Source organism: Spirochaeta isovalerica (assembly GCF_014207565.1).
GTDB classification, from domain to species: Bacteria; Spirochaetota; Spirochaetia; order DSM-2461; family DSM-2461; genus Spirochaeta_F; species Spirochaeta_F isovalerica.
In genome coordinates this window covers 173,014-230,684 of sequence record NZ_JACHGJ010000007.1, presented here as the reverse complement: position 1 = coordinate 230,684, position 57,671 = coordinate 173,014, and the positions used below count along the sequence as shown (strand labels likewise).

General features: G+C 48.0%; 50 protein-coding genes (2 of these 50 only partly in view). 24 read left to right on the top strand and 26 right to left on the bottom strand.

The features are described 5' to 3' along the window. Positions 1 to 2,244, bottom strand: the 5' portion of a protein-coding gene (locus HNR50_RS16940) for a tetratricopeptide repeat protein (protein WP_184747977.1). 954 nt of this gene lie to the left of the window's left edge; only the first 2,244 of its 3,198 coding nucleotides appear in the window; the start codon lies at positions 2,242 to 2,244; the stop codon falls past the left edge of the window. 8 nt (positions 2,245 to 2,252) lie between these two features. Continuing rightward, on the bottom strand, positions 2,253 to 3,284 hold the full coding sequence (locus HNR50_RS16935) for a sensor histidine kinase (RefSeq protein WP_184747976.1): 1,032 nt from the start codon (positions 3,282 to 3,284) through the stop codon (positions 2,253 to 2,255). A gap of 67 nt (positions 3,285 to 3,351) precedes the next feature. On the opposite strand from HNR50_RS16935, the gene HNR50_RS16930 reads away from it, so the two are divergent. Further along, entirely contained in the window at positions 3,352 to 3,735 is a 384-nt protein-coding gene (locus HNR50_RS16930; RefSeq protein ID WP_184747975.1) for a response regulator, read from the top strand. A 4-nt stretch (positions 3,736 to 3,739) separates the two neighbouring features. Here HNR50_RS16930 and HNR50_RS16925 read toward each other — a convergent pair whose 3' ends face one another. Continuing rightward, positions 3,740 to 4,612 carry an AraC family transcriptional regulator gene (locus tag HNR50_RS16925; protein ID WP_184747974.1) on the bottom strand — a complete coding sequence of 291 codons (873 nt, stop codon included), beginning with the start codon at positions 4,610 to 4,612 and terminating at the stop codon, positions 3,740 to 3,742. A 112-nt stretch (positions 4,613 to 4,724) separates the two neighbouring features. Here HNR50_RS16925 and HNR50_RS16920 point away from each other — a divergent pair, with 112 nt between their 5' ends. The 3 genes from HNR50_RS16920 to HNR50_RS16910 are packed head-to-tail and all read left to right on the top strand — an operon-like array spanning position 4,725 to position 7,667. Beyond that, positions 4,725 to 5,243, top strand: coding sequence for a methylated-DNA--[protein]-cysteine S-methyltransferase (locus HNR50_RS16920; RefSeq protein ID WP_184747973.1), 519 nt, complete (start codon positions 4,725 to 4,727; stop codon positions 5,241 to 5,243). Between the two features lie 41 nt (positions 5,244 to 5,284). After that, positions 5,285 to 6,520, top strand: coding sequence for an MFS transporter (locus HNR50_RS16915; RefSeq protein WP_184747972.1), 1,236 nt, complete (start codon positions 5,285 to 5,287; stop codon positions 6,518 to 6,520). A 37-nt stretch (positions 6,521 to 6,557) separates the two neighbouring features. Beyond that, entirely contained in the window at positions 6,558 to 7,667 is a 1,110-nt protein-coding gene (locus HNR50_RS16910) for a GGDEF domain-containing protein (RefSeq protein WP_184747971.1), read from the top strand. Here the strand turns inward: HNR50_RS16910 and HNR50_RS16905 are convergent. Beyond that, positions 7,654 to 8,235, bottom strand: coding sequence for a TetR/AcrR family transcriptional regulator (locus HNR50_RS16905; protein ID WP_184747970.1), 582 nt, complete (start codon positions 8,233 to 8,235; stop codon positions 7,654 to 7,656). The genes HNR50_RS16910 and HNR50_RS16905 overlap by 14 nt on opposite strands. Then, positions 8,225 to 10,606 carry an endopeptidase La gene (lon, locus tag HNR50_RS16900; RefSeq protein WP_184747969.1) on the bottom strand — a complete coding sequence of 794 codons (2,382 nt, stop codon included), beginning with the start codon at positions 10,604 to 10,606 and terminating at the stop codon, positions 8,225 to 8,227. The genes HNR50_RS16905 and lon overlap by 11 nt, the downstream gene beginning before the upstream one ends. Positions 10,607 to 10,772: 166 nt before the next feature. On the opposite strand from lon, the gene HNR50_RS16895 reads away from it, so the two are divergent. Then, positions 10,773 to 12,452, top strand: coding sequence for a GGDEF domain-containing protein (locus tag HNR50_RS16895; protein ID WP_184747968.1), 1,680 nt, complete (start codon positions 10,773 to 10,775; stop codon positions 12,450 to 12,452). 70 nt (positions 12,453 to 12,522) lie between these two features. After that, positions 12,523 to 13,266 carry an aspartyl/asparaginyl beta-hydroxylase domain-containing protein gene (locus HNR50_RS16890; protein WP_184747967.1) on the top strand — a complete coding sequence of 248 codons (744 nt, stop codon included), beginning with the start codon at positions 12,523 to 12,525 and terminating at the stop codon, positions 13,264 to 13,266. A gap of 43 nt (positions 13,267 to 13,309) precedes the next feature. Here the strand turns inward: HNR50_RS16890 and HNR50_RS16885 are convergent, their stop codons facing one another. Continuing rightward, complete coding sequence (locus tag HNR50_RS16885; protein WP_221439918.1) at positions 13,310 to 15,175, bottom strand: vWA domain-containing protein; 1,866 nt, start codon at positions 15,173 to 15,175, stop codon at positions 13,310 to 13,312. After that, complete coding sequence (locus HNR50_RS16880; protein WP_184747966.1) at positions 15,172 to 15,726, bottom strand: RNA polymerase sigma factor; 555 nt, start codon at positions 15,724 to 15,726, stop codon at positions 15,172 to 15,174. Before HNR50_RS16880 ends, HNR50_RS16885 begins: the two co-directional genes overlap by 4 nt. 94 nt (positions 15,727 to 15,820) lie before the next feature. On the opposite strand from HNR50_RS16880, the gene HNR50_RS16875 reads away from it, so the two are divergent. Next, entirely contained in the window at positions 15,821 to 17,440 is a 1,620-nt protein-coding gene (locus HNR50_RS16875) for a methyl-accepting chemotaxis protein (RefSeq protein WP_184747965.1), read from the top strand. Here the strand turns inward: HNR50_RS16875 and HNR50_RS16870 are convergent. Continuing rightward, positions 17,430 to 19,694, bottom strand: a complete 2,265-nt coding sequence (locus HNR50_RS16870; RefSeq protein ID WP_184747964.1) for a putative bifunctional diguanylate cyclase/phosphodiesterase — start codon at positions 19,692 to 19,694, stop codon at positions 17,430 to 17,432. The genes HNR50_RS16875 and HNR50_RS16870 overlap by 11 nt on opposite strands. 132 nt (positions 19,695 to 19,826) lie before the next feature. On the opposite strand from HNR50_RS16870, the gene rbr reads away from it, so the two are divergent. After that, positions 19,827 to 20,399, top strand: a complete 573-nt coding sequence (gene rbr, locus HNR50_RS16865; RefSeq protein ID WP_184747963.1) for a rubrerythrin — start codon at positions 19,827 to 19,829, stop codon at positions 20,397 to 20,399. Positions 20,400 to 20,489: 90 nt separating this feature from the next. Here the strand turns inward: rbr and HNR50_RS16860 are convergent, their stop codons facing one another. Next, positions 20,490 to 21,848, bottom strand: a complete 1,359-nt coding sequence (locus HNR50_RS16860; protein WP_184747962.1) for a PTS galactitol transporter subunit IIC — start codon at positions 21,846 to 21,848, stop codon at positions 20,490 to 20,492. Further along, on the bottom strand, positions 21,849 to 23,723 hold the full coding sequence (locus HNR50_RS22775) for a methyl-accepting chemotaxis protein (protein ID WP_184747961.1): 1,875 nt from the start codon (positions 23,721 to 23,723) through the stop codon (positions 21,849 to 21,851). It lies immediately after the preceding gene. Between the two features lie 152 nt (positions 23,724 to 23,875). Between HNR50_RS22775 and HNR50_RS16850 the strand changes: the two genes are divergently transcribed. From HNR50_RS16850 to HNR50_RS16840, 3 genes are all read left to right on the top strand, one after another. Further along, entirely contained in the window at positions 23,876 to 26,668 is a 2,793-nt protein-coding gene (locus tag HNR50_RS16850) for a hybrid sensor histidine kinase/response regulator (RefSeq protein WP_184747960.1), read from the top strand. Next, on the top strand, positions 26,661 to 27,686 hold the full coding sequence (locus HNR50_RS16845) for an adenylate/guanylate cyclase domain-containing protein (protein WP_184747959.1): 1,026 nt from the start codon (positions 26,661 to 26,663) through the stop codon (positions 27,684 to 27,686). Before HNR50_RS16850 ends, HNR50_RS16845 begins: the two co-directional genes overlap by 8 nt. Before the next feature lie 202 nt (positions 27,687 to 27,888). Continuing rightward, a complete protein-coding gene (locus HNR50_RS16840; protein ID WP_184747958.1) occupies positions 27,889 to 29,124 on the top strand; it encodes an MFS transporter in 1,236 nt (411 codons plus the stop codon). Here HNR50_RS16840 and HNR50_RS16835 read toward each other — a convergent pair. From HNR50_RS16835 to pstC, 5 genes are all read right to left on the bottom strand, one after another. Beyond that, the gene (locus tag HNR50_RS16835) at positions 29,114 to 30,931 is read right to left on the bottom strand and encodes a methyl-accepting chemotaxis protein (protein ID WP_184747957.1); all 1,818 of its coding nucleotides are present in this window, start codon (positions 30,929 to 30,931) and stop codon (positions 29,114 to 29,116) included. The two genes, HNR50_RS16840 and HNR50_RS16835, sit on opposite strands and share 11 nt — an antisense overlap. 197 nt (positions 30,932 to 31,128) lie before the next feature. Next, a complete protein-coding gene (phoU, locus tag HNR50_RS16830) occupies positions 31,129 to 31,785 on the bottom strand; it encodes a phosphate signaling complex protein PhoU (protein ID WP_184747956.1) in 657 nt (218 codons plus the stop codon). Positions 31,786 to 31,834: 49 nt separating this feature from the next. Further along, positions 31,835 to 32,629, bottom strand: a complete 795-nt coding sequence (gene pstB, locus HNR50_RS16825) for a phosphate ABC transporter ATP-binding protein PstB (RefSeq protein ID WP_343060219.1) — start codon at positions 32,627 to 32,629, stop codon at positions 31,835 to 31,837. 29 nt (positions 32,630 to 32,658) lie between these two features. After that, a complete protein-coding gene (gene pstA, locus HNR50_RS16820) occupies positions 32,659 to 33,888 on the bottom strand; it encodes a phosphate ABC transporter permease PstA (protein WP_221439917.1) in 1,230 nt (409 codons plus the stop codon). After that, complete coding sequence (pstC, locus tag HNR50_RS16815) at positions 33,888 to 34,799, bottom strand: phosphate ABC transporter permease subunit PstC (RefSeq protein WP_246434056.1); 912 nt, start codon at positions 34,797 to 34,799, stop codon at positions 33,888 to 33,890. Before pstC ends, pstA begins: the two co-directional genes overlap by 1 nt. 118 nt (positions 34,800 to 34,917) lie before the next feature. On the opposite strand from pstC, the gene HNR50_RS16810 reads away from it, so the two are divergent. Together HNR50_RS16810 and HNR50_RS16805 are read left to right on the top strand one after the other, a co-directional pair. Further along, positions 34,918 to 35,751, top strand: coding sequence for a helix-turn-helix domain-containing protein (locus HNR50_RS16810; RefSeq protein ID WP_184747955.1), 834 nt, complete (start codon positions 34,918 to 34,920; stop codon positions 35,749 to 35,751). Between the two features lie 53 nt (positions 35,752 to 35,804). Continuing rightward, a complete protein-coding gene (locus tag HNR50_RS16805) occupies positions 35,805 to 36,161 on the top strand; it encodes a hypothetical protein (protein WP_184747954.1) in 357 nt (118 codons plus the stop codon). Between the two features lie 67 nt (positions 36,162 to 36,228). Here HNR50_RS16805 and HNR50_RS16800 read toward each other — a convergent pair whose 3' ends face one another. The 6 genes from HNR50_RS16800 to HNR50_RS16775 all read right to left on the bottom strand — a co-directional run bounded on the left by HNR50_RS16800 (position 36,229) and on the right by HNR50_RS16775 (position 42,963). Next, complete coding sequence (locus HNR50_RS16800) at positions 36,229 to 37,221, bottom strand: PstS family phosphate ABC transporter substrate-binding protein (RefSeq protein WP_184747953.1); 993 nt, start codon at positions 37,219 to 37,221, stop codon at positions 36,229 to 36,231. Positions 37,222 to 37,396: 175 nt separating this feature from the next. Continuing rightward, positions 37,397 to 38,368 carry an ABC transporter ATP-binding protein gene (locus HNR50_RS16795; RefSeq protein ID WP_184747952.1) on the bottom strand — a complete coding sequence of 324 codons (972 nt, stop codon included), beginning with the start codon at positions 38,366 to 38,368 and terminating at the stop codon, positions 37,397 to 37,399. Beyond that, entirely contained in the window at positions 38,365 to 39,375 is a 1,011-nt protein-coding gene (locus HNR50_RS16790) for an ABC transporter ATP-binding protein (RefSeq protein WP_184747951.1), read from the bottom strand. Before HNR50_RS16790 ends, HNR50_RS16795 begins: the two co-directional genes overlap by 4 nt. A 1-nt stretch (position 39,376) precedes the next feature. After that, on the bottom strand, positions 39,377 to 40,252 hold the full coding sequence (locus HNR50_RS16785; RefSeq protein WP_184747950.1) for an ABC transporter permease: 876 nt from the start codon (positions 40,250 to 40,252) through the stop codon (positions 39,377 to 39,379). A 14-nt stretch (positions 40,253 to 40,266) separates the two neighbouring features. Further along, complete coding sequence (locus tag HNR50_RS16780; RefSeq protein WP_184747949.1) at positions 40,267 to 41,283, bottom strand: ABC transporter permease; 1,017 nt, start codon at positions 41,281 to 41,283, stop codon at positions 40,267 to 40,269. Positions 41,284 to 41,355: 72 nt separating this feature from the next. Continuing rightward, positions 41,356 to 42,963 carry an ABC transporter substrate-binding protein gene (locus HNR50_RS16775; protein ID WP_184747948.1) on the bottom strand — a complete coding sequence of 536 codons (1,608 nt, stop codon included), beginning with the start codon at positions 42,961 to 42,963 and terminating at the stop codon, positions 41,356 to 41,358. 491 nt (positions 42,964 to 43,454) lie between these two features. On the opposite strand from HNR50_RS16775, the gene HNR50_RS16770 reads away from it, so the two are divergent. The 6 genes from HNR50_RS16770 (at position 43,455) to HNR50_RS16745 (ending at position 49,531) form a co-directional block, all read left to right on the top strand. Continuing rightward, positions 43,455 to 44,669 (top strand): DUF3798 domain-containing protein, encoded by a 1,215-nt coding sequence (locus HNR50_RS16770; RefSeq protein ID WP_184747947.1) that lies wholly within the window; start codon positions 43,455 to 43,457, stop codon positions 44,667 to 44,669. Positions 44,670 to 44,746: 77 nt separating this feature from the next. After that, positions 44,747 to 46,348 carry a sugar ABC transporter ATP-binding protein gene (locus tag HNR50_RS16765; protein ID WP_184747946.1) on the top strand — a complete coding sequence of 534 codons (1,602 nt, stop codon included), beginning with the start codon at positions 44,747 to 44,749 and terminating at the stop codon, positions 46,346 to 46,348. Next, on the top strand, positions 46,345 to 47,385 hold the full coding sequence (locus HNR50_RS16760) for an ABC transporter permease subunit (RefSeq protein ID WP_184747945.1): 1,041 nt from the start codon (positions 46,345 to 46,347) through the stop codon (positions 47,383 to 47,385). The genes HNR50_RS16765 and HNR50_RS16760 overlap by 4 nt, the downstream gene beginning before the upstream one ends. Next, positions 47,385 to 48,491 carry an ABC transporter permease gene (locus tag HNR50_RS16755; RefSeq protein ID WP_184747944.1) on the top strand — a complete coding sequence of 369 codons (1,107 nt, stop codon included), beginning with the start codon at positions 47,385 to 47,387 and terminating at the stop codon, positions 48,489 to 48,491. Before HNR50_RS16760 ends, HNR50_RS16755 begins: the two co-directional genes overlap by 1 nt. Then, on the top strand, positions 48,492 to 48,875 hold the full coding sequence (locus HNR50_RS16750) for a DUF6672 family protein (protein ID WP_184747943.1): 384 nt from the start codon (positions 48,492 to 48,494) through the stop codon (positions 48,873 to 48,875). Between the two features lie 77 nt (positions 48,876 to 48,952). After that, positions 48,953 to 49,531, top strand: a complete 579-nt coding sequence (locus HNR50_RS16745; RefSeq protein WP_184747942.1) for an HDIG domain-containing metalloprotein — start codon at positions 48,953 to 48,955, stop codon at positions 49,529 to 49,531. On the opposite strand, the gene HNR50_RS16740 is transcribed toward HNR50_RS16745, so the two are convergent. Then, complete coding sequence (locus HNR50_RS16740; RefSeq protein WP_184747941.1) at positions 49,532 to 50,413, bottom strand: AraC family transcriptional regulator; 882 nt, start codon at positions 50,411 to 50,413, stop codon at positions 49,532 to 49,534. Positions 50,414 to 50,459: 46 nt separating this feature from the next. Further along, positions 50,460 to 51,041: an ECF transporter S component gene (locus HNR50_RS16735; RefSeq protein ID WP_184747940.1), complete on the bottom strand. Its 582-nt coding sequence runs from the start codon at positions 51,039 to 51,041 to the stop codon at positions 50,460 to 50,462. A 22-nt stretch (positions 51,042 to 51,063) separates the two neighbouring features. On the opposite strand from HNR50_RS16735, the gene HNR50_RS16730 reads away from it, so the two are divergent. Next, complete coding sequence (locus HNR50_RS16730) at positions 51,064 to 52,209, top strand: sensor histidine kinase (RefSeq protein WP_184747939.1); 1,146 nt, start codon at positions 51,064 to 51,066, stop codon at positions 52,207 to 52,209. Continuing rightward, positions 52,191 to 52,811 carry a response regulator transcription factor gene (locus tag HNR50_RS16725; RefSeq protein ID WP_184747938.1) on the top strand — a complete coding sequence of 207 codons (621 nt, stop codon included), beginning with the start codon at positions 52,191 to 52,193 and terminating at the stop codon, positions 52,809 to 52,811. The genes HNR50_RS16730 and HNR50_RS16725 overlap by 19 nt, the downstream gene beginning before the upstream one ends. On the opposite strand, the gene HNR50_RS16720 is transcribed toward HNR50_RS16725, so the two are convergent. Continuing rightward, entirely contained in the window at positions 52,808 to 54,118 is a 1,311-nt protein-coding gene (locus HNR50_RS16720; protein ID WP_184747937.1) for a KamA family radical SAM protein, read from the bottom strand. The two genes, HNR50_RS16725 and HNR50_RS16720, sit on opposite strands and share 4 nt — an antisense overlap. A gap of 298 nt (positions 54,119 to 54,416) precedes the next feature. On the opposite strand from HNR50_RS16720, the gene tdh reads away from it, so the two are divergent. The 3 genes from tdh (at position 54,417) to HNR50_RS16705 (ending at position 56,511) form a co-directional block, all read left to right on the top strand. Next, positions 54,417 to 55,442, top strand: a complete 1,026-nt coding sequence (tdh, locus tag HNR50_RS16715; protein ID WP_184747936.1) for an L-threonine 3-dehydrogenase — start codon at positions 54,417 to 54,419, stop codon at positions 55,440 to 55,442. Between the two features lie 71 nt (positions 55,443 to 55,513). Then, complete coding sequence (locus tag HNR50_RS16710; protein WP_184747935.1) at positions 55,514 to 55,699, top strand: hypothetical protein; 186 nt, start codon at positions 55,514 to 55,516, stop codon at positions 55,697 to 55,699. Positions 55,700 to 55,731: 32 nt separating this feature from the next. Further along, positions 55,732 to 56,511, top strand: coding sequence for a sulfite exporter TauE/SafE family protein (locus HNR50_RS16705; protein ID WP_184747934.1), 780 nt, complete (start codon positions 55,732 to 55,734; stop codon positions 56,509 to 56,511). Position 56,512: 1 nt separating this feature from the next. Here HNR50_RS16705 and HNR50_RS16700 read toward each other — a convergent pair whose 3' ends face one another. Together HNR50_RS16700 and HNR50_RS16695 are read right to left on the bottom strand one after the other, a co-directional pair. Next, complete coding sequence (locus tag HNR50_RS16700) at positions 56,513 to 57,049, bottom strand: glycine cleavage system transcriptional repressor (protein WP_184747933.1); 537 nt, start codon at positions 57,047 to 57,049, stop codon at positions 56,513 to 56,515. Positions 57,050 to 57,084: 35 nt separating this feature from the next. Next, positions 57,085 to 57,671, bottom strand: the 3' end of a protein-coding gene (locus tag HNR50_RS16695; RefSeq protein WP_184747932.1) for a PAS domain-containing protein. The gene runs 1,606 nt beyond the window's last position; only the last 587 of its 2,193 coding nucleotides appear in the window; the start codon falls outside the window, past its right edge; it ends in the stop codon at positions 57,085 to 57,087.

The window sequence follows — 57,671 nt, the reverse complement described above, 5'->3', positions numbered from 1 at the left end:
TGATTCGGGATCTTCTATATAGGCAATCCCGTAAGTGCCCAGGGCGTCACAGATTCTCGCCGCCTTCACCATTTTCGGCGGAAGGCCCGGGACTTTACCACTGTCCGCCAGGACTCTGTGGGAAAAGGTGGAGACGACCGATTCGTTGGGCATGATAAAAGCTGCCAGTTTCGCCGTATTGTCCCAGGTAAGGGCGGTCCGCCGGTAAAGGGTCGTATTGCCTGTTTTTCCCGTCGCCCTCGCACTCCCTTCCAGGTCGTATTGAAGAGTTACCTGGAATTGAAGAGGAAGGTCTTCCCTCAGATTAAACGCTTTTTCATTCAGGAGAATTTTCAGATCGAGTGTTATTTCTTCTCCCGGTTTCAGCAGCGGTACCGGATCCGATTCTGCGGGAAAGTCGATGTATTCTTTTAAATTCAACAGAGCTCTGATATTGGAGACATCGCGATCCAGGTCATTTTTCACCCTTACGGTGCCGACGGGATTTTCCCGGTAGTAGTGAATCAGCGCCGGGAAAATCCCCTTTACGCTGAGACCGGCGATAGTCAGGGGTTTTTCTTCTCTTCCCGGTATATCCGCCGCTTCCCTGTTGTAAGCTTCCTTGAAGCGGTTCATCCTTTCCGATGCCTCGCCCATTGAACTGTCGAGGCTGATTATTTTCTCGTAGAGCCTCACTGTCCGGCTGTAGAGGTCTCTGGCGGATTCGGGGCCGATCGTTCTCGCCGTCTTCAGCGTTTCTGCCTCCAGTTCCGAAGCCTGTCTCAACAGACCCCGTATTTCGATTTCGTCGAGCATGGAAGAAGCCTCGCTGTCGAAGGGGTTGATATTGATCAGCTCTTCCAGCCAGTATCTGGCCAGTACCCAGTCTTCCCTGTCGCGGTAGTACAGGGCTTTCCGCCGTATCGGCTCCTCTCCATAAGGATCTTCATCTATCCTTCTGTTGAGCTCCAGAAGCCGGCGGGTTTCGCCGACAGAGTCATTTCCTCCCCTGTCCAGAGCGGGATCGTAGAACTTGAGAATTCTGTTGGCGGCATAATCGGCCATATAGATGAACCCTCTTTCCTGATCAACCGCCAAATTCACCGGTGACATGGGGAAGGACTCTTCCTCTCGGAAGTGGTAGCCGGTCTTTTTCCACTGCAGAACACCCTCGCTGTCGAACTTATACAGAGCGCTATTGGAATAGAGAATCAGGGCTCCGTCGTCGAGAACCGCCATGGACATGGGAGTGAGCACATCATCTCCCGTGCCGACAGGCATGATGGAACTTATAAAATTCCCTGTGTCCGTAAATATCTTGAAGCGCTGTTCCACGTTGTCATGGATCCATAAATTGCCTTCGGGACCGGGAGCCATGGCATAGACATAAGTGTAGGGACCGAGTGGGATATCAAGATCGCTTCTTCTGTTCCCTTCGATTCGTACGAATTTCCGGCTCATGGTATGGTAGAGAACCGCCGTGCCGTTGGGGAGAACCGCCATCGGACCGGTCACATCGATTCCCGTCCTGATTTTCATAGTGCGGGGCGCGCCTTCTACAATCTTATAGATGTCCCGTCCGTTCGTCGGTTTCAGAAAAACCGAACCGCCCGGAGTGACTCCCGTACCGAAGAAAAAAAGGGCGCTTGAAGGCGAATAGAGATCGCCCGCCAGTTGTACTAGGGGATTGAAATTGCTGTCCGTTTCGTAACAGAGCGCTCCCATCGCCAGAACCAGATTCCCGTTTTCCCTGACAGCGACAGCTGAAGCCGTGTTGTAACCGGAAAAATCCGGTATGGCCGATTCTACCAGAAAGAGCGAAGGCACTTCCTCCAGGAAAACCGGTTCCGGAGCATGGGACGTTATTCCGGCGGGATTGGTCTGTGCCCACATGCGGAATATCAATTCGGAAATATACGCGGGGCTGTTGTCATCCAGGTCGCCCATGACCGACTGATTGAGAGGCGATCCTCCTTTTTCCGGTGTGAAGAGCATGGCGAGAACGGGAGTTTCCCCTTCCATGACAGCCGTGAATGATATGTCGTAATCGTAGGATCTCTTTCCTTGTTCTTTAATTTCCACATCGAAGTATTCCCCGTACCGTCGGGAGGCGCCCGATGCGGCGCGGATCAGGACCGATTCGAGGCGGGATCTGTTTTCCCCGGTATCGGGGCTTATGACGCTGATCGACAGGCCGATTGTTTCGGCGGAGAGAGAGGAAGACAGGAATGCGGACAACAGTAAAATAGCAGCAGGTAATCTCATGAAATAAATTATACTACAGGAATCGAAATTTTTAATTCACCACCGCCATCTTTTCCACTGCTAACCGATATGTCTCCCTGCAACTCGGCTATAAGAGAACGGATCAGTTTGAATCCCAGACCGGTTCCCTCTCCGGTTTCGGGGTATCCCGGGCCGTTGTCCAGAAAGGTCAGTGAAAGCAGGTTTTCACTATACACCAAAGATATGACCAGTTCCGTTATCCCCTCCTCCTGTCTGGCGTATTTGGAGGCATTGGTCAGAATTTCATTTGTCACGATGCCCAGCGACGTTACCTGATGGCTGTCCAGCATTACGGGAGCGGGGCCGGTCAGGAGCTCTATGCTCATCCGGCTGCGGCCGAATCCCTCGAGAAAGGAATCGGACAGTTCACGCAGATATGTCGTGAAATCGAGATTGTCGATCGAATCCTGAGCGTAAAGCAGCTCCTGGACCATGGCAATGGATATCACTCTGTTTCTCATGGCAAGAAGGATTTCCCTGGTTTCTCCCTCTTCAATCCGGTTGACCTGAAGCTGGATAAAGCTCTTTATGAGGTTGAGATTGTTTTTTACCCGGTGATTGATCTCCTTCAGGAGTATCTCTTTTTCCCTCAGCGATTTCTCCAGAGCCGCTTCGCTCTTTTCCCGGCGTCTCATCTCCTCTTTCATCCGGGTGAAAAAATCGCTCACATATCCGAGGCTTGATCCCAGAACTATGCCGGACATTTCCGCCATGGTCAGGCTTGCGGGGGCGTATTCCGGATGATGTATGATATGAAAAAAGAGGAGGTTGAACGGGAGCCCGAGCACTCCGGCTATAAGCCCGCCTTTGAAACCGAAACTCACGGCGACGACAATAACAGGGAAAATAATAAAATAATTGGCCGAAACCTCGAAATTTTCACCCCAGAGGAGGATAATCATGGCATAAAGAGCTATGGTAATGATAATGAGAGGGTATTTCTGACGGGAATAGAGAAAATCGTGAATGACGACCACTTTATTATCATCCAGCCGGAACCGTTTATGATTTGCCTGCATAACTTTTATATGTTACACTCGGCTACATATTTAATAAAGTATAAAATAAAACATTCAGGAGCCGAATATGGGAAAAGCACGTATTCTGGTCGTAGAGGATGAAGTCCTCGTGGGTATGGAGATTCAGGAAAGCCTCCAGAAAGCCGGTTACGATGTTCCGGAAGTCGTCATGACCAGCGAAAATTTTATGCCTGCTATTGTCAAGCACAAACCGGATCTCGTTATCATGGACATTAATCTGAACAGTTTTGTCGATGGCGTATCAGCTGTCCAGAGAATGAAGATACTCACGTCAACGCCTGTGCTCTATCTCACCGCCTACAGGGATGAGAAAACGAAAGAAAGAGCCATGACAACGGGACCGGTTGATTATCTTATCAAGCCCATCAGCGAGGAAAAACTCCTCGAAGCTGTGGGCGACGCTTTGACGGGTTTGAAAGCCCCGGTCTGAGTCTCTACTTTTTCACGATGGGAATCCACACTTCAAAAGAAGCTTCACCATCGTCGCAGGGTTCCGGAAGGTAGACTTCCAGCTCCGGGCCCTCGGCGTGTTCATATTCCATCGAAGGAAACCATTCTGAAAAAATTCTCTTCCATACGGCCTGAATCGAATCGGGCATTTTCCCTCTGCCCGGAAAGACAGCCCAGGTCAGAGGCGGGATGGTTCGGCTTTCCAGCTTCTCATGGGATTTCCTCCCGACCGGTTCCACGCCGATCATAAAATTGAATCGTTCGGTTTTTTCATCGAAATCCATGCAGACTCCCAGAAGTGAGCCCTTCAGTTTTCCTTCGGGACCGGTCAGCTTGTTCATTTCCTCAATCGATCCGCTTTTATCCATCTCCTCGAAAAAACGGGGGATTTCTCTCAAGTTCGACCCGTCCACTGTTGTAAAAGGACGAACAAAGCCTGTAATTTCAAAGCTTCCGAATTCTCTGATTTCATAATCCATACTGTGTGCTCCTGTAATCGAAATATTGAAGGTCAACGGGGGATAGGCTTTCAGTCTCGCACCCGGCTCCCGGGCTTTTGCCGGAGTGAGACCGTGCATCCGGCTGAAGGCTCTTGTAAAAGAAGCCTGTGACTCATAACCGTATTTCAGAGCCGTTTCCAGAATCTCATGGCCTTTCTGTATATCTCCCGCAGCCAGAGTCAACCTTCTTCTCCGGATGTATTCCGCCACGGTTATTCCGCTGATCAGGGCAAACATCCTCTGGAAATGAAAGTGGCTCGAATTGGCTGCCGCGGCGATCATTCTGATATCCTCATATTCTTCGAGGTGCTCTTCCATATAGGTTACGGCATTGTTCAGCCTGTCTATCCAGTCCAATTTTTCCTCCTTGAAATAACTATACAGGTTTTGACTCGCCGCCTTTTGATATTTTGTGCTCAATGTAATCAAATGTTAAGTGTTTTTCCATCATTTATGATATACTTTTTCTATGAACAGAATAATCGTTAAAACAATTAAAATCCCTCCCGGAGAAGTTATTCTGGGAGAATATGACGGAAAACTCTGCCTGCTCGATTGGAAATACAGAAAGATGAGAGGCCGTATAGACAGCCGGCTGGCTTCCTGTTTCAAAGCCTCCTTTGACGAAGGGGACTGTTCCCTGTTCGAAAAAACGGAGCGGCAGCTGGAGGAATATTTCAACGGCAACAGAGAAGTCTTCGATATACCGCTGATCACTGCGGGAACTGATTTTCAGAAAGAAGTCTGGGAAGCCCTGCAGACCATACCTTACGGCCGAACCGAGAGTTACGGCGAACTGGCTGCGAGAATGGGCAGGGAAAAAGCGGTGCGCGCAGTCGCCGGAGCTAACGGGGCGAATGGCATATCCATACTGATTCCCTGTCACCGCATCATCGCGGCTGATGGTTCGCTCGGAGGATATGCCGGGGGAATTCCCGCAAAGAAAAAACTTCTGGAACTGGAAAGCCAGATGTTTCTGAAATTTTGAGGCTGTTCATATCGTCAGATTAATATATACTCCTTTTCATTATGAAAAAGAGTAAATTACTTCAATCAGCCGATACCGTTTTCTCCGGCGAGGGGGTCCGGGGATTCCTTACTGCCATGCTTATTTTCGGAGTCGCCACCGGAATGGCGAACGGCGTCCTCAATAATTTTCTTCACGATATACTGGGCATTAGCCGGGCCGGCAGGGGAGTCGTCGAGTTTCCCCGGGAACTACCGGGACTGCTTCTATTTCTCATAATGGGGCTTCTCTATCGATTCAACGAATTGCGCGTTATGTATTTTTCTCTTATCGTTTCATTCCTCGGCCTGCTCGGTCTCGGCTTTTTCGGCATGAATGTGGTTCCGGCTATCGTATTAATCGTTCTCTGGAGCACGGGAGAGCATATGATGATGCCCATCCGGAACTCCATCACCATGCATCTGGCAAGACCGGGAAAAGAAGGGCTTGCCATGGGTACCGTGGGCAGCGCCGGCAATGCGGGCCAACTGGCCGGATACTACCTCGTTCCCCTTATATTTCTTGTTATCCGCCATATGGGAGCTGACCTCCCGGAAACTCTGCCCTACAGAACGACATACCTCTTGGGAGCCCTGATTCTTCTGGGCGGTATCATAATGACCGCGAAGATGAAAAATCGCGATGATCATGTCAAAAAACAGAAGATTGCTTTCAGCCGTAAGTTCAGCCGCTATTATATTCTCGAAATGTTTTTCGGAGCCCGGAAACAGGTTTTCCTCACATTCGCTCCTTATGTACTCATTATGAATTACGGAGCCAAAACGGAGTATATCGCTTTTCTCTACAGCCTGTGGTCTCTGGGGAATATTTTTCTCAATCCCCTGCTCGGGCGTCTTATGGATAAAGTCGGGTACAAGATTATACTGGTGGCCGATACGGTCATCCTGTTCGCGCTCTGTATCGTCTACGGGTTTTCGCACCTGTTCTTTGATCACCAAACGGCTTTTATCATTGTCTCCATAGCTTTTGTTGTCGACGCTATGCTCTTTATGGCGGGAATGGCCCGAGCCAAATATGTCAAGACTCTCTCCGATTCTAAGGAGGAAGTGACGACAGCTCTTTCCGCGGGAATTTCAATCAATCATCTCATCAGCATTATCATCGCTGTTGCCGGAGGCCTGCTTTGGGAATCACTGGGGCTGGAGATGCTGTTTTCCATGGCGGCTTTTTTCGGGCTGGGATCCTTTTTCTATTCCGTAACTCTTCCGCCTGACAGATCTGTCCCCGTAACGGAATAATTGGCACAGCTTTTCTCTGTGTATTATCATATAGAGTATGGAGAAAAAGCTGTCCCATAAAACATTCGTTGAAGAGTTAAATCATATCCGCAAGGATGATAATCTCAGGAGTATGAAGACCATCTCAACCCTGACGGGTCTTTTTGCTCTGGCATTTACAGCTATTTTCGGAATCAGAAAGATAACCGGAGCCGGTTCGGAATTTTTCATCTTTTATTTTACTTCCTTTCTGATCCTGGCACTACTCTCTTTTCTTATGCGGTTTCTCTATTTTCTTTTGTCGAAAAAGGAGAATAAAACTTCACTCGATCATATTGTTTATTTTTATCTGCTGGCGGCTTATTTCATTCTGATAGGAATCTCAGCTTTTGATTCTGTTGACTCCGGGGATTTTCTCGCCTATACATTGGCGATTCTGGCTTTTTCCTTTCTCTACCGGTTATCCCGGATCAGGCTCATTATCACCCATTCGGCAGGACTTCTCTATTTTATAACCCTCTACTATATGATGAACGGAAAAATCGTATCATTTGTAACCCTATTGCCGATACTGGCTTTTTCCGTTTTTTCCTTTTACATCTCCCGGAGCCGTGAATTGACCCAGGAGAAAATACTGAAGATGGCCGATGAGCTGGAGATGACCTATCGGGAAATGAAGGAGATTTCACTCAGAGATCCTCTGACAGGGCTTTATAATAGACGATACTGTGATGATTTTCTCTCATTCCAGTTTGAAATTTTTCAGAGGAAGGGAACGCCTTTCTCCGTTCTGCTTTTCGATCTGGATCATTTCAAGACAGTGAATGATACCTTCGGGCACAGCGCCGGTGATGATGTTCTCGTCTCTGTTGCCGAAATGACTCTGGCCTCTATCAGAAAAACCGATCTGGCGGTTCGTTACGGCGGAGAAGAGTTCCTACTCATTCTTTCCGACACCCATCTCTCTTCGGCTGAAATAATCGCGGAGAGGCTCAGATCAGCAATTGAAGTGGTTACATTCAAATCCATTTCCGAACACGTGACCATTAGTCTGGGAGCAGGGGAAATCCGGAAAGACGAAGATACGAAGAGTCTGGTCGACAGAGTGGATAAAGCGCTATACGAAGCCAAAAGAATGGGACGGAACCAAACCGTCATTTCTCCCTGATCATGGAAAGAAAAATCATCCGGAACTCAACGAGAGGTTGAACAGACTGGAGCAGCTTGCTCTGCAGCAAAGCACCTTCCCAACCTGAAAGAATAAACCTGGCCAGAGAATCGGCGCTGTATCGGAGTGTTATTTCTCCATTTTTCTCCGCTTCGAGAAGAGCCTCGCTGAAGTATTTCAACCATGAATCGAAAATGTTTTTCAGTTCCTCCCTGAAACGGGGATCCTCGTCGGTCATTTCCTGGGACAGTTTTCCGAAGAGACAGTCGCAGTGGCAGGGCGAATCTCTGAGCTGGTCAATCTGATCATCAAAAAAGGTTTCGATCCGTTTCAACGGTGGAATCTTCCCGGAAAAATGAGACTCGATTTCTTTAAAAAAGGACCGGGCCGCATAATCGAGCAGCTCGATCCCGAAATCGCTTTTGCTTTCGAAATAATAATAGAAAGAGCCCTTGGGAACAGAAGCGGATTTCAGAATTTCGCTGATACCCGTATTCTTGAACCCTTTTTCCCTTACCACAGCTAAGCCGCGGTTCAGGATGTGCTCCTTCGTATTATTATTTTTCAACTTTCACCTCATGTTTATCCGGATCGGGGCCGTTGGCTCCGAAGCGGGGCAATGTAATCCCCAGCGCTTCCTGTATCACTTCCTCAACGGTATATACGGCTTTGAACTCCAGTTCCTCTTTTATTTCCCGGGGCACATCTTCCAGATCTTTTTTGTTTTCATCGGGGATGAGTATTTTTTTGATACCTGCCCGGTGAGCCGCCAGAACCTTTTCTTTGAGTCCCCCGATCGGCATAACCGATCCCCGGAGAGTAATTTCACCGGTCATGGCCAGTTTGGGATCCACTTTTCTCCCCGTTACCAGCGAAGCCAGGGATGTGAAAAGGGTTATTCCCGCAGAAGGGCCGTCTTTGGGAACAGCTCCCGAAGGAATGTGAATATGCAGATCATTCTCATTGAATGAGAACCCCGCCGCGAAGAGAGTCAGCCTGGAGCGTATCAGGCTCCTGGAAATCTGGGCCGATTCCTTCATCACATCGCCCATCTGCCCTGTCAGGGTCAATTGGCCTGTGCCGGGCATATTGGTGCTTTCGATAAAGAGAATCTCTCCTCCCACCGGTGTCCATGCCAGTCCCGTTACAACTCCGGGAGGATTGTCCGCTTCCGCAATAGCGTGGCGCACTCTCTCTCTACCGAGAAACTCCTCCACTTTTCCCGCATTTATATGGTAGGGCAGTTTTTCCTTTCCCGAAACCACTTTTTCCGATGAAATCCTGGCCAGCGAGTCGAGTTTTCTCTTCAGGGTTCTCACGCCCGCCTCTCTCGTGTAGTTTTCGATCACTTCAGTCAGAGCCTCATCGTCAATGATCAGTTTTCCGTCGTCAAGGCCGTGCTCTTCTAGGACCCTGGGTATCAGATGCTGTTTCCCGATGTAAAACTTCTCATGATTTGTATATCCGGAAATGTGGATCACTTCCATTCTGTCGAGCAGCGGACCCGGTATGGTTTCGATGGAGTTGGCCGTAGCGATGAAAAAGACGTCGGAAAGATCGTAGGGCACTTCCAGGTAATGGTCGGAGAAGCTGTTATTCTGCTCCGGGTCCAGAACTTCCAGAAGGGCGCTGGCCGGATCTCCGCTGAAGCCTCTCATCACTTTATCAACCTCGTCGAGCATGAAGACCGGATTGGTTTCTCCCGCTTTCTTCATGCCCTGAATGATCCGTCCCGGAAGAGCTCCCACATAGGTCCTTCTGTGGCCGCGGATGTCAGCCTCATCGCGGATGCCTCCTAGGCTGATGCGGACGAACTGCCTGTTCAGGGCTCCTGCCACGCTTTTTCCAAGACTGGTTTTACCCGTTCCGGGAGGCCCTACGAGAAGAAGAATGGAACCTTTTCTGCCTTTCTTCAGTTTCATAACCGCCAGATGCTGAATAATTCGCTCCTTCACTTTTTCCAGGCCGTAGTGATCCCTGTCCAGAATCTCCCTTGCGAGATTAATATCTATATCCTGCTCATCCGCCTGTTTCCAGGGAAGGGCGATCAGCAGATCGAGATAGTTCCGGATAACATGGCTGTCAGATCCGTTGGGACCCTGAGCTTCCAGTTTCTCCAGTTCCTCCAGAGCAATCTGTCTCACATCCTCAGGCATCAGGGAGCCTTCTATCTTTTCTTTAAGAGTTTCTCCCTTGCTTTTTTTCCCATCGTTCAGTTCTTCCTGGATGGATTTGAGCTGCTCTCTCAGAATGCTTTCCCTGTAGCTCTTATTGGCTTTTTCATTGACCTTCTGAGCCATCTCCGCCTGTATTTTGATAGATTCTTTCTGGCGGATCAGATAATCGAGAAATTTCATTCCCCTTTCTCTTACTGAGGTTATTTCCAGAAGTTCCTGCTTTTCCGACCGGGAGATATTCAGATAGGGGGCTATGTAATAGATCAGAGAGGAAGAATCTTCAAACTCTTCAATCTTTTTTATGATATTTTCCGAACCCTGAAAGTATCGCGCCGTTTCCGTCGAAATATCTTTTACATAAGTCAGAAGGTCCAGCTGATTGCTTCTCTCCAGGTCCATTTCGTCAAGGAGAAGAGTGAATTCGGCGTAATAAATACCTTTTTCATTTCTGATTTTGTGAATTTGAACCCTTTCCACGGCATGAGTCAGAATTTTATATCCATCGGTTGTCTTCTGTTTATCAAGAACTCTGACCATTGTTCCCACTTTATAGAAATCATCTTCTTCCAGTTCCTTAAGGTTGAAGTTCCTGCGCATGGACAGGGCGATGGCATAAGTGTCTTTTCCATCTTCACTTTTATTGAATGTATCACCGGGTTCCAGTCCTGAAATCCGTATATTGTTATCGCTCCCGGGAAAAATAACAGAGCCCTTCACAGGGATCAGAGGGAGTTCATCGGGTAATAATCCATAATTAATCATTCTGTGTACCTCTTGAAATCAAAATACTAATAGACCGGTCGTATAGTAAAGTGAAAAGGTTATTCTGCTTGTTCTAAGAACTTTGTTGATTTAAAATGACTAGATGAATTTAAGGTCTCCGTTGAAATATGCCTTTCTTATCCTCATATTATGTCATATACCAGTTATGGCCGAGGATAGGCCTATTCCCTCCGGAAGAGCCTCATTCAATTACGATCTGCAACTGGGCTCCCCATGGAATATCGCCCGGCTGGACGGTGTCTGGGAGTTTTACTGGAGCGCATTTCTCAATCCCGATATAAGTCTGAGGAAAGACATTCCTGATCCGGAATACATTACTGTTCCAGGCAGCTGGGACAAAGAGACCGATCATCCCGCCCATGGCTACGGGACTCTCCGCCTGACTATAACCGGATTGGTTCCGGGTAAAATCTACAGCCTTTACATGCCTGAGCTGGTTACATCATACCACCTGTACATCAATGGCATTGATCAGGGCCGAAACGGGATCCCGGGAACAACCGAAGCAGAAAGCCGTCCCCGGTTCCTCCCCCGGCTGGTCGCCTTTTACACCGAGGGGGAAAAGGCTGAAATCCTGATTCATGTAAGCAATTTTCAATACCGGAAAAGCGGAATCTGGAGAAGCCTTTTTCTGGGAGAGCTCGCCAGCATCACCAAGTACAGAGATTTTCATTTAATTGTGGAAATGGCCATAGCAGGGATACTTTTCGCCATCGCCCTTTTTCACGTCGGAATTTATATCTACCGGAACCAGGAGAAGGCCGAGTTTCTCTTTGGTTTGATATGTCTGACTTTTCTAATTCGAATTCTCTGCACTGGAGAACAGCTGCTGACTTTTTTAATTCCCTCCTTTTCCTGGGAAATCCTCCGGAAACTCGAATTTATCCCCTTTTACGGTTCGGCTCCGCTTCTGGCTCTCTTCATGTCGACTCTTTTTCCTGCGGAATCGTCGCGCAGGTTCAGCCGCGTTTTTATGGGGATTTCTCTCTTCTACGGCATGCTCGTCTGGCTGCTTCCCGTGAAAATCAATAATCATCTGATTCCCTTTGCCGAGGGATTGATGATCATCGGCCTCCTCTATGCAATCTGGATACAGGCCCGGGCTTTGAAAGCCCGGCGCGAGGAAGCTCCGATGCTCACGACGGCATACATCCTTTTCTCCATTACAGTTCTCAATGACATCCTTTATGCTTCCCAGCTCATCCCGACCATGTACCTGTCGCCTCTCGGCTTTGTCATTTTTATTTTCATTCAGTCCCAGATGCTGATCCGCCGTTATTCCCGGTCTTTTTTCCAGAGAGATCTTCTGGCCAGAAGCCGCGATCAATTCCGTGAGGCCAGTATCACCGACAGTCTGACCGGCCTCTATAACGTACGCTATCTCCACCGGGTTCTGGAGAGGGAAATTCATCTGTCTCCGGAGAAGGGAGCGCCTCTGTCTCTTATTATGGCCGATGTTGATAACTTCAAGAATTTCAATGATACATGGGGCCATAAACAGGGAGATGAAGTGCTCAAAACAATGGGCTCGATCATTCGGGGATCTGCCCGCGAACACGATACCCCCTGCCGGTACGGAGGGGAGGAGTTCTCTGTGGTTCTTCCGGAAACAGCTCTGGAAGAAGCCCTGGAAGTAGCGGAGAGAATCCGCTTCCGCTTTGAAAACGGGGCGGAGAAAGACGAGAGAATGGGCGGAATAACCGTATCACTCGGCGTGGCTCAGTATCGTGCTCCCGAATCGACAGACGATCTTATCGAAAGGGCCGATAAAGCTTTGTACCGCGCCAAACACCAGGGAAAAAACCAGGTGGTAAGGGCGGAATAGCTCCGGACTTTTTCTTTTTTGCTTGAAACAACAGATCCGGGAAAATAAACTTTTAAATCGAGGAGTTTATATGATAGTAGTTATCATTCTTGTTTCTGTTGTTCTCTTTCTTATAGCTCTGTTTGTTATTGAGCCTTTTCTCCTGGCTTTTGTTTATTCCCAGTTTTTAAAGCTCTTTGTGAAAAATCCCCCTTTTGCCGATGTGGAGAAAGAATTTCCCGAAGGGAAAATTCTGAAAGACAATTGGCCAATTATTCGCAAAGAACTGGAAAAAGTTTTGGAGAATGTGGAAAACGTTCCCCTTTTCCACAATGTGGACGGTCTTCAGAAAAGCATTTCCGCCCGCGACGGAAAGGCCTGGAGAACTTTCATAATCAAGGGATTCGATGCCTGGCTGCCGGCCAACGCGGCGCTCGTTCCCGAGACGTCGGAACTTATCCGGCAGATTCCGCGGGTGTCTCTGGCCATGTTTTCCATTATCGACGGCGGCAAACACATCCCGCCTCATTACGGCTTTTTCAAAAGTGTGCTCCGTTACCATCTGGCCATGATCATTCCCGAAGGCGATTGTTATATAGAAGTGGGTGGTGAAAGATATTCCTGGAAGGAAGGGGAGCATGTTCTTTTCGACGATACTTACCGCCACGAAGTCTGGAATAAAACAGAGGAGAGAAGGGTCGTTCTTTTTCTCGATGTCTTAAGGGATTTGCCGGGACCGATGGATAAGATGAACAGATACCTCTTCTCCATTCTGCAGAAATCTAAAAAGCTGAAAGCAGCGGCCGCCCGGGCCGAGGTCGCCCGGGACGTTTAAAGACAGCGATCGGAAACCGCCCTTCATCGGGCGGCTTCCGGTCTTACCATTCTCCATATTCCCTGCTCAGTTTCACCAGCCTGAGAAATTCATTCCGATACCCTTCGGGATCATCACCTCTGGATTTTCCCGCAATATCCAGAACTTTTTCATATGAGGACATTCCTTTGTATTCCGAATCTCTGAGAATCAGTCCCCACATGGCGACGGCCGAAGCAAAACGGAAATCATCATCGGTCGAATTGAAGTCCATAACTCTGTTTTCGACCGGTCTCTCCAGGAGAATGCTTTCACCTTCGCCCGGTTCTTTATACCGCATTTTAACAGTCAGCAGCTCATCGGCCGCATAGGCCTCGGAATTGGGAACCGAGCTCTGGTATTTTAAATCACTTCCCGTCGCGGCTCCCGAAGCCGGCATCAGCTCGTAGAGAGCTGTCACGCTGTGCCCCGCACCGAGCTCTCCCGCATCTTTCCTGTCGTCATCGAAATCTTCCCGGGCCAGCATTCTGTTCTCATAACCGATGAGACGATAGGAATCCACCAATACAGGGTTGAATTCAAGCTGAAGCTTCACATCTTCGGCAATTGTGAAGAATGTTCCGCCCATTTGCTCCACAAGAACTTTTCGCGCTTCCAGCAGAGTGTCAATATAGGCATAATTTCCGTTTCCCCGATCGGCCAGCATCTCCATTTTCGAATCTTTGATGTTACCCGAGCCGAATCCCAGAACCGTCAGGTAAATCCCGCTTTCCCGTTCTTTCTCAATCATTCTTACCAGTTCTCCTTCCGATGAAGGTCCGACATTGAAGTCCCCGTCGGTGGCCAGAATGATTCTGTTGTTCCCGTTTTTTTCGAAGTTTTTCCCGGCAAGAGAGTAGGCCAGTCTGATTCCCTGTGCTCCTGCTGTCGAACCGCCTGCTTCCAGGTTATCAAGAGCTTCCAGAATGGCTTCTTTCCGGTCTCCTCCGGTGGGTGGCAGGACCGTACCGGCTGCTCCGGCATAAACGGCTATGGCTATGCTGTCTTCGGGTCTCATGTTGGCGACAATCATATTCATGGCGTTTTTAAGAAGCGGAAGCTTGTCGGGATTATTCATGGAACCCGAAACGTCGAGCAGGAATACCAGGTTATTGGGAGGCAGCCGGTCAAAGGATATTCTCTTTCCCTGTATGCCGATTTTCAATAAAAGGCTGTCTGCGTTCCAGGGGGTGCGGGACACTTGTGTATGAATGGAGAAGGGATGATTGTCCGTCGGTCCGCTCATATGGTAGGGGAAGTAATTGATAAGTTCTTCTATACGGACCGCATCGGGCGGCGGCAGCGTACCCGAGTTGAGGAAACGGCGCACATTGGCATAGGACGCCGTATCGACATCGATGGAAAATGTTGACAGGGGATTGTCCATGACGGACAGGAAGGAATTCTCGTAAATCCGGCTGTATTCCTCCGTATTGAAATTTCCGGCTCTAGCCATTCTTCCCGGTTCAGGAGCGGGAGGGGCTTCCCCTTCCATGGCCATTGAGAATAGAGGAGCCTCATCGGCGGTTTCCGATAGAGACATATCGGCTGATTTGCTCATGACCATGGGCATAACAGCTTCGGCCGCTTCTTCCGATGCTCCCCCGTAGCGGTTTATCAGGAAGGGGAGAGTGATAAATACAGCCAGCAGGGCTGCCGCGGCTCCCGATAGGGCGAAAACTGCAGGCTTGAAGCGCCTCTTATATATTTTCCGCTGATCCCTTTCCAGAAGTTTCTGTCTCAGTTCTTCCTTGAACCGGCTGTCCATGTTAACTGTTTCCCGGCCTTTCATAAGCTTTTCAAGAACCGGTATGAGCCTGGCTTCATCGTCCCTGAGAGAGGGGTCCGATTCATACAACTCTTCGAGAATGGTTCTGATATTGTCTTTCATAAATCTCTCCTTCCGAAAAGAGGGCGGGCAAAAATCAACTGGAAAATGACAGCTGTCCCCAGGCTGCTCTTCAGCTTCTTCAGGGCTCTTGAAAAAAGCATTTTACAGTTGGCTTCACTTTTTCCCGATATGGAAGCGATCTGTTTGTAAGGGAGTTCTTCCCAGACCCTGAGGATGACGACTTCCCTCTGGCGGGGGGGGAGCTGGTTGAGCGCTCTGTGCAGCTCTCCCCGTGTTTCCTCTCTCATCAGTTCTTTTACCGCATCGCTTTCGGCCGGCAGATCCCAGATATCGCTTACGTCTCTGATGAAACCCCACTTCGCACCGGATCGGAAATGATCGGTAATCAGGTTCCGGGCGATGCAGTACAGCCATGAAGACAGGGTTCCTTTCGCGCTGTTGAACTGGTGCCATTTTTCCATGGCTTTGAGAAAAGTCTGACTGGTCAGATCTTCCGCTGTTTCCCTGTGACATGTTTTGTAGTGTATATAGCGGTAGATCGGTTCCGCATATTCATCGTAAATCTCGATGAACAGCCGGTTTTCATTCATTGCCTGCTCCATCCGTTTTTATTTACTACGGAGATTTACCAGAAAGGTAACAAAAAATTTGAAGGAAAAAAAAGCATCCTCAATAATGGATAGTATGACCTTTTTTAAAAGAATTCACAAAGCATACGGAAATGAATCCGATACGGTTCAGGAAAAAGCCATTACTCTTTATCTGATCAACCTAATTCTCGGTTCCTGTTTTCTCATTTTTACGGCGATCCGCCTTTTGCGGGGGGATCTTATCGTCGCGGCCGGCGAAGCTCTGGTAACGGTTTTTCTCCTGCTCAATATTCTGGCCCTGTACCGCGGGGCATACCGTTTCAGCAGCAATGTCAGTCTGGTGATTTTCGTCGCCGCGGCATTCGGTATATTTCTGCTACAGGAACATCATGAGCTGAATGACCTTTATATTTACTCCACCTATATGATTTCTGTTATCTGCGTGACTCCTCTGCTTTCTTATCATCTCTGGCAAATGATAGTTGTCGTAATCGTAGGAGGGGTAGGGCAGATCCTTCTGTTTTTCTTCAAATTTCTGTCTATGGCGCAGCAGGCCGGCGAAACAGGTATTCTCGGGAAATTGCTTATATCCGTTATGTTTCTCATAATGGCGGGGTCTTTTGCTGTCATGGTTTTCCGCATGCAATTGAGAACCATTAAAGCCGTGCAGAATGAGAAAATCAAAACCGAAGAGAGTTACAGCCGCCTCAACGCTCTGGTCGATTCCATGAAATCTTCCTTTAATGTGGGGGAAAAACTGCTCCATGCCGCCGAGGAAACGAGCCGCAGTACGGAGAATATCGCATCCAATCTGAAAATGCTCGAGGATATAGCTGACAATCTGACACTGTCGACAGAAGAAGCCGGCCGGGCCAACAGCCAGATTCAGTCTTCCCAGATGGAAGTGAAGCAGAACGGTGTAATGCAGACCGAGGCTATCTCCCGGTCTTCAGGATCAGTTAAGGATATTGTCGAGAGGATCGGCTATATCCATCAATCGGCGGAAGGCAAGATAATAACACTGGAACAGCTCGATCATTCATCGCGAGATGGGGCGGTAAAGCTGGAAAATTCTCTCGATTCCATTCAGAAACTCTCCCGGTCATCTGCGGAGATTCTTGAAGTTATCGAAGTTATCGAGGAAATATCGAGCCGCACCAATCTTCTGGCTATGAATGCCGCCATTGAAGCGGCTCATGCGGGAGAAGCGGGAAGAGGATTTGCCGTTGTCGCCGAGGAGATCCGCAAACTGGCGGAAGAAACCGGTCAGAATTCGGGAGTGATCCGTCAGAGCCTGGAAATGAACTCCCGCCACTTTGAGGAATCCAATCAGGCTTCTCAGGAGCTGAAAGCTGTTTTCGAGACCATAACCCTGCAAATCGGCGATGTCGGAAATTCGCTCAGGGAAATAGTGGAGAGCATGCAATCCCTTTACAGGGGAACTGACACCATTACCGGCTCTGTACGCGATCTCCTGCAGTCCAACGAAAACGTGCAGCAGTCCCTCGCATCAATGGAGGAGGATCTGAGAAAGGGAGATGGAAGCATGCGGAAGATCCGCGAAGAAGTTGAGCGGACCAGAGACAATATCAAAGTGCTGTCACGGCTTGGCCAATCGATTGTCGCTGAAGCGGCTGGACTGAAGAGCATCGGCGTGGAAAATATCGACCAGGTAAGGAAACTGACTCTGGAACTGGAACAGATCAAGTCGTGAATCTTTCATAAAACTCAAGGAACCGGTCAGCGGGAAGGGGCCGGCTGAAATAATAGCCCTGGATGAACCGGCATCCGAGCTCTTTCATTATCCCGATCTGCATTTCTTCCTCGACGCCTTCGGCGATAACATTGAATCCGAAATCCCGGGCAATATTCAGGATAGCCTGGACGAGAGTTTTGTCTCCCCTGTCGTCGTGTATCTCCCGGATGAAAGTTCTGTCGATTTTTATAATATCGAGAGAGAGCTTTTTCAGATAGGTCAGGGATGAGTATCCCGTACCGAAGTCATCGATGGCAAAACGGATCCCTTCTGATCTGAGAGCTGAAATATTGCTGTTAACCCGGTCGAAATTCCCTACCAGAACGTTTTCCGTGATTTCGAGTACAACTGCCGAAGGCGGAACCTCATGACGCTTCAGGCTTTCCAGAATGGTTTTGTGAAAGTCTTTCTGCTGAAGCTGGAGAACGCTTAGGTTAATAGATACGTAGTCGAGATTCACAGAACCTTTTTTCAACCACTCTCCGTATATTCTGCAAATCTCCTCTATAAGCCATTCGCCGATATCGAGAGTCTGTCCGGTTTCTTCTGCAAGAGGAATAAACTCTGCCGGAGAAATGTTTCCCAGAGATGGATGAAACCATCGGAGAAGGGCCTCGGCTCCGCAGACGCTTTCCACATCATTATCTATCTTGATGATGGGCTGAAAGTAGGGAATCAGCTCGGAGTTTCCAACTGCCAGCCTGAGATAGTTTTCCAATGCCACTCTTTTTTTCATGGATTGATTTATCACCTCATTAAAATAATGGGTGGAGCTCCTGCCTTCCTTCTTAGCTTCGTACATAGCTGTATCGGCGTTTTTCAGTAAAGTTTCAATATCCTTGTCTTTTCCCGAGAAAAGGACGATTCCGACGCTTGTGGACGTGTGGAGTAATTTGTTGTTTATATTGAAAGGCTCAGTCAGGCAGTGGTGGACTTTGTCGGCTACCAGTCCGGCGGCAGCTATGCTGGCCGTTTCCGATTCTCTGAGCTTATTGAGGATGATTACGAACTCGTCTCCTCCAATTCTCGATACGGTATCTTCATTGCGGAGCAGGTCTCTGATCCGCAATGAGGCTTCGATCAGAAGCAGATCGCCTGTTTCGTGGCCGAGAGAATCATTTATGCTTTTAAAATTGTCCAGATCGAGAAACAGAATGGCTCCGTAGTAATTCCCTCTTCCCGCCTGCAGGAGAGCCTGTTTCAGTCTGTCTTTCAGAAGAAGCCTGTTGGGCAGTCCCGTCAGGTTGTCATGGTAGGCCATATAAGTCATTTTTTCTTCGATTATGTGGAATTCGCTTCTGTTCTGGACAATTCCCACAGCTCCTTTGATCTTGCCCTGCTCGTCTCTGAGAGGCGAACAGCTGATATTGACCCAGAGCTCTTTACCGGAAATCGTCGAGTTGTAATACCCCTCGTATGTGCCCGGTTCTCCAGAGAATAAAGGCTTTTTTAAAACGGGAATTATCTTTTTGTCATTGAGGTTGTGCATGTCGAGTTTCAGGAGCTTTTCCCGGGGAGCGTTGAGCAGTACGGCGAAAGCATCGTTACATTCCGATATGGTCAAAGATTGATCGTAATAAAAAATCCCCGTAGGAGCGTTTTCAAAAATGGAGCGGAAACGCTCTTCACTGTCTTTCAGCTCCTCAATGATTATCATCTGCGATTCTTCGAAGGAGAGATTGCTGACTATCAGCCTGTTGATCCTGATCGCCACAAAAATGATAAGAACAAAGAAAATGCCCAGGAAAATTCCAATGATACTGTATTCGTCCGATCGGAAGAGAAGAACTCTCACCATTAAAGGCACTATCATAATGGTGATGAATGTAATCAGGAGACGGCGATCACTGGCAAGCGATGTAATCCCTGCTATGATTATTCCCAGAATAGTAATGACAAGCAGAAAATTGTTCAGAGCTTCCGGTCCGAAAATAATGAAACCGGCCCCGCCCCATAAGGCGGAAGAGATGACCATTCCTATAAAATTCGATATATAAAAGAACTTGAGGTGCCTGTGTGAATCTCTTTTATATAACATATATGTGGTCTGCCTGAGCAGCGTTATGGCAATAAGAATTCCGTACCATATGAAAAGTGATCTCCGGGGAACTATGTCTTTCAGATAAAAGATGTTAATGGATCCGACAAGAAGCGCGGCATGGATTACAAGAGGCAGCTGACTGAATAGAAGATCCATGCGGCGTTTTAACATCTCCGGATTGTTTTCACCGGCAAAACGAACACTTTTTTTCGTAGGAATTCCCCTTTTTTTCTTATTCTATACTATTATTAAACTATATTGTCCGCAATCAATCAAATAAATGATTTTTACAAGGAGAGTGAAATGTCTATTAAAGGAACAGAAACGGAAAAAAATCTGCTGAAAGCTTTCGCAGGAGAGTCTCAGGCAAGAAACCGCTACACCTACTTTGCAGGGGCTGCAAGAAAAGAGGGGCTGGTTCAGATTGCCGATATCTTCGAAGAAACGGCCGATCAGGAAAAAGAGCACGCTAAGAGATTTTTTAAATTCCTTGAAGGCGGTATGACTGAGATCACAGCGGCGTTCCCCGCAGGTGTTATCGGTTCGACAGCAGAAAACCTGAAAGCTGCCGCCGGCGGCGAGCATGAAGAGTGGACCGATCTTTACCCCGCTTTCGCCGCAAAGGCCAGAGAGGAAGGTTTTGAAAATGTCGCCAAGGTTTTCGAAGCTGTATGTATTGCAGAAAAACAGCATGAAAAACGGTATCTCGGTCTTCTGAAAAACGTAGAAGAAGGTACCGTATTCAAGAAATCAGAATCCGTATGGTGGCGATGCCGCAACTGCGGTTATATCGTGGAAGCTGCCGAAGCTCCCAAAGCCTGTCCAGCCTGTGCCCATCCTCAGGCACACTTCGAGCTGCTTGCTGAAAACTGGTAAAAAAACACCAGGTACGAAGCGAATGATCGCATAAACCGGAGCCGGGCTTTATCTGAAGCCTGATCCGGGTTTTTTTATTTGAAAATGATCCTATGAAAGTTCCGATTCCTCTATCTCTCTGTTTTTTTTGTATTTTCTGTGGGACAGGAATAACATGATTCCTATGAGCGGTATGACCGCTATAGCTATGATGTTCCCGCTGAAAAGCTGATAGAGATAGAACCTCGCATGGTGACCGCCGTCGGTAAATGCCGATATGAGCTGGCCCTCCCCGAATGCCATTCCTGTTCCCACCGACAGATTGGTGTAGAGTTCCGCCATGGAATCGGAGATCAGAATATAGGTGATGACTATGGGAATCCCCGTCAGCACGCTGCGTATAACATTCCCCCGACTGATTAGAACTGTAACGGAAATCACCGAGATCAGGTTGGGCAGGTCCCCCAGCGGCAGTATTCTGTTTCCCGGAATTATCAGAGCGATAATAAGAGCCAGTGGCATGAGAATCAATCCCGAAACAATAACGGAGCGGTTGTTCATGAGAATGCCGGTGTCGACGGCTACATACAACTCCGATTTTCCTGAAAATCGGGCTTGAATTTTATCCTTCATGGCATTGGATACAGGCGTTATCCCTTCGCCGATCAGACCACCGCATTTGGGAAGGAGGAACATGACAGCCGCAATATGGATTCCCAGCTCCAGAATGTCTTTTACGCTGTACTTCGCCGCCGCTCCCAGAAGGACTCCCATTAAAAAACCTATAATGGTAGGGTCGGCCATATGCTTCCATTTCGAATCGTTGTCCTGGGGATTGAAATTCCAGTTTCTAAGCCCGGGAATCCTCTCGTAGAGCCGGTCCATCAGTTCGGCGAAGGGAAGCAGGCCGATTACTGAAATGGGAGAGATGGTAACGCCGTCGATACCGGTCTCTCTCTTGACATAAGGGGCTGTCCAGTCGGCAGTTTTAATTGTATAGACAGCAATGAGAATAATCGCGGAAAAAGCAATAATGTAATTATCTGAAACAGCCAGCAGAATCGCGCCTATCAGAGCCATATGCCAGAAATTCCAGATATCGATGTAAATGGTGCGGCTCAGTTTTGTCGCCAGCATGATAATGTTTATTGCTATGACCAGCGGAATGGTCAGAGGGGCGATGGAGGAACTCCATGTGATTGCCGCCAGAGGTGGCCAGCCCACATCCAGGACGGGGAAGTCGAGTCCTCTTTCCACCATGATCATCTGAACCGCCGGTTGAATGTTCTCCACGAAAAAGGAAAATACAATAAAAACGCCGGCAAAACCTGTGCCGAGCTGAAGTGCCGACCGCAGGAGGGGGCCGATTTTCATTCTTATTATCAATCCGATTATGAGGATAAAAACCGGAAGCATTACATAAGCTTTAAACTGGAAAAATGCCTCCAGCATGTTGTTGAGAGTTTCCATTTACCTTACCTCGTATCCTACGACGACTTTATGGATGGATTGTACGGAATCGGATGTCTGCTTTCCAAGCTGATTCATCCGGTTCATGGCTTCCTGCACTTCGTCGAGGCTTCTTTTTACGGATTGAACAGTAACTCTCGTCTTGCCGAAGCTTTCGGAGAATTGCCGGAAAACATCGACAAACTGTTCCAGATTGACTTTAACATCGGAGGATCGGCCGGTCAATCCGCTCATGTTCCGGTCCATCTGCTCCATACTGCCGTTCAATCCGGCAAAGCTTGTTTGTATTGACGTCAGGAACTCTCCCAGCTGCAGGGAAAGAGTGGACAGATTGCTTATTTTCCCGATCATGGATTTGAGACTTTTTTCCGTGCGGGTCGAAGATTCGGTTGTTGCGTTAATCGCTTCGGTCATGTCCTGAAGAGATGAGTTGATATTGTTGGAGTTTTTCTGTGTTTCTTCAGCCAGCTTCCTGATTTCGCCGGCCACGACAGCGAACCCCCGTCCCGACTGGCCTGCATGGGCCGCTTCGATGGAAGCGTTCATGGCCAGAAGATTGGTTTTCTGAGCCACATCGTCGATCAAGCCGGTCGTCGATTCGATTATCATCGTCGATTTGTTCAGCGATTCTACATTGGCAATGGTGCTGACCATAGATCTCTCCGCCTCCTGAGCGGAACTCTGAACGTTCTCGAACTGGGAAATCAGATGGGATAGTTTCGCCAGTTCCTCTTTGATTCCCCGTGAAATATTCTCATTTTCGCTGTTCAGCGTACCATAGACCTGACGCTGCTCATTAAGCTGTTCTTCCAGTTTTCCGAAAAAATCCGCCGTATCCGTGCTGCTCTGTGAAATCTTATCCAGAGAACCCTCGAGGCTGTTCGTATTCTGTTCCACCGAACCGGTCATCTGAGCGACTCGGTCGAGCTGAAGGCTGTTGTTTTTTATTACCCGGGCCAGCTCCATGTTCATATGTTCCGAGTTTTCTCCCGTAATCTGTATTTTCCTTACAAGGTCGGAAAAACCCTCTATGAACTGGCTGAACTGATTGAATACATAGCCTATTTCATCTCTCACAGAGACATTAAACTCGATCTGCAGGTTGCCTTTTCCTTCAGAAATGCTCTTAAAGAGCTCGGTAAAGGCCTCAATCATGGTTTTAATGGGATTCACAACCGCTTTAATGGTCAGAAGAAGATTGATAAGGGAAATTGAAAAAACCAGCAGTGCCGCAATCGATGATTTGAATAGAAACACCTGAACTATGGATTCGGCTGGGACTTTGTATACGAGGCTCATTCCGGCAATGAAAAGCGTCAGCATACCGCCGAAGAGATTGAGGAGAAAGGTAATGAAGAGCTTTGAACTCAAAGGCATAAATCTGTATTTTTCCGCCGGCAGAGGCAGTTCCCTGCTGTAGTTTTCCACAGTTCTCAGATACAGGAGAAAAAAGGGTATGGAGAAAAGCAGAATCAGCGGGATACCGAGCAATTCCGCCAGCATATATTCAAACCGGTCCAGAAAAGGATTGTTGAGAGTCTGCCCCAGAAGTGCGACATTGGGGCCGACAATACAGTAAAAGGTCATGGACAGGAGAAAAATGAAAGGCATGCGGTATACAGCTTTCTGGGCCCTTTCCTCCCCTGTCTTTTCATCGATGAATGTATCAATCTTCCGGATTTCCCGGTACATGATGAAAGTGACAGCACCAATAATCAGTATGACGTAAATCCAGATGTAGGGCGATAGCATGATTCTTATCAGCTCTCCGGCCGACCAGATTTCAAAATAGAGCCCTGCCGACAGCCAAACGACCGGCGGAACCATAAATCCGATCCAGAGCCATCGGAATATTTTCAGATGCTTTTTGTTCACAATTACCATTTCCTTATATGTATATTCATAAGTTATAATGAAGAAAAAGACAAAATATTGAAACCTGAATATAAGCAGAAGCCTATATTTTTGGTTTTTTTGATAAAAGATATTATATTTCTGTACATAGATTTACTTCGGAGAGGTCCAATATGCCCCGTCATAAGAAGATAAGGAGAAACCGGTCCCGGTTTCTTGTTTTCAATGTATTGAAAATGACTTTTTTTATACCCCTTACTATCCTTTTTCTCACGGGATTGGACGGGCCTGCCATGAGAGACGCTCTTGAGAGAAGCTTCGACAGCTTTTCGGGGAGAGCAACCGGCGGCACATTATGGATGCTTCTCCTCCTTTTCAATATCCTGATCTATTTTTTCCTGAAACCGGTTTTTCTCTTCAACCGCGAATGCCGCCATACCGCTGCGCCTGATCGCTTTATGCGAAAAAAAGCCGCTATAATATACAACTGGCTGCTTCCCTTTGTTATTTTTCTCTCCATTGCTTTCTTCTTAACAGGCGCCGGTCTTCAATACGGAAACATGATCGGGTCGATGAAAGACTCGGGCACAACCGTTCCGTTTCTCGTCCGTATCCTCGAATCTGTTTCCACTGGTTTTTTTACAGGAGTGATTCTCTATCTCAATCTGGAAAATCTGCTTTTTCCCGCAAAAAAGCTTATCTTCACCGATCAATGTGAAGTCCATCAGAAGTATTCTTCTTTTTATACCAAACTGATTTTGTCCATGACGGCTATCGTCTTTTTTCTGTTCTTTCAGATTTTCAATTCGCTGGCCAGTTTTTATCTAATCGGATCTGCTGAAAATATCGATTTGATATCACAGGATAAATTTTGGGAAGGAGCGGATCTGTTTCGCATGACGGGAGAGCACGAAGGGCTTCAGGATCTTATCCGGGTGCTGTTTGCCAAGATTATTCTCTTCTGTTTTTATGTCTTCCATATTCTCCGCCAGATTAAAAAGACCTTTAAGAATCCTCTCGATACTGTCCGGGAAAAACTGGAAGCTCTCAATACTGATGTTCCCGAGCTCAGTCGTCAGATCGATATTGTCAATAACGATGAGTTTTCGGCCATTTACAGCGAAATAAACAAACTGATCGATAAACAGAACCTTCTGCTCAAGAGTTCCGAGGAGAAGCTTGAGAAAATCGTAGAGTACGCCGCCGATCCCATCATCTCCTTCCATGAAAATGGAGAAATCCACGTTTTTAATCCTGCTGCTGAAGAGTTTTTCGGTTACGGGGCAGATGAGATGACCGATGTGAATATGATAGATCTTATTGCGCTGCCCGATTCGGTCCGCGAGACGTGCAGGACGGACAGTAAGTCTTTTACCGATTACATCATTAATAGAGACAGGAAAATAAAGCGCTTTACAGGCGTTCATAAATCGGGAAAGGCTTTGCCTTTTGAAGCTAATGTCAGCATTAGCGAAACTTCCCATGGACTGCATTTCACAGCGATTATCCGCGATGTGGCTGGGCAGATCGAATTCGAAGAGACGCTGAAGGAAGCCCGCGTCCAGGCTGAAAACGCCAATCGCATGAAGAGCGAGTTTCTCGCTAATATGAGCCATGAGCTGAGAACGCCTCTCAATGCGGTGCTCGGGTTCACGCAGCTGCTCAGTACCGATAAAAATCTGACCGATGGACAGCTGGAAAAAATCAATACCATTTCCCGCAGCGGCGAACACCTTCTGGCTCTTATTAATGATATTCTTGATATTTCCAAAATAGAATCGGGTAAAACGGAAGTGCACGAAACTGTGTTCGACCTCAACCGTTTTGTGGAAGACCTTAAGGATATGTTTATTCTCAAATGCAAATCCAAGGGACTGTCGTTCTATGTGGAATATGCCGGAGATATTCCCCCTTATGTCATCGGGGATCTGGGAAAGCTGCGCCAGATCATGATCAATATCATCGGCAATGCGGTTAAATTCACTTCCGAAGGGGGGATCAGTATTCTCGTGGGCGAGGAAAAAGGCCGCATCCGCTTTTCGGTCAACGATACGGGTAAGGGTATTCCTTCAGAGGAAATCGGAAGAATCCTTCAGCCCTTTATGCAGTCCTCCAATGTGGACCATGAGGGGGGGACTGGCCTCGGCCTGGCGATAACCAACAGTTTCATAAATCTCTTGGGCGGGAAACTCGATATTCAGAGCGAAGCGGGAAGCGGCAGCACATTCTCATTCGATCTGCCTCTCAAGGTATCAGAAGAAGCTCCGGAAGAGGAAGTGAGCCTCGGCAAAGTACTGGCCGTTAAGGGAAACCGGGTTGTCAAAGCCCTGATCGTCGATGACAAGGTTAACAACCGCCTGATTCTCAAAACCATGCTGGAAAATGTCGGTTTTATAACTATGGAAGCTCAAAATGGCCAGGAAGCTGTTGAGCGCACTGTCGAATTCGATCCCGCCATGATTTTTATGGATATCAAAATGCCTGTGATGGACGGATACGAAGCCGTCGGCATAATAAAAAACACGGAACAGGGAAAGAAAATCACCATCTTCGCCCTGACCGCCAGCGCTTTCCGTCACGACGAACAGAAAATCTTCCAATCGGGCTTTGACGGATTCCTCCCCAAACCCTTCAAACTGGAATCTCTCTACAAAATCATCGCCGATAAAACCGATGTGGATTTTGAATATGACAAAGCCGCGCCAGGGGAGGCCGTGAAGCAGGCCGATCCCGATAAGCTCGACTTTGACCGGATCGCAGGATTGCTGACCGAAGAAGAGCTACAGGCCTTAGACGATATAATTCTGATTAACGACTTTACCGCTCTTAAGAAGCAGGCTTCGGCCTTTGCCGACAGGGACGGGCTGGCCGATCTGGTTGCAATCCTTATCAGATATGCGGATAATTTTAATGACGCCGGTCTGGAAAATCTCATTGAAGAAATAAGGAACAGAAAAAATGGCTGAAGAGAAATCGCGCATCCTCATCGTTGATGATATCGAGGAAAACCTCCGGGTTCTGACCGAAACGCTCACCGAAGAGGGGTTTTATCCCCTTCAGGCTAAAAGCGGCGAAAGAGCCATAGCCATAGCGAAAAAAGCGCAGCCCGATCTGATTCTTCTCGATATCAAAATGCCCGGTATGGATGGGTACGAGACTATCGACAGACTGAAAAGTGATCCCGATACGGCTCCGATTCCCGTCATCTTCATATCCGCCCTCAACCAGATTGAAGATAAAGTGAGGGGTTTTACAGCCGGTGCTGTGGACTACGTTTCCAAACCTTTTCAGAAAGAGGAAGTGATCGCCAGGGTCGGTACTCATCTCAGTCTGCGCCAGGCCCTCCGCAATGTGGAAATCGAGCGGGAGAAATCAGAGAAGCTCCTGCTAAATATTCTGCCCGAATCGGTGGCCCGGGAATTGAAGGATACGGGAGTCAGCAAACCGCAGCGCTTTGACAATGTCACTTTTTTCTTTTCCGATTTCGTAGGCTTTACCGGCATGTCGGCGGAAGTTGAGCCCGAGGAGCTGATCGAACAGCTGAACGAGCTCTTTACGGAATTTGACAATATTATGGAGAGAAATAACTGCGAGCGTATCAAAACCATCGGCGATGCCTATCTGGCGGTCTGCGGAATCCCCGAAGCCGATTCCCGTCACGGGGAAAATATTATTAAGGCGTCGCAGGAAATCATCTCCTACCTAGATTCCTACCGGCAGGAAACGGGACGTCAGTGGCGGGTGCGGATCGGCATTCACAGCGGAAACGCCGTGGGGGCGATCGTCGGCACGAAAAAATATATCTACGATGTTTTCGGCGATTCGGTGAATACGGCGTCAAGGATGGAATCGAATTCCGAACCGGGTCGGATTAATATTTCAGAAACCACATACGAGCTGGTTAAGGACCGCTTTGATTTCGAGGAAAGGGAACCGATCATGGTCAAAGGGAAAGGCTCGATGAACATGTTCTTTCTCAAATAGCCTTCCCTTGTATTTTTCTCCCGATTATGTTAATTCTTCACAGACCTGAGCCGCGTTTTTCCGTAATTGCGGCTTTCAAAAACTGGAGACTCCTATTAAAACTCAAACAAAGCATCATCTCATTCCCGGGCATATACCCTTTGATGTAAAGAAAAGTCCCTTTTATTATGGATGGATTATACTGGCCGCCGGAGCGCTCGGCGTGCTTTTCAGCATACCCGGCCAGACCATGGGCGTTTCCGTTTATACCGATCATCTGATTGCCAATCTGGGGCTGAGCCGTATTGATATTTCCACGGCATACATGATAGGAACGCTGTCCAGTTCGCTCCTTATGACAAGAGCCGGTATTTTTTACGATAAATTCGGCGCCCGGGTCGCAGCCGCCGGCTCGGCTTTTTTCCTCGGCCTGTTTCTTATTCTTCTTTCCCGGAGTCTGTGGCTGACTGAATCGATCAGCTCCCTGACGGGACTGCCTGAGAGGGGTACGGCTTTTGCCTTAATGATTTTCGGTTTTCTCGGTATCCGTTTTTTCGGTCAGGGGGTTCTGACTCTCGTCTCCCGGGGGATGGTCATGCGCTGGTTTGAAACACATAGAGGATTCGCCGCCGCCCTGATGGGCATCGTCACGTCTTTTGGATTTTCCTATGCGCCGCGGGTTCTCCAGGCTCTTATCGATTTGTCCTCCTGGCAACGGTCCTGGCTTGTTCTGGGGGTGGTTCTTGTTGCGGCCATCGTTCCCTTTATCCTTTTCATTTTCCGTGACAGCCCCGAAGACTGTTCCGTGGAAATGGAAGAAGGGGTGAGACTCAGAACAGGAATAGCCGGAAGAGAAAGCTCTCCTGTAAGGAATTACACACTAGAAGAAGCCAGAAAGGATCCGCAGCTCTGGTTTTATATGGCCATTCTCTTTTTCTGGGCACTTTACAATACGGCTTTCACCTTTCATGTCACATCCATCTTCGGTTCGCTGGGAATGAATACGGCTGAAGCCGTGGCCATATTTCTGCCTATCTCCGTCATTTCCGTATTCGCCCGTTTCGGAGGAAGCTGGGCCAGTGACCTGATTAAGATGAAATATATCTTTTACATCTTCACAATTTCCACCTTTTTCGCCGGGCTGGCCATTTCTCTTCCCTGGAACGGTCTGTCGTTCTTTCTTCTTCTCGCCGGTATGGGGGTGGCCAACGGTTTGTTCGGCGTCATCACATCGGTCACCTGGCCGAAGCTATACGGAAGGGAGCATCTGGGAGCCATATCTGGCATGGCCATGAGCTTTATGGTGGCCGGAAGCGCTCTGGGTCCCTGGATTTTCAGTTTTATGGAGAGCCTCTGGGGGCATTACCGTTACACCGGGTGGTTCGGTATGGGCTTCGCCTTACTCATCGCTCTGACGAGTTTTCCCGTACTGGTCAAAGCTGAGAGAACTACACCTTAAACCAGTGGCTTCCCTCTATCAGCTGGTTCAATTCGGACCGGCTGATCCTGAGGGTTTCCCGCATCTGTGAGAAATTTTCTCCTATCTCCCTGTTGCCCTCGTAAACTTCAGTCAGCGCTTCCTTTACTTTCATGCTGATATCTTTCAATTCCATAAATGTTTCCGAAACGGTCGCGTTACCCAGTTCCAGGTTTTCCCGGCTAATATTAACCGAATTGCTGATTTCTCTCAGGTGAACCATGGACCGGCTGATCTGGGCTGATCCGCTTTCCTGCTCTTTCATGGCGTTGGATATATGCTCGACGATCGTGCTGACTCGACCTACCGAATCGTGGATTTCCGAGAATACAGTGCCCGCGTGGCTGCTGGAATCGGTTACCTCGTCTATAAAGGATTTTATTTCCTTAAGCCGGGCCGCCATCTCCCTGGACTGGGAGGAAGACTGCTCGGCCAGCTTTCTGATTTCATCGGCAACCACGGCGAATCCCCGTCCGGAGCTACCTGCATGGGCGGCTTCGATAGCGGCATTCATGGCAAGCAGATTTGTCTGTGAGGCGATATTGTTGATGACTTTGTTCGCTTCCATAAGATAACCGGAATTTTCCGCCATCTTTATTGCCGTGCCGATAACCGAGTCTATTTTTTCTTTCCCGCTGTTTGTATCGCTGACCAGATGGCTGACTTCCTCTTCGGCGCTGAAGGTCATTTTCCGGATGGAAGCCGATGAAACCATCATCTGTTCGATGGCCGATGCGCTTTCCTCCACAGAGCCGGTCTGGCTGAAGATGTCCTCTTTCAGTTTCGAAACCCCTTCCTGCATAATCCCGATGACGCGCTCCGTTTCTTCCACATGGGACAGCTGGGCATTCATTCTCTCTTCCGTCGATGTTATATTCCCGTTGATCTGTGTCAGGGCGGCGCCGGTGCTTTTGGCGATCCGGTCCACCGTTTCATCAATAGAGCTCAGGCGGTTCATTTTTGACCAGAGATCGTTGAGCAGATTTCTGAGATTGACAATAAGGGTGTTGATTCCCCTGTTGATGTCGCCCAGCTCGTCCTTTCTGACGACGGCGATCTCTCTAGTCAGGTCTCCTGTCGAAAGAGGCTGGAGGCCTGAGATGGTTTTGCCGATGGGACGGCTCAGCCTCAGGGAATAGATCCAGGCGAATATCAGGCCTGAGACAAAAACGGCTGCCGCATATATGAGAAAGCGGTAGCCTATCGCTATGGATCTGTCGATATGTTCATGCAGGACATCGACCGTATAGTGGTTGATCGAAAAATCAAGCAGTTCGGACAGCCTCTTTTCCGTCTCTCTGTAGACATCTCCCGTTCCTTCATCCCTGATCTGAAAACTGATCTGATTGATGACAATTTCCCTGGGCAGTCCGGCTTTCAGCCGCCCTTTGGCATTGGGAATGACCCTGTTTATAATGACATAAAAGTCTTCATTGCTCTTAAGAAAGGCCTGATAAAGCGATTCCTCTTCTTCCGATTTGGGATAATCTTTAATACTTCTGAGCGACCAGGTATAAAGCTTTTCGGCACCTGCCAGGTCTTTGAATATGATATCGTAGTCTTTCTGTTCGTTGAAGGGATTGAGAAGCTGGTTGAGACCGCTGATCAGCTTCTGCTGGCTGTACCTGAGGTTTTCCAGTTCGACAATATAGGGGACAATTTCTCCATAGGAGGTGAACTGTTCCGCCTGTTTTCGCGTAGTGCTGGTGCCTACCAATCCCAGAAGCAGTATCGCGCCTGCCAGAATGGTCGGTCCGAGAAGCAGTTTCGTTCTGAGACGTAAAGCCATGAGATAATCCTTTCCGATTCAAGTTGCTACTTTTTTATATAGGCTTATCCTATGATTATCCGGTTAGGAATCCGTTAGCGTCCTGTTGGTTTATTATTAATTGAAAACCGCCCTGCGAATCTGAAAAAGGATATCCTGAAAACCGGATTTGAAACTCAACATCAGGCTTCCAGTCTCGACGGCAGGGCGGTGATTTTTTAGTTTAATTCGACGTGTTTGTTCGTCTTTGAGTAGACGATGCACTCGCAGATATTGGTGACTCTGTCTCCGATCCGCTCGAGATAGCGATTGAGGAAGAGCAGGGGAACCAGATTCTCCGCTTTGTAGGGTTTTTCTTTGATCACGTCTATCAGCTTGTCGTAGAGCGCATAATACTTCTGATCGATAAAATTGTCTCTTTCGGCAATTTCCTTTGCCCAGGCCGAGTCCAGCTCGAGAAAAGACTCAAGGGCTTCCTTGACCATCTGACAGCCGAAATCGTTCATTTCCTGAAGAGTAGGCCCGGCGATTTTCAATCCTTCCGTGCTGACCTTTCCGGCTCTTTTGGCCATGTGCTTGGCATGGTCTCCCAGCCGTTCCAGCTCATTGGCGATTTTTATCACCGTCAGGACTTCCCTCAGTTCCGTAGCGACCGGCGTCTCCTTGGCGATGATCAGGGTGCATTCATCCTCGATCTTCATCTGCATTTCGTCGATTTTCTGGTCTTCTTCTATGACTTCGCTGGCCAGAATCTCATTGGCGTTGAGCAGACTGTCCAGACCTTTATTCAATAATTCCCGGACCATATCCCCCATGGTGATAACGTCCCGGAATACTCTATTCAATTCATTGTGAAAATGGGTTCTGACTTCCATGTTTTTATACAGCTCCTTATTCTTTTTCCTCAGCAGATCTCTCTGGATATCAGCCGAACTTACCGCTGATATATTCTTCGGTTCTTTTGTCTTTCGGATTGAGGAAGAGGTCGTTTGTAACACCGTATTCGACCAGATGCCCCTTCCTGTCATTGTTGACCAGGAAAAAGGCCGTGTAATCGCTGATACGTCCCGCCTGATGCATATTGTGGGTCACAATGGCTATGGTAAAGTTTTCCTTCAATTCGAAGATCAATTCTTCGATCCGTCCGGTCGCAATGGGGTCCAGAGCCGAGGCCGGTTCATCCATCAGAATCACTTCCGGTTCTACTGCGATGGTTCTGGCTATACATAGCCTCTGCTGCTGTCCGCCCGAAAGTCTCATGGCGCTTTGCTTCAGTTTGTCTTTCACTTCATTCCAGAGAGCGGCTTTTTTCAGGGAATTTTCCACCAGCTCATCCATATCGCCTTTGTACCCGTTGATTTTTGCCCCCCAGGCAATGTTTTCATAGATGCTCTTGGGGAAGGGGTTGGGCTTCTGGAACACCATACCGATTCGTCTCCGTACGGCTACGGCATCCACTTTAGCCTGGTTGATATTGATGCCGTCGAAGAGTATTTCGCCTTCAACCTTTGTTTCAGGCAGGAGTTCATTCATTCTGTTTATAGAGCGGAGAACCGTGCTCTTTCCGCAGCCCGAAGGTCCGATCAGGGCTGTAACTTTGTTTTTTTCGAGGTTGAGGTTGACGTTGTCCACTGCGTGAAAATCGCCGTAATATACATTCAGGTCCTTAAGCGAGACTACATAATCCTTTTCGGCAGTACTGTTTTCCATAATTTTCATTTCCATGTTTTCTTCCATTAGAGAGCTCATCAGTTGGCACTCCTTTTCCTGTTTAGTCTGTTTCTGGTGAAAATCGCAAATCCGTTCATCGTCAGCAGCATGGCCAGCAGTACCAGAATCGCGGCGGCTGCGACATGTCTGAATTCGGGCTGCGGCCTCGCAGTCCACTGATATATCTGTATGGGCAGGGTTGTAAACTTCGAGAAAATATTGGAGGGATCGACCGATAGGAAAGTCGAGGCACCGATTACAACGATCGGGGCTGTTTCCCCGATGGCTCTCGAAACGGCCAGAATGGTTCCGGTCAGGATCCTGTCCATTGAATTCGGCAGAACATGGGACCATATTATCTGCCATTTTGTAGCGCCGACTCCGTATCCCGCCTGGCGGAGAGACTGGGGGACGGCCCTGATGGCTTCCTGAGCATTGATGATGATAATCGGCAGGATGAGAAGTCCGAGCGTCAGTCCGGCCGATAGAATGGTTCTTCCGTTGGAAGTCGAAGGATCGTTCAGACCGAAAATAATGCCGCTGGTCAAAGGTCCCATCCAGCGAACGAAAACCGTCAATCCCAGCAGACCGTAAATGATGGAGGGGACGCCGGAGAGGTTATAGATGTTCACCTGAATAAACCGGGTGAATCTGTTATCCGTTGCGTATTCTTCCAGATAAATGGCTGCGCTCACCCCGACAGGGAAGGCAAAGAGAACCGTTATGATTATGATCATAAAACTGCCGATAATGGCTGTTCTGATTCCGGCGAACTCGGGAGTGCTCGACTGCTGTTTTGTCAGAAAATTCCCGTTCAGCCAGGAACGGAACTGAATGTGGCCTCTGGGGTATTCTTCTTTGCAATGGGTAAAAATGGCTTTCTTCCCGAGGATGGATTCCGACAGAGTCCAGCTTTCTATGACTCTCGGCTCAATGATTCTTTCAAAAACAAGAGACATGATCTCTGTTTTCGACCGGTCGGCAAGGGCTTTTTCATTCTCGAAGCGGCGTATCAGCCCTTTCGAGAGGTTCGCTTCCAGAATCCCGATCAGATCTTCTTTCTGAAGTTCGTCCAGATTTCCCGAACTGACAAGTTCTGTCGGTTCTATGGTGTTTTCAATAACCACATAGCCGAAAGCGCCATTGATGATATTGAGCAGCAGCAGAATCAGCATAATGATGCCGATGACAGTTGAAATTGTGAAAACCATATTCCAGCCGCTGCTTATCTTCATGCGGCGTTTCACGTTGTCGGTAAAATCGGTCATTAATCGTAAACCTCCTGATATTTGCGGACCAGTCTGCGGCTGATTATGTTCAGGGTCAGCGTAATGAGAAACAGAAGGAGGCCCAGGGCGAATATGCTGTTGTAGTCAACCGTGTTGTAGCTGATGTCCCCTCCGGAGATCCTGACTATGTAGCCCGTAAGGGTTTCCGCCGCTTCAAAGGGATTAAATGTGAAGTTCGGCCCCGCTCCGGCAGCCAGGGCTACGATCATCGTCTCTCCGACGGCGCGGCTCAGCCCGAGAATAAAAGCGGCGGCTATACCGCTGAATGCGGCGGGAACAACGACGCTCAGGCTCGTTTCCAGTTTTGTCGCGCCTAGTCCGAAGGAAGCTTCCCTGAGAGAGTAGGGAACGGCTTTCAAGGCGTCTTCGGTTATCGAAGTGACCAGTGGGAGAATCAGTATCCCCATAACCAGACCGGCAGAGGCCGTATTGTAGATATCCACGGTATCGGCGCCGAAAATCAGTCTGAGCAACGGCGTCATAAACGTCAGGGCGAAATACCCGTAAACGACTGTGGGAATCCCTGCGAGGATTTCCAGTATCGGCTTCAGGGTTCCCCTTACTTTGTCTGTTGCGTATTCACTCAGATAGATTGCGACGAAAAGTCCCAGGGGCGCCGCCACAGCCATCGCGATAAAACTTGTGGTCAGTGTGGAGTTCAGAAGTGGCCATACGCCGAATTCTTCAATCATGGGCTGCCATTTTGTCGAAGTCAGAAACTCGACTATACTGACTTCCTTGAAAAAGAGAAGTGATTCCTTTCCGAGGATTAAAATAATCCCCAGTGTTATAAAGATACTCACCGCCGCACAGAACAGGAGAAACCACTGAATGAATTTCTCATGATACTTGGGCCTGGGCTTGTACCAGTTCATGTCTATTTCTGCCATTTGATATCCTTTAACAGATCTTTGATTGTCGCTTGTGAAAATATCAGCTGAGTTTTGGTAATTGGTTAATGTATTGTTAGAATTGTGTTAAATCGTCAGGCGGTTTATAATCAAACTTATGATTCATCTTAGAATGCTCTACTATCTACTGACCGGATTTTCATCGATCGGTTTTTGTCTTGTCATAGCAACCTGGCTGAAGAGGGATATGAAAAGGAGAGAGAATTACAGTTTTCTTCTCTTTATTCTTTTCAGTTCGCTTCATTTATTGCTTGTCTTCGGGGATCTCTATTGGTCCCAAATTGTTGCCGGTGACGGAAAAAGAACGGCTTTGCTTTATCTTGCCCGGGATATGAGCCGGATCAGAACGCTTTTATATATTTTCTTTGCCCATACCTTTCTTCCCGCCAGGCTCAGAAAGACTCTCGATTATGTGGTGTTACCTATCGCTGTGACAGGCACTGTCTTTTATTCAACGATGACGCTGACGGCCGCAGTTCTCTATGTCCCTCTGGTTTTATTTATCTCTCTCGGGAACAGGGACAACATCAACAATCGTTACATTCCTCTTCTGCGGTATATGTGCGTTATCTCTCTGGCAACATTTGTTCCGGTTTTTATTGATCTATTGGAATCATTGTTTTACTGGGATTTTTTTCTCTTTATGGATTTTTATCCCCTATGCCTGACGGCATTCGCTGCCGTTTTTCTCATCTCATTAATCAGAAACAGCCATATAGAGAAAAGCCGGATCGCATTTAACAGGGATTCGCTTACAAAAAGGGAAAACGAAATCGTATCAGCAATTCTGAAGGGCGAAACGAACAGGGATATAGCTGAAAAGTATTTTATCGCCGAATCGACTGTAAAAAAGCATATCAATAACATTTTCCGGAAGCTGGAAATCAAAAGCCGTTGGGAATTACTGAAGATTGGGGAAAAATCCACCTGAAGTTCTATATCTGAATTTCATATATGACCCTAGTTTTGAGTCAGGAGGTCTATATGAGACGAAAAGTAATGGCATGGTTATCACTATTATTGGTTTTCATCCTGAACGGCTGTTCCACAATTGAAAGCGGTGAGGATCTGACTGAATTGAATCGGCAGGGACGTTGGGAAGAGGCAAGGTCTGCGGGAATCGGAATTCTCTATCCCCGGTTATCGAGGGGCAGAGAGGAAATCTGCGATATTTACTATAATCTGGTTTACTCTGAAGTCAGATTGAATTTACGCGATGAAGCTAAACTTCACCTAGAGGATTTCAGAGCCTATCTTTTAGAGAACGGTCTGCCGCCTTCCCGGCTCTGGATCGAAAGAGAGCTGGGGAAGCTCGAGGAGGAGCTGAAGGCCAATCCCTGAAAAAGAAGAAGACCGCAGGAATGCGGTCTTCGTTATCATTTCAGCTTTTCTGTGCGAAAGTAATGAATCAGTACATCCCTTCGACAGCTTTCAGCCAGGCCTGTTTTCCGCCGTCCAGAACAATTTCGTTGGCGGGGAAGTAACCGACTCTTGTAATTTCTTCATTGACATAAGTCAGGTAGAAGGCGATGAAAGCGGCAACCTGGGGCTTGGATTTCATAATCTGGGCATCGGAGTAGATGAACAGAGGTCTTGCCAGGGGGTAGGCTGCTGCGTCTACGTTGGCTTTGTTGGGCTCGACACCGTCGATATTGAGGACCGAGAGGATATCTTTGTTTTCAACGTAGTAAGCGTATCCGAAGAAACCGATTCCGTAGGGAGACTCGGAGATACCCTGTACGAGGATGTTATCATCTTCAGACATCTGCAGGTCCGAGGCTCCGAGAAGAGCGGCGGAATCTTTATCGTATACTTCTTCAACAAAGTAGTCGAAAGTTCCCGAGTCCGTTCCGGGGATGAACTTGAGGATTTTTTCATTGGGCCAGCTGGATCTTACATCGCTCCATTTTTCAGCAGTGAAGATTTTAGCCAGTTCTTCCATAGTTACATCTTTAACGAAAGTGTTGTTTTTTGAAACGGTTACGGCAAGGGCGTCTGTTCCCACTCTGAACTCGATGGGGTCTCTTCCGATTTCGGCAGCGGCTGTTCTCTCTTTGTCTTTTATAGGTCTGGATGCGTTGGAGATATCGGTTTCTCCGGCAACGCAGAATCTTTCGAATCCGGCGCCTGAACCGATTGAGTCAACTGTTATGTTGAAGGCGTAACCTTCATCGGCGAATCTTTCAGCCATGGCTTCGGAAAGGGGGAATACTGTGGAAGATCCCGCGGTGATTATGTCTCCGCTTACTTCAAGGGGATTGACTCCGGGAAGAACTCCGTCTTCAGATTCGATAATCCATGCGAATTTTCCATCATCAGCTTTAGCGCCTTCCTGCTGTCCGCCGGCGAATACAGTTGCGGCTACAAGAGCGGCCAGTACCATTGTCAGTGCTTTTTTCATCGTAAAAAACTCCTTTATATATTTGCATTGCAAATTATTCTCTTTTGTTGAACACAAGATAGGGGAGCTATTTTTGGAAAAGATTAGGGTTATGTTAAGAATCAGTTAATTGTAAAAAAAGCTGCCGATCCGGCCGTTCAGGCTTTTTCAGCAGCTTGCATTCAAGAAAATCTTTTTATTCGTAGAGCCAGCAGGCCACTTTATGGCCCGGTTCCACTTCCTTCAGTTCCGGGTATTTCTCCCGGCAGATGTCCTTCGCATGGGGGCAGCGGGGGTGGAAATGGCAGCCCGACGGCGGTTTGATCGGCGAGGGAACATCCCCCATCACCACCTGTTCTTTATTCTCCCGCCCGTGGGGATCGGTCGCGGGGAAAGCGTTGAACAGCGCCTTCGTATAGGGATGCATATGGGTTTTGACCAGTACATCCTTGTCAGCCGTTTCAACGATCTTGCCCAGATACATAACCAGAATCCGTGTGGAGATAAACTCGACGACGGCCAGATCATGGGCGATAAAAATATAGGTGAAGCCGTATTTATCGTGAAGATCCAGGAGCAGGTTGATCACCTGGGCCTGAATTGAAACGTCCAGAGCCGAAACTGCTTCGTCGCAGATTATAAACTCGGGATTGAGCATCAGAGCCCGGGCGATTCCGATTCTCTGTCTCTGGCCTCCGGAAAACTGATGGGGAAACCGTCCTTTGTAGGCGGGGTTGATTCCCACTTCTCTCATAATGGCGTCGATTTTCTCATCGATTTCCTTTTTATCGGTCATGCCGTGAATCTTAAGCGGCTGGGCCAGCAGGTCTCCGACTTTTTTCCGGGGATTGAGAGAAGAGAAGGGATCCTGAAAGACCATCTGCATCTCTTTCCGGAAATCCTTCAGTTCATTTTTATCCAGATCGAATATTTCCGAACCTTTATAGCTTATGGTTCCCTCGGTTTTATGGTTCAAACGCATAATGGTTTTGCCCAGCGTCGACTTTCCGCAGCCCGATTCGCCGACGACACCGAGGATTTCCCCTTTTTTCACTTCAAAGGACAGATCATTGACAGCTTTGACCACTTCCGGTTCGGCCCCGATCCTGTCGCTTTTCAAAGTGAAATAGGTTTTCAGGTTTTTAACTTCCAGTAAATTCTCTTTCATTTTGAAGGCTCCTGATTCTCAAGGTAGTGGCACCAGACCGAATGGTCTTCCCCGATTTTTGTCTCTTCTGGGAAGGTTCCGGAACATTTGGGGCCGGCATTGGGGCACCGGTTTTCAAAGGGACAGCCATCGCCGATTGTCAGCAGATCGGGAATGGTACCTTTTATGGCCTCGAGCCGTTCCGCGTTGCGATATTTCTCGTTGGAGGGAAGAGAGTTGAGCAGCCCAAGCGTATAGGGGTGTTTCGGATTCTCGAACAGGGAGAAAACATCGGCTTCCTCGACTTTTCTGCCGGCATACATAACGACGACCCGGTCCGCCGTTTCCGCTACGACTCCCATATCGTGGGTAATCAGAAGGACGGACATGTTCACGTCTTTTTTCAGATCGGAAATGAGCCGGAGAATCTGCGCCTGAATGGTTACGTCCAGAGCCGTCGTCGGCTCGTCGGCGATGAGCAGTCCCGGTTCCGGAGACGCCAGGGCCATGGCTATCATGGCGCGCTGCCTCATTCCTCCCGACAGCTGATGGGGGTAGTCGTTAATTCTCTTTTCCGCTGCCGGTATCTTAACCAGATTGAGAAGATCGACTGTTCTTTTCAGAGCTTCCTTTTTGGAGATTTTCCGGTGGGTCATAAAGACTTCGGCGATCTGATCTCCGATTTTGAAGACCGGGTTGAGCGAAGTCATGGGTTCCTGAAAGATCATGGATATCTTCTCTCCCCGCAACTTGGCGACTTCTTTGATATCCAGTTTCAGAAGATCCCGTCCTTCGAAAACGACCTTGCCGCTTTCGATGACGCCGGGAGGCATGGGGATCAGCTGGTTGATCGTATGGGCCGTAACCGATTTCCCGCATCCCGATTCTCCGACCAGAGCCAGAGTGTCGCCCTTGCGTATTTTCAGGTTAAGGTCACGGACAGCCCTGACAGTTCCTCTGTGAGTTTTGAAACTGACATTGACATTCTCCATGGATAGGAGCGTTTCATTTGTGTTTGTATTTTTCATATCAGCTTTTCATCCTTGGGTCTAAAACATCGCGCAATCCGTCGGCCAGCAGGTTGAATCCCAGTACCGTCAGGAAGACGGCTATACCGGGGAAAGTGACGATCCACCAGGCAGACGTGACGAATTCCCGGGAGCTGGCAATCATAAGTCCCCATTCAGGAGTCGGCGGCTGAGCGCCGAGACCGAGAAAGGACAGCGCTGCCGAACTGAGAATGGCGTTTCCGATACCCAGTGTCGCCTGAACGAAAATAGGCGCGATACAGTTGGGAAGAATCGATTTGAACATAAGCTCCCAGTCAGAAGCTCCCAGGGACCTTTCGGCCGTAACGTAATCATTTTCCTTTTCCGCCAGTACCGAGGCTCTTACGACTCTGATATAGCTGGGGATTTGTGAAATACCTATGGCGATCATCGCGTTGACCAGTGACGGCCCCAGAAGGGCTACGATAACAATCGTCAGCAGGATATAGGGGAAGGCCAGCATGATATCGACAAGCCGCTGGACAATATTGTCAAACCAGCCGCCGATATAGCCGCTGAGCAACCCGATAAGAATTCCGAACGTGAGGGATATGCCTACGGAAATAGTTCCAATTATAAGAGATATCCTCGATCCGAAGATGATTCTTGTCAGAAGGTCTCTGCCGAGGTCGTCTGTTCCCAGCAGATGTTCCGTTACAAAAGGAGCTGTTTTCCTTATGGAAATATCCTGATCCGTCGGTGAGAAGGGGGTCAGATAGGGTGCGAAAAGGGCCATTATGATAAAAGCCGCAATAATTATAAAGCCTATGATAGCCGGTTTGTTTCCTTTGAGTTGAAACAGGGCTTCTCTGAACAGGCTGTTTTTTTCAAGTGTTTTCTGTTCTGTATTTTCCATATTTATTTCTCCACCTAACTGAGCCTGATTTTCGGATTGACAATGGAGTAGAGAATATCCACAACAAGATTGATTAGGACGAATGTCGTCGAAATAACTATGATGCCTCCCTGAACGGCGGGATAGTCCCGGGCTTCAATGGCATGGTATATCCATTTTCCAATCCCCGGCCAGGCAAAAACCGTCTCGGTCAGAATGGCACCCGAAAGGAGCAGCCCGAACTGGAGCCCGATGACAGTTATAATAGGAAGCAGAGCATTCTTTAAAGCGTAGCGGTAGATCACCTTTCTCTCTTTGATTCCGGCGCTTCTGGCTGTTTTTATATAGTCCTGATTGAGAACTTCCAGCATGGAACTCCTCGTGATTCTCGCAATGATAGCCAGCGGGATGGTTCCGAGGGCGATAGCGGGCAGTACCAGATGATGGAGTGCCGAGATAAAGACTTTGATATCTCCCGATTTAAGGAAGATAAGAATGCCGTCCAGAACATAAAGTCCTGTAATGGGAGTGAAGTAATAGCGGATATTCATACGTCCGCCGGTGGGAAACATATCAAAATGTACGGAGAAGATCATGATGAGAACAAGTGCCAGCCAGAAGACAGGCATGGATACCCCCATCAGCGCCCCTCCCATGGAGGCGAAATCGATCCATCCGTTTTTCCTCGTAGCCGAAAGGACTCCGATGATTATCCCCACAACCGTGGAGAAGATCATGGCCCAGATAGTCAGCTCGATCGTGGCCGGGAAATGATCCCAGATCTCTTCGGAGACTTTCTGTCCCGATTTAATGGACTTTCCCAGATCGAGTTTAACGACCCTCTGGAGATAGAGTCCGTACTGCACATAGAGAGGTTTATCCAGCCCCAGATCATGGCGCAGCTGCTCCACGCTCTCGGCTGTCGCTCTTTCTCCCAGCATAACCCGCGCCGGATCTCCCGGTGCAAGGGCTATCATAAAAAATACCAGTGTTACGACACCGAAAAGAGTTGGAAGAAGAAGAGCCAGTCTTTTTAAGATGTATTTAAGCATTCTGTTTTTTCCAATTAAAAGGCAGAGACACTTTGCAGCGCCTCTGCCCGAATTCTTTTTTTAATCAATCAATTATTTCTGAAGCCATACTTCAGAGAAAACTCTCTTTCCTGTGGGGTAGAGTACAAATCCCATAACTTCTTCTTTCATAGGCTCTACTACGAGTGAGTGTGCCAGAGTTACCCAGGGAGCTTCTTCTTTGAAGATAACCTGAGCTTCTTCGTAAAGAGCGGTTCTTCTGGCCTGATCAGCTGTTTCTTTTGCTTCCTTTATGATGGAAGTGAACTCTTCGTTTTTCCAGAATGCGATGTTTCCGGCAGGTTTCACCGCGGCGGGAGCGGAAAGGAGAACCCAGAGGAAGTTGTCGGGGTCGCCGTTGTCTCCGGTCCATCCGAGAAGAGCCATGTCGTGCTCGCCCATGTCAGTCTTGTCCAGGTAAGTACCCCAGTCATAGGAGGTTATAGCGGCATCGATGCCCACATCGGCCAGGTTTGCCTGCATGATTTCGGCAACTTTCTTACCATTGGGGTTGTAAGGTCTGGAAACGGGCATGGCCCAGAGAGTCGTGGAGAATCCGTCAGCGTATCCGGCTTCGGCGAGAAGAGCCTTGGCTTTTGCGGGATCGTAGGGATAATCTTCGATTTCATCGTTATAGGACCACATTCCGGGAGGAAGGGGGTTCTTGGCAGCCTGTCCCATTCCGCCGTACACACCGTCGATGATGTCCTGTTTGTTGATGGCGTAGTTGACAGCCTGGCGAACCAGTTTGTTGTCGAAAGGCTCTTTTTCACAGTTGAGTGCCAGGTAACCTACGTTAAGGCCGGCCTGCTCGACAACTTTGAGACCATCGGTCGCTTTGATTCCGGGGATATCTTCGGGAGAGGGGAAGTCAATAATATCAACTTCGCCTTTCTTGAGAGCCAGAGTTCTCGCCGTTGCATCGGGGATGACTTTGAAGATAACTCTGTCCAGGTAGGCTTTCTGTCCCCAGTAGTCTTCGTTTCTTTCAACAACGATGTTGTCATCTTTCGTCCAGGAAACGAATTTGAAAGGACCGGTTCCAACGGGGTTGTTTGTGTAGTCTTCTTTATACATTTCAACAGCTGTGGGGGAAACGATAACAGCGAAGTTCATAGCCAGGTTGGCGATAAAGGGAGCTTCGGGCTTGTTAAGAGTGTATTTTACAGTGTATGTATCTACAGCTTCAATATCTTTAACAATGGCGCTCATATCCATATATCCCCAGTATTTCCAGGGGCCGTATTCGAAATACGGATGGTTCTCATCGAGCTGTCTCATATGGGAGAAAACAACCGCGTCGGCGTTGAAATCGGTTCCGTCATGGAATTTTACACCCTCTCTCAGGTGAAAAACGTATTCCAACCCGTCAGCGGATACATCCCAGCTTTTTGCCAGTGCGGGCATAACTTCAGTCGTTCCGGGTTTAAACTCAACCAGACAATTGTAGATATTGTCGGCGATCATGAATGATTCGCCATCAGTCTCTCTGGCGGGGTCAAGACCTACGGCATCTCCCGAATGGGCGAAAACGAGTACTCCTCCGGCTTTGCTGTCTCCAGCGGCGGCCGGCATATCTCCGTCGGCACTTTGCTGACCTTTTGCGAAGCCTGAAACGGAAATCGTAGTCAAGGCAAGTAACAGTAATAGTACTTTTTTCATTAGTAAAACTCCTTATATTTTCCAATATTATGGAGTAGTAACGGGAATATGTAAATATAGTTTAAGTAAAATGGCCTTTGCTGATTTCGAAATCTCTTATCATACACCCGAAAATTGAAATACATAAAGCATTAATGTTTTAAATCGTAAAAAAATTATCAAAATAGGCTCTTGATAGTCATTTAGTGATGTAAATGGTGTTTATATAGGAGTTTTGCGTTTTGTATTCGCTTTTATGTGCGGAATACGTATAGATGTGCCCGGGAGTTGAGTTTTCTTCCTCTATCACACGAAGGGGTGACTAATTGAAGATTTATGTACGAGAAACGAATTAAAAACATGAAATACGAAATATGGAAGGGTGTAAAAAGAGAAGATAGTAAAAACAAGGTGCTCAAAATTCGCTATTAGTAGAAAAGGCCCGAAAAAACTTGTCAGCCCGAATTTTCCGTCATAAGATAAATTTATCTAAACAAAAAAAGGGGAAAAGAATGAAAAAAAAATTGTTTGTCTTTCTTCTGATGACAGCACTTCTTGCCTCTTCCGTCTATGCGGGAGGAAGCCAGGAAGCCGGTTCCGAATCAGGTGAACAGTTTCACATCGGTATTGTAACGGGAACAGTATCCCAGTCTGAAGATGATCTTCGCGGTGCCGAAAGACTGATCGAAGAGTACGGTTCCGTCGCAGAGGGAGGAATGATCCAGCACGTGACCTATCCCGACAACTTCATGCAGGAAATGGAGACAACCATGTCCCAGATCGTCGGTCTCGCCGATGACCCCATGATGAAAGCCATCGTCGTCAACCAGGCTATTCCCGGTACGACAGAAGCCTTCAGACGGGTTCGCGAAAAAAGACCGGACATCCTCCTTATAGCAGGAGAAGCCCATGAAGATCCCGCAACAATCGAAAGCGCCGCCGACCTGGCGATCAATAACGACTTTGTTGCCAGAGGTTACCTCATCATCGATACAGCCAAAAAGCTGGGCGTGGACACTTTCGTTCATATCTCTTTCCCCAGGCACATGAGTTATGAGACTCTGGCCAGAAGAAGAGCCATCTTCGAAGCGGCTGCTACTGATATGGGAATCAAATTCGTTTTCGAAACTGCTCCCGACCCCACAAGCGATGTCGGCGTCGCCGGTGCCCAGCAGTTCATTCTGGAAAAAGTTCCCGCATGGATCGATAAATACGGACAGAACACAGCTTTCTTCTGTACTAACGACGCGCATACGGAACCTCTGCTGAAGCAGCTTATCGAATACGGCGGATACTTTGTTGAAGCCGACCTTCCCTCTCCGCTCATGGGTTATCCCGGAGCTCTTGGTATTGACCTTTCAGCCGAGCAGGGCGATTTCCCGGCGATCCTGAAAAAAGTTGAAGCCACGATCAAAGAGAAAGGCGGAGCCGGAAGATTCGGTACATGGGCTTATTCCTACGGCTATACAACAACAGCCGGTCTGGGGCAGCACGCCATGAACGTAATCAAAGGCGAATCGGAGCTCCTTAAAATGTCCGACCTGCAGAAAGCTTACGCCAAGTTCACACCGGGTGCCGAGTGGAACGGCAGCTTCTACACAGATGCGGGAACCGGAGTCAGAGCTGACAACCACATCCTTATCTACCAGGATACTTACATCATGGGCAAAGGATACATGGGAACTCCCGATGTGGAAGTTCCTGAAAAATACTTTACTGTAAAATAAAATCGCTGGATTGGGGCGGGGAAGCAGGTGCTTCTCCGCCCTTCTTGTATCTGTTCCATTAAAAATAGAGGTAATAAATGAGTCAGAACGCACCTCTGCTGGAAATGCGGAATGTAACCAAGGATTTTTTCGGCAATGTCGTTTTAAAAGATGTCAGTTTTGCTATTGAAAGGGGAGAAATCCTCGGTCTTGTCGGTGAAAACGGCGCGGGAAAAACGACGTTGATGAAAATTCTCTTCGGGATGACGGTTATTCACGAAACAGGAGGTTATGGAGGGGAGATTCTCCTTGAGGGAAAACCCGTTTCGTACAAAAGCCCCCTTGAAGCTCTCGATGACGGTATCGGGATGGTTCATCAGGAATTCTCTCTCCTTCCCGGATTTACGGCAACCGAAAATATCCTTTTGAACAGGGAATCGACCAACTACAATTTTATGACCGAACTCTTCGGCGACCGGATGAGGCTTCTCGACCGGGCGGAAATGAAAAAAAGAGCGGAGCTTGCCATTGAGAAGGTCGGTGTCAAATTAGATGAGAATACTCCTGTAAGCGAAATGCCTGTAGGTCACAAACAGTTTACGGAAATCGCCCGCGAGCTGGAAAAAGAAAATGTCAAGCTTCTGGTCCTCGATGAGCCGACGGCGGTTCTCACGGAATCGGAAGCGGAAATCCTTCTGAAATCAATGCGCAAATTGTCGGAGGAGGGGATAGCTATTATCTTCATCTCCCACAGGCTGCAGGAAATTATAGATATTACAGACAAAACTCTGGTTCTCCGGGACGGACGGATCATTCAGGAAAAGCCGACCGATCAGACCGATATCGAGGAGATCGCCCAGGCCATGGTCGGCCGGGAGATCCAGGCCGAGGGAGACAGGGCCAAAGTAAGAACTTTCGATGAGCCCCATCTGACTGTGAAAAATCTCTGGGTCGATATGCCCGGGGAGACAGTCCGGGATATCTCTCTGGAAATCAACAAAGGGGAAATATTCGGGATCGGGGGGCTGGCCGGTCAGGGCAAACTGGGGATACCCAACGGAATTATGGGCCTCTATCCCGCAGGGGGGGAAGTTTTTATCGATGGAAAATCCATTCCCCTGAATAACCCGCGTGAAGCGCTCGATTCGTCCATGGCATTTGTGTCGGAAGACCGGCGCGATGTTGGTCTCCTGCTGGATGAACCGATAGACTGGAACATCTCCTTTACAGGTATGCAGATGCAGAATCGCTTTCTCAAACCGGTTCTCGGCGGTCTGTTCAGAATGCGCGATGACAAAGCGATCGAGGAAATTGCCAATCATTACATCGAGGCGCTGGAGATAAAATGCATGAGCCCCCGACAGAACGCGAAGGAGTTGTCCGGCGGGAATCAGCAGAAGGTCTGTCTGGCGAAAGCCTTTGTCGTCGAACCGGATATTCTTTTCGTATCCGAACCGACCAGGGGAATTGATGTAGGAGCCAAAAAAATCGTACTTGATACGCTCAAGGAATATAACAGGAATAAGGGAACCACCATTATTATCATTTCTTCGGAACTGGAAGAGCTGAGATCCATCAGCGATCGCATTGCCATTGTCGATGAAGGTCGCATTTCAGGCATTCTTCCCGCAAGTGAACCGTCCAAAGCCTTCGGTCTGCTTATGCTCGGTAAAGTCGATTCCAAAGGGGATAAAAAATGAATCCATTGCAGAAAATTGTGGAAAAGACCGGATGGCCCAGGCTTATCATCGGTTTTTTCCTCTTAAGTTTATTTATCATAGCGCCCTTTGCCGGAGTTAAAATCAGCACATCGCTCAATGATACACTGGTCCGTTTCGGTATGAACGGGATTCTGGTTCTGGCCATGGTTCCCATGATCCACTCAGGATGCGGGCTTAATTTCGGCCTTCCTCTGGGGATTATAGCCGGTCTGCTTGGCGGAACGCTGAGTATGCAGCTCGGCGCATCAGGACCCATGTCCTTTTTTATCGCCATCCTTCTGGCCACACCTTTCGCCGTGCTTTTCGGCTGGGGATACGGCGCCCTCCTGAACAGGGTAAAGGGCGGAGAGATGATGATCGCCACCTATGTGGGATTCTCATCGGTCGCCTTCATGTGCATCATGTGGCTTCTCCTGCCCTACAATAACCCGACCATGATCTGGGGATACGGCGGTGCCGGTCTCAGGACTACCATATCCGTCGAGGGGTATTACCTCCACGCATTGAGTGATTTCCTGGCCATCCGCATCGGCGGTTTCGTTTTTCCCACGGGCATGATTCTCTTCGTGCTCCTTCTCAACTTCCTGGTCTGGGTTTTTATGAGAACCAGAACGGGAACGGCCATGACAGCGGTCGGCTCCAATCCCGTTTTCGCAAAAGCATCGGGTGTCAATATCGACAGAACCAGAACTATTTCGGTTATCCTGTCCACATGGCTGGGAGCTATTGGCATTCTGGTTTATCAACAGAGTTTCGGGTTCATTCAGCTCTATATGGGGCCCTTTTATATGGCTTTCCCCGCTGTAGCGGCTATTCTGATCGGCGGGGCTTCGGTCAACAAGGCTTCCATATTGAACGTTCTGATCGGGGCTTTTCTCTTTCAGGGAATTCTGACTATGACTCCCTCGGTCATGAACTCTCTGATTCAGACCGATATGTCGGAAGTTATCCGTATCATCGTTTCCAACGGTATGATTATCTACGCTCTCACAAGAGTGAAAAAGGGGGCTAAATAATGAAGAAACCCGATAAGAAATCGGTTATCTACTTTCTTGAAAGCAATGCCGTTCCCATACTGTTCCTCATTATAATTTCCATCGGCGTGCCCTATTCGGGTTTTTCCGTCGATTATCTGGTGCAGGAGATAATTATCCGTCTGTCGCGCAACAGTTTTCTCGTTCTTTCTCTTCTGGTTCCCATCATGGCCGGAATGGGACTGAACTTCGGGATGGTTCTGGGAGCCATGGCCGGTCAGATCGGTCTGATTTTCGTAACCAACTGGAATATCGTGGGACTTCAGGGCATCGGCCTTGCCATGATTCTCTCCGTTCCCCTTTCCATTCTTCTGGGATGGATGAGCGGCAAGATCCTCAATATGGCTAAAGGCCGTGAGATGGTAACGGGATTTATTCTCGCCTTCTTTATGAACGGGGTTTATCAGCTTGTTGTTCTCTACGGCATGGGAAGCATCATTCCCATAGGCAATCCCTCGATGGTTCTGTCCAGGGGATACGGAATCAGAAATACAGTCAATCTTATCAATATAAGGCAGACTCTCGATTCCCTGATTCCCTTGAAGATAGGCAACATCCAGATTCCCGTAGCGACCTTTATTGTCATTGCTCTTGTCTGCCTTTTTATCGTCTGGTTCAGAAAAACCAAGCTGGGACAGGATATGAGGGCCATCGGGCAGGATATGCATGTGGCCGAGTCGGCGGGTATCAATGTGGAAAGAACAAGAATCATCGCCATTATCATCTCCACCGTTCTGGCCGGTTTCGGCATGATTCTCTATCTGCAGAATATCGGAACGCTTAATACCTATAACTCTCACGAGCAGGTGGGGATGTTCTCCATCGCCGCTCTGCTGGTTGGCGGGGCTTCGGTCAACAAGGGGAAAATCAGCCACGCCTTTCTGGGCGTAACTCTTTTTCACCTTATGTTCGTCATTTCCCCCATGGCGGGGAAGAACCTTATAGGACAGGCCCAGCTGGGCGAGTACTTCAGGGTATTCGTATCCTACGGCGTTATCTCCATCGCTCTGGTTCTCTACGCCTACCGGAAACTGAAAGAGAAAGAACGGGCCGGAACGGCTCTGGCCGAAGCGCAGGAGGAGAAATAAATGAAACGCATCGCAATCAGATCGGCGGCTCTCGCCCTTCTCGTTCTGCTGGCTCTGTTTTTCTATTTTACGGGAAAAGGGCATTCTCTTCTGCTCGACAATAAGACTGTTACTCTGGGCGGTGTAGAGTACGCTGCCCTTAACATGCTTGAAGTGAAAGTAGACAGAGGAGAGGACAGAGAGATTTTCAAGAGGGACCGCATCAAGGAAGATGTTGTCGGCCAGGGGCATAAGATCACCGTTACCTATCTGGATAAAGGAATGGAAAAAGTGATTGAAGAAAAATTCCGCATCAGGACCGGTCAGGATATGTATCTGATCAGCCTTCCCGCCCTGATCGGAGGTTCCGATCAGTGGCTGGAACCCTTCGACGTCGAACCGTAAAAAATAACTGGTCAAATAAAAGGATCTGCTTCAGAATATGAGGCAGATCTTTTTTTTGATATATATGGGAGATTATTATGACCACAACAATACCATCCAGAGAAGACGCTCTCGAACTTTTCAGAAAATACAACAAATCGGATGCTCTCTACAAACACGCTTTGTCAGTAGAAGCCGTCATGCGCTATATCGCGGAAAAACTGGGTGAAGATGTGGAGAGATGGGGACTTGTCGGTCTGGTTCATGATATCGACTATGAAATGTATCCCGATCAGCACTGCCATAAATCGACTGAGATTTTCAATGAAGCAGGATGGCCCGAAGAGCTGAGCCGAGCCGTTGCGAGCCACGGCTGGGGAATCTGCTCAGATGTGGAGCCGCAGAGCCTGATGGAAAAATATCTCTTCACTATTGATGAGCTGACAGGCCTGGTTAATACAACGGCCCTTGTCCGCCCTTCGAAGAGCGTTCTCGATATGACTCCCAAATCAGTTAAGAAGAAATGGAAGGACAAGAGGTTCGCCGCAGGAGTCGACCGCTCCATCATCGAAAAAGGAGCGGCCATACTCGGACTTGAAATATCGGAAGTCATCGACCTGACTATTATGGGAATGCGAACCGTCGCCGATGAAATCGGACTCCGCGGCGAGGCGTAACTATTCGATTTCCACGTAGAGATCCATACGCCAGTTCGGATTCTCCGGCGATATATCAAAGTCCAGATGTTCCTCGTACCATCTCCCCCCGGCTTTGTAGCCGCCTTCCTTCAGAAGGGCGTTGAATTTACCCCAACCTTTCGCGATATCATTCTCTTCACACCCGACTCCTATACTCATTACGGCGAATCGGCCGCCTTTCATCGTTTTGAAATCGACACCCCTGCCGTCCTCTTCGGACGGATAATCACTGTCCACAGTAATCATAAACTCATATCCGTATTCCGGATGTCCTATCGTCGCAGGGTATTCGTTTCCCTCTCTGTCCTTTTTGTTTGTCATTTCTTCCGGCGAAGGATTATTGTATCCGAAAATTCTGTAGGGCTTATCAAAAAGCCCCGTTTCTTCGGACCATCTTTTTATATGGTTCCAGGCATCTCTTTCCGGTGATTTTGAAATAACGCGGTAATAGGCGACACTCCGGTCATGTAGTTCCTTAATTAGAATTCCCATGTATTGCTCCTCTATCAGTTGCTTTCTGTTGATCCCTCTGACCGGAAGCCGGCTTTTCCGGATTGATGAGGGATTGATTCCGAATTCCCTCTGAAAGGCACGGGTAAAAGATTCATGACTCTCATATCCCGCTTCCAGAGCGATATCCAGAATGGTTCGCTGACTTTTTTTCAGGGATTCAGCCGCCACGCTCAGCCGTCTGCGCCTCAAGTACTCTTTAACCGAGAAACCTGTAAGAGCCGTAAAATAACGGTAGAACGTTGCTTCGGACATACAGGCGAGCCCGGCGTAATCTCCGATAGACATCTTTTTGCCGAGGTTCGATTCCATTTCATCCAGAACCAGCTGAATCTGTTCATAAAAAGTCATATTATTATGGTAGAGGAGATTCGATTATTCCGTTTGATTTTTTCTCTCATTTTTCAGAGATGGAGTATGCCTGAATCTTTTTGTAGAGAAAGAATGATGGGAGAACTGAGAGCCCCTTATCGACGATGTTAACGATAATGCGGACAAAAAAAGTCGATGTGTACAAAGATTGTCCTGTCACGATAATGCCCCTTACCATATTGTCCATGGAGAGATTGGTGTAGCCCCCGAAAACGAAAGTCACGATCAGAGCTCCCATCAGGGAATTGACTGTAGCCAGAATGATTATCAGCCAGAAAGCGTGGGTCGCGGTTTCAAATTTTTTCTTATAGACAAAAAGAGCCGTGATCAGAGCTGTTGACAGATTAACCACCGTAAAGGGGACATAATAACCGGGAAAGCCGTTCAGCAGTTCCAAAAAACTGTTGCTCAGCAATCCGACCGCAACCGCCGGCCAGAGACCGAAAAGCGCGGCTGTCATAACCGTAAAAACAGAGTCGAGAAATATGGGAAGGTTCGCCATTTCGTTGAGATAGCTGAAAATCCCATTTAATAGAGTCGCGATTCCTATGGCGCAAAGCGACAGAAGGATTCTCTTTTTCCGGTCAATCAGGTAATATAAAACCATATTTAATGGTATCATAGGGCTTATGAAGGGTAAACTGCTGATCAACAAAATAATGAGGCCTTCAATCGTTTTCGCAACCGGTGTACTGGTTGTGCTCTTTTTGCTTTCCTTTTTCCTTTATCTGCACATCTCCGCCGTACACAGGATAGAAGAGATTAACGGCAAAATCGGAGAAGTGGATAATCTCATCGTAAAATCTCTCGCGGAATATCCCGGCCATGACAGCTCGCTATCGGTTCTTGAAACATCGGTAGAGCAATTGTACGCCTATCCCGGCATGGAAATCATACTGACTCTTTACAGCGATGTTCTCTCCTCTCCTGCAGATTTCACTCTCGCATCCAAAGGAGATATCATCTCTCTGTACAACAGAATCTCCCTGTTGAAGGAAAAAATCTCAGAACACTCCGTTGCCCGGGAAGAAACATTCCGGGTCCTCTATGTACTCATCCTGGTTGTGGTCATAGCCATGTTTCTCCTTCTGGGGATCAGCCAGTTCGAGACTTTCAAAGTCATACAGCTCGAACAGGAGAGAAATGAAACGAACAGCAAGCTATACGACCAGCTGGAGAAAGAGAGAAGCTTGCTGGCCTTTGAGCTCCATGATGACATAGCACAGAAGCTGGCCGTTATCAAAAGATATTTCAACAGCCGCAATTCCATTGATGAACACACCAATCTTATGGAACACTATGCCTCGGACGTTATCAGACGGGTCCGGTATCTGTCACGGATGCTTAAAGCTCCGGATAACCCGGACATTTCCTTTAAGGATTATCTGGAAACGCTTTTTGCCGATTTTAATGTATTATCCGATTATAAGCTGAACCGGAAGACCGTGGGGCTGGGCGCTTTGCGGCTGACGCCTTTAGCCGCCCTTCACATCTACAGAATTATTCAGGAAGTGCTGACCAATTCGCGAATTCATTCAGAAGCGACGGAGATAGATTTATTAATAGTGTACAGCCACCCGACACTCACGATAAAATATAAAGACAACGGCAAGGGCTTTGAACCTTATCTGATCTATAAAAAAGGGATCGGACTGGACAGTATCAAATACCGGCTGGATCTTCTTAAAGGGAAATATCAGCTCAGCTCTGCAGAGGGGGAAGGTACGGATATCTCAATTGATATCCCTGTGGAATTATGCGAAATATCCTCATAGTCGATGACCATAAACTCATATTCAGCGGATTGAAGGGGGAAATTCCCGAGGATTTCCGTTTGCTTTATGCTGCAAACAGCCGGGAAGCGCTCGATCTGGCCTGTCAAAACCCTTTGGCTGCGGCGATCATCGATATCACTCTTGGTGAGGAGAACGGCTTTGATTTGGCGGAGGAGCTCAAGCGCGAGGTTCTTGTTTCGCAGCTGTTCTTTCTATCCATGCACAAGACTCCCTACTTCGTGCAAAAAGCCATCAATGAAGGTTACCGGGGGTATTTTCTGAAAGATGATTCTCTGGACCTCCTTATCCGTGCCGTTTCCGATCCGGCGGGCAGGAAATTCTGGATGTCCGAAGAAGTGGAAAAAATGCTGAACGATTACGAAGATGACGAGTATTCTCTTTACGAGAACCTGACAGCCAGGGAACAGCAGATCTTCCGCCTTCTCGCTGAAGGGGTAGGGTATAAAGAAATCGCCTATAAACTGAATGTCAGCCCCAAAACCGTATCGGTCCACCGCGACAACATCATGAGAAAAATGAAGCTCGATCATCAGACCGAGCTTATCAAACAAGCGGTAAAACTCCGCATCATTACGATTTAGTTCGCTAGCGCCTGCTGCTTCATTTCCTCGTATTCCTCTTCATAAAAGAACTCATCTTCCTTGAAGGGAATAAACTGATCCATCCAGTCGGCTTTCTCATCGTATTCGGCCAGAAAAATCCTGTTCACCCAGTCGGGGTTTCTTCCCTGGAGAAACTTCAGAGCAAAGGCTCTCTGGCTTCCCAGTTCCACAATCCCGTCAATCAGGACTTTCCCCGGACTGCAGGACATAACCGGTCCTCTTACCGTTCTTCCCAGGCCTGAAACGCGACTTATGGCATCTGTGAAGATTTCGTAGGCCTCCGCCGCAGTCACGCTGAAATATTCCTTGGCTCCGGTGTTTCTCGCCATGAACATGTAATAGGGGATAATTCCCAGCTCCACCTGTTTCTGCCACATGGAGGACCAGACATCAGCGCTGTCATTAATGTGTTTCACCACGGGCGACTGACTTCTGATTTCGGCGCCGGTTTTTCTTATGGCCAGAATCGCCTCTCTTACGGCTTCCGTTTCCAGCTCTCTGTAATGGGTGAAGTGAGCCATCAACGCCAGATGGATTCCCGAATCGACGACTTCCCTGAAAAGCGACATCAGATCTTCCGCATCGCGGTCGGTGGTAAACCTGTAGGGCCAGAAAGAGAGAAATTTCGTACCGATTCTGATGGAGCGGAGATTTCCCGGTTTCTTCAGTAGCGGTTCGATGTACTGCCGCAGAAGCCTGGTAGACATGGTCAAAGGGTCACCCCCCGTAATCAGAACATCGGTGACGAGCGGGTGCGATTCCAGATATCTGACAAGCTCATAGGGGTCTGAAGCGGAGAAATGGAGATCCTCCATTCCGGAAAACTGGGCCCAGCGGAAACAATATGTACAGTAGGCTGAACAGATCTGTCCCTGTTTGGGGAACAGCAGAACTGTCTCGGGATATTTGTGCTGCATCCCCCTGTGTTCTTTTCCCTGCTCTCTGGGGACATTCATTTCCACCTGCATAGCGGGATGGGGGTTCATCTCTTCCCTTATTGAGTTTATCAGCTTGTTCAGTTCCGATTCCGGTGCGTTTGAATCAATCAGATCCAGAATCTGGTCCAGGTATTCCTTCTTCAGCATTCCCGGCTGGGGGAATGTAAGCTGGAAAATAGGGTCTTCAGGAATGTTGTTCCAGTCTATCAATTCATCAACTATATAGTTGTTTGCCCGGAAAGGAAGAACCATTGAAACAGCCTTTAAGACTTTAGTGTATTCAGCCGGCAGATCTTTTAACTGTTCGATAGAATCCAGCTGATTAATACCAATTGCTTTGAATTTCATGCGTACCTTTCCCTTCTCTTTGTATAAATATATATGTGGCTTTTCATGGGGTGCTGTCCCGTATATCAGCCTGGCGAATACTGCGGCGATTCCGCAGGAATTCCGAAAAGAACACTTCAGACCGGTCGGACTGATGCAATTCTTATTTAGATGTATTGGAATTTAATATATTCACATTTTACAATATTATTCCCGGTCTGTAAAGGCCGGCTGTTTTTTGACGATTCTTGATGATAAATCAGCAATATTCCATTACTATCAGAGTTATATGAGAATTTAAAAAAACATGGAGGAAATCATGAAAGCTCTGGCTAAAACAAAACGGGAAAAGGGAATCTGGATGATCGATGCCCCCGTTCCGGAGTATGGTCCGAACGACTTACTCATCAAAATTAAAATCACCGCAATCTGCGGAACCGATATTCATATTTATAATTGGGATAAATGGTCTCAAGACACGATTCCCGTCCCCATGATAACGGGACACGAATTCGTGGGAACGGTAGAGGCTCTGGGAGATGAGGTAAACGGCTTTGCCGTAGGAGACCGGGTTTCCGGGGAGGGACACCTGACTTGCGGTCACTGCCGCAACTGCCGGGCGGGCAAGCAGCACCTCTGCCGGAATACACAGGGCGTCGGAGTCAATCGCCAGGGATGCTTCGCCGAGTACCTGGTCATCCCCGCATCCAACGCTTTTAAACTGGATGACTTTATCTCCGATGAAATAGCCTCTGTTTTCGATCCCTTCGGAAATGCGGTCCATACGGCCCTTTCCTATGATATGGTCGGGGAGGACGTTCTCATTACGGGAGCCGGTCCTATCGGAATTATGGCCGCCGCCGTCGCTCGTCATGCCGGCGCCCGTTACGTCATTATCACAGATGTCAATGAGTACCGCCTCAATCTGGCCCGGCAGATGGGCGTAACCCGGGCCGTCAATATCTCCAAGGATAAGCTGGAAGATGTTATGAGCGAACTTCATATGCTCGAAGGCTTTGATGTGGGCATGGAAATGTCCGGCAATCCCGCAGCGCAAAAGCAGCTTTTTAAAATGATGAATAACGGGGGAAGAGTGTCTCTTCTGGGAATCCCCTCAGGAGAATGCCCTGTTGACTGGAATGAAATCATCTTCAAGGGACTGCAGCTCAAGGGTATTTATGGCCGGGAGATGTATGAAACATGGTATAAAATGGCGTCGATGACCCGATCCGGTCTCGATATCAGCCGGATCATCACTCACCGTCTTCCAATCGATGAATTCGCCAAAGGATTCGAGATCATGGCCAGCGGGCAGTCCGGCAAAGTTCTTCTTTACTGGGACTGACAGAGAGCTTCATCAAAGTTTCCATTGTCAGATCAGCCGGACAGATGTACCCTGTATATAGGAATATCTATATGCAAAAATGTTTTGACGAAGTTGAAAAAATGATCGCTTATCAGAAGAGGACAATTCAGAATGCCGCGAGGATCTCTCCCGACTTTAAAGCCGGATATCTTGCGGCTCTGAATACGCTTTCCGCTTCCATCGAAGCGGAAAAAGAAATATCTGAAGGGAATGTTTTTTTCCAGCAGATCGTTTGATTAAAGGATTCCATACAATGTAGTATCACTGTATGGAATTCCTTTATCTGGCAGTCGCTCTCTTTTCCACGACAATCGGCGCTCTTTCCGGACTCGGCGGCGGAGTCATTATCAAACCGGTTCTTGATGCCATCGCGCCCTATGACGCGGCGACAATCGGTCTTCTTTCATCTTTTACCGTCTTCTCCATGGCCGCAGTTTCAACGGTCCGTCAGTATCATTCCGGTATCCGGTTCGAAGGAAGAAAGAGCCTTTATATCGTCGTAGGATCCATAACCGGAGGAACAGCCGGAAAAATACTCTTTTCCTGCAGTTCGGAATTATTGGGAAATTCCAATCGCATAACAGCTGTTCAATCGGCTATTCTCGCGGTTCTGCTGATCCTCGTTCTTCTGTATCTTCTGCAGGAAAAGCATACAAGCCTGCACATTCACAACGGCATTATAATCGCCTCGGCCGGTTTCGTTCTCGGACTTATCGCCGCATTTCTCGGCGTAGGGGGGGGGCCTTTCAATGTCGTTCTTCTCGCCCTTCTGTTTTCTATGGACAGCCGGACGGCTGCGGTTCATTCCATACTCATAATTCTTTTCAGCCAGAGCGCCAAGCTCATTGCGGTCCTCATTGACGGCGGATTCGGTTCCTATGACCTTTCGGCACTTCTTTATATGATTCCCGGAGGCATCGGCGGCGGCTTTCTCGGTGCATGGCTTAACCGCAAATTAAAAAGCAGAACCATTCAGATCCTTTTCAGAACCGTTGTGTCTCTGCTTATTATTTTAAATATCTACAATTTTTTCAGAGCGATGAATTAAACTACTCGTTTTTCAGGGCTTTCAAATGTATATCGAGGTTTTTCTCATGTTCTATATCGGCCAGTTTTTCGCGGAAATCCGACAGGTTGACTGAAGAGGGGATAACGATATAGGCCCTCATGTGAAACATAGGAGTTCCCGAAAGAGGCGCCGCGCTTTTTTCCGTTTCCAGATCCTCGATATTGATGGAGAGCTCTCTCAGATACCGGGTTATGGCGTGAACGATTCCCGGTGTGTCCATAGAAACCGATTCGAGTACATAGGGTATTCCCTGCGTAACACTGTGAGGCGCGGTCGTTTTTTTGATGTTGAATGTCATCTGAAAACGTTCGCCCAGTTCATCAGCCCGGGAAATCAGTTTTGCGATTGATGATTCTTCTCCCGACAGGAGCATTATTACAGCGAATTCGCCACCGAGAACAGCCATTTTACTGTCTTCGATATTACAGTTATATTCTATGGCGATATTGGCGATGTCATCGGCCATACCTTTGCGGTCAGGACCTAGCGTGGATAATACAGCGTATTCTTCTTTCATTTTATTATTTTAGTATTTTGTTTTTGGGCTGTCCATTATAATTTGAGAAAAAGGGTTGTGCCTTCTGTGTCATCGGTTGTGAAAGTCAAATCAGCACCCAGAGCGTTGGCCATCAGTTTGGCGCTGTATGTTCCCAGTCCGTTACCGTGCTTTTTCCCGTATGTGTAGTTTTTTTCGAAAAAATGCTCCCTCACCGACTCGGGGACCGCTCCTTTATTGTGAATGCTGATCTCCAGTTGATCTCCCTTCTTAATGGATATTATGACATCTTCTCCTATCGGCGAAGCCTCAACGGCATTTTTGGCAAGATTGAGAAGAATCATAAAGATAAAACTTTTTTCCGTCATCAGATCAATTTCATAGTCTCTTTCCAGTGGCCCGCTGTTCAGCTCTATTCTGATATTATTCTTTTTTCTGCTGCACTCATCCCTGAGGGTTTTTCTGATCTGCTTCAAAATGGTAATAAGCTCTATCTTTTCCATGGAGAAGTTATAGCTGCCCTGTTCAAGTCTGTAGAGATTCAGAGATGCGTTGATAAGGTTGAGCATGTTCTGCCCCGCCAGAAAGATGATCATAAGATATTCGCGGTACTCATCGGAGAGATTTTCATCGGTGAGCATGA

Excerpts from the sequence above, each read along its gene's own strand:
- HNR50_RS16935 (WP_184747976.1), bottom strand. The coding sequence starts at position 3,284 with ATGCAGGCAAATCATAAACGGTTCCGGCTGGATGATAATAAAGTGGTC.
- HNR50_RS16930 (WP_184747975.1), top strand. The coding sequence starts at position 3,352 with ATGGGAAAAGCACGTATTCTGGTCGTAGAGGATGAAGTCCTCGTGGGT.
- HNR50_RS16920 (WP_184747973.1), top strand. The coding sequence starts at position 4,725 with ATGAACAGAATAATCGTTAAAACAATTAAAATCCCTCCCGGAGAAGTT.
- HNR50_RS16915 (WP_184747972.1), top strand. The coding sequence starts at position 5,285 with ATGAAAAAGAGTAAATTACTTCAATCAGCCGATACCGTTTTCTCCGGC.
- HNR50_RS16910 (WP_184747971.1), top strand. The coding sequence starts at position 6,558 with ATGGAGAAAAAGCTGTCCCATAAAACATTCGTTGAAGAGTTAAATCAT.
- lon (WP_184747969.1), bottom strand. The coding sequence starts at position 10,606 with ATGATTAATTATGGATTATTACCCGATGAACTCCCTCTGATCCCTGTG.
- HNR50_RS16895 (WP_184747968.1), top strand. The coding sequence starts at position 10,773 with ATGGCCGAGGATAGGCCTATTCCCTCCGGAAGAGCCTCATTCAATTAC.
- HNR50_RS16890 (WP_184747967.1), top strand. The coding sequence starts at position 12,523 with ATGATAGTAGTTATCATTCTTGTTTCTGTTGTTCTCTTTCTTATAGCT.
- HNR50_RS16885 (WP_221439918.1), bottom strand. The coding sequence starts at position 15,175 with ATGAAAGACAATATCAGAACCATTCTCGAAGAGTTGTATGAATCGGAC.
- HNR50_RS16880 (WP_184747966.1), bottom strand. The coding sequence starts at position 15,726 with ATGAATGAAAACCGGCTGTTCATCGAGATTTACGATGAATATGCGGAA.
- HNR50_RS16875 (WP_184747965.1), top strand. The coding sequence starts at position 15,821 with ATGACCTTTTTTAAAAGAATTCACAAAGCATACGGAAATGAATCCGAT.
- HNR50_RS16870 (WP_184747964.1), bottom strand. The coding sequence starts at position 19,694 with ATGTTAAAACGCCGCATGGATCTTCTATTCAGTCAGCTGCCTCTTGTA.
- rbr (WP_184747963.1), top strand. The coding sequence starts at position 19,827 with ATGTCTATTAAAGGAACAGAAACGGAAAAAAATCTGCTGAAAGCTTTC.
- HNR50_RS16860 (WP_184747962.1), bottom strand. The coding sequence starts at position 21,848 with ATGGAAACTCTCAACAACATGCTGGAGGCATTTTTCCAGTTTAAAGCT.
- HNR50_RS16850 (WP_184747960.1), top strand. The coding sequence starts at position 23,876 with ATGCCCCGTCATAAGAAGATAAGGAGAAACCGGTCCCGGTTTCTTGTT.
- HNR50_RS16845 (WP_184747959.1), top strand. The coding sequence starts at position 26,661 with ATGGCTGAAGAGAAATCGCGCATCCTCATCGTTGATGATATCGAGGAA.
- HNR50_RS16835 (WP_184747957.1), bottom strand. The coding sequence starts at position 30,931 with ATGGCTTTACGTCTCAGAACGAAACTGCTTCTCGGACCGACCATTCTG.
- phoU (WP_184747956.1), bottom strand. The coding sequence starts at position 31,785 with ATGGAAGTCAGAACCCATTTTCACAATGAATTGAATAGAGTATTCCGG.
- pstB (WP_343060219.1), bottom strand. The coding sequence starts at position 32,629 with ATGAAAATTATGGAAAACAGTACTGCCGAAAAGGATTATGTAGTCTCG.
- pstA (WP_221439917.1), bottom strand. The coding sequence starts at position 33,888 with ATGACCGATTTTACCGACAACGTGAAACGCCGCATGAAGATAAGCAGC.
- pstC (WP_246434056.1), bottom strand. The coding sequence starts at position 34,799 with ATGGCAGAAATAGACATGAACTGGTACAAGCCCAGGCCCAAGTATCAT.
- HNR50_RS16810 (WP_184747955.1), top strand. The coding sequence starts at position 34,918 with ATGATTCATCTTAGAATGCTCTACTATCTACTGACCGGATTTTCATCG.
- HNR50_RS16805 (WP_184747954.1), top strand. The coding sequence starts at position 35,805 with ATGAGACGAAAAGTAATGGCATGGTTATCACTATTATTGGTTTTCATC.
- HNR50_RS16800 (WP_184747953.1), bottom strand. The coding sequence starts at position 37,221 with ATGAAAAAAGCACTGACAATGGTACTGGCCGCTCTTGTAGCCGCAACT.
- HNR50_RS16795 (WP_184747952.1), bottom strand. The coding sequence starts at position 38,368 with ATGAAAGAGAATTTACTGGAAGTTAAAAACCTGAAAACCTATTTCACT.
- HNR50_RS16790 (WP_184747951.1), bottom strand. The coding sequence starts at position 39,375 with ATGAAAAATACAAACACAAATGAAACGCTCCTATCCATGGAGAATGTC.
- HNR50_RS16785 (WP_184747950.1), bottom strand. The coding sequence starts at position 40,252 with ATGGAAAATACAGAACAGAAAACACTTGAAAAAAACAGCCTGTTCAGA.
- HNR50_RS16780 (WP_184747949.1), bottom strand. The coding sequence starts at position 41,283 with ATGCTTAAATACATCTTAAAAAGACTGGCTCTTCTTCTTCCAACTCTT.
- HNR50_RS16775 (WP_184747948.1), bottom strand. The coding sequence starts at position 42,963 with ATGAAAAAAGTACTATTACTGTTACTTGCCTTGACTACGATTTCCGTT.
- HNR50_RS16770 (WP_184747947.1), top strand. The coding sequence starts at position 43,455 with ATGAAAAAAAAATTGTTTGTCTTTCTTCTGATGACAGCACTTCTTGCC.
- HNR50_RS16765 (WP_184747946.1), top strand. The coding sequence starts at position 44,747 with ATGAGTCAGAACGCACCTCTGCTGGAAATGCGGAATGTAACCAAGGAT.
- HNR50_RS16760 (WP_184747945.1), top strand. The coding sequence starts at position 46,345 with ATGAATCCATTGCAGAAAATTGTGGAAAAGACCGGATGGCCCAGGCTT.
- HNR50_RS16755 (WP_184747944.1), top strand. The coding sequence starts at position 47,385 with ATGAAGAAACCCGATAAGAAATCGGTTATCTACTTTCTTGAAAGCAAT.
- HNR50_RS16750 (WP_184747943.1), top strand. The coding sequence starts at position 48,492 with ATGAAACGCATCGCAATCAGATCGGCGGCTCTCGCCCTTCTCGTTCTG.
- HNR50_RS16745 (WP_184747942.1), top strand. The coding sequence starts at position 48,953 with ATGACCACAACAATACCATCCAGAGAAGACGCTCTCGAACTTTTCAGA.
- HNR50_RS16740 (WP_184747941.1), bottom strand. The coding sequence starts at position 50,413 with ATGACTTTTTATGAACAGATTCAGCTGGTTCTGGATGAAATGGAATCG.
- HNR50_RS16735 (WP_184747940.1), bottom strand. The coding sequence starts at position 51,041 with ATGGTTTTATATTACCTGATTGACCGGAAAAAGAGAATCCTTCTGTCG.
- HNR50_RS16730 (WP_184747939.1), top strand. The coding sequence starts at position 51,064 with ATGAAGGGTAAACTGCTGATCAACAAAATAATGAGGCCTTCAATCGTT.
- HNR50_RS16725 (WP_184747938.1), top strand. The coding sequence starts at position 52,191 with ATGCGAAATATCCTCATAGTCGATGACCATAAACTCATATTCAGCGGA.
- HNR50_RS16720 (WP_184747937.1), bottom strand. The coding sequence starts at position 54,118 with ATGAAATTCAAAGCAATTGGTATTAATCAGCTGGATTCTATCGAACAG.
- tdh (WP_184747936.1), top strand. The coding sequence starts at position 54,417 with ATGAAAGCTCTGGCTAAAACAAAACGGGAAAAGGGAATCTGGATGATC.
- HNR50_RS16710 (WP_184747935.1), top strand. The coding sequence starts at position 55,514 with ATGCAAAAATGTTTTGACGAAGTTGAAAAAATGATCGCTTATCAGAAG.
- HNR50_RS16705 (WP_184747934.1), top strand. The coding sequence starts at position 55,732 with ATGGAATTCCTTTATCTGGCAGTCGCTCTCTTTTCCACGACAATCGGC.
- HNR50_RS16700 (WP_184747933.1), bottom strand. The coding sequence starts at position 57,049 with ATGAAAGAAGAATACGCTGTATTATCCACGCTAGGTCCTGACCGCAAA.